Below are 56,344 nucleotides of genomic sequence, written 5' to 3' on the forward strand. Positions count from 1 at the left end.
CTCATCTCGGCCATAGGAAGCTCCCGTCTGAAGATGGTCGTGAAAAGACAACCTTGTCAGACAGGAGGCCTCGCCGCCTCCGCCACTCCCCTACCGCGAAGCGGTTTCGTTCAATCCCCCGAGTCACTTCAGTGGCGAAACGGTATTACAGCCGCGGCAAGCCGTAAACCGCGTTAACCTGAGTTCGGAGCCCTGGGGGCCGGATCGGCGGGCTTGCCCCGCGCCGTCAAAATGCCTATATTCTATGGAACCTGGAGGAACTGGAGAAAACCATGGCTGCCCGAACCATTTCCGCCTACGCAGACGCGAAGACAGCAAGCGTCATCGAGCGCATCGCGCAAAGCGAAGACCGGTCACCGGCGCAGATCGCTGCGGCTGCCCTGCGTTTTTATGCCCGCCTGCCGGCGGAAGCACATGCCGCTTTCCGGCGCATCGAAAAGTTGGGGACCGCACAGGACATCGACACACTGGCCCGCGAGATCACCCGTAAAACCCTTGACGCCGAATGGGAGGTCGCCCATCGCCAACTCGTCACCGAGATGAAGGCGGGCGAGATTCCCGCCAGCGAGGATGAAATTCTGTCCGAAGCCGTGCGACTGACCCAATGACGGCGCCGACGCTCAACCTGTGTCTGGACCTTAACGTCTGGTGCGCCGCCTTTTTGGCCGACCGTAAGGGCTTGGATGGCACCGCGACTCAGACCCTGGTGCGGATGGTCCGCACCGGTCAAGTCGGCGAAATGCCGGTGCAATTGATCATTTCCTGGGGAATGCTGACCCGGTTGCGCAAGGTGATGGAGGTCGATTGGGGCATCTCCCGTGCGACGGTCGATCCTGTTATCGAGGCCATCGCCGGTTACGCCCGCACGGGAGCCGCCGGAACGGCGCCTTACCTTACCCTTGGTGGAACGGGGTTGATGCCGATACGCGATCCAGAGGACGCCCACGTTCTCGACACGGCGCTGGCCGGCCGGTCGCACCTCCTGGTCACCGCCAATTTCGATGACTTCGTGACCGCCAAAGGCCGTGTTCTGGAATCAGGCAAGATCGCCATCGTTGAGACGGCCGCTGCGAAGTTGGTGGTGGCGCATCCCTTCCGGGCGGTAGCTTGGCTTCGGCAGGGCATTTTTCCCGAGGCGGAAATGGTTGAGCGCCTTCTTGAGTTGTGAATAATTCACCGACCAAACCCAAACTTCCCCTGCTGCTGATCCCATTCCATCGGGAACGGCTCCATCACCCTTGACGATACAGCCCTGCCGGTTGCGCCGTGAGCCAACCTTGCTTCAAATGTTAGTGCAAACCGATGCCTGATGCCTCCTGGGGCGCAAGGAAAGGCGAAGCGGATCGTCCTTGATGGACCGCCCGGGAAATTCATCCTCCCGCCGGGAATTCCTCCCCGGCAATCACCAAGCCTTCCTTGCCCGCCGAGACCTTGACCGTGGCGCCGTCCTTGATGCGGCCTTCCAGGATCAGGCCGGCCAGGGGATTCTGCAAGGCGCGCTGGAGGGTGCGCTTCAACGGCCGGGCGCCGTAGATCGGATCGTAGCCCTTGGCCGCCAGCCAGGCCTTGGCCTTGTCGTCAAGCTTGAGCGTGACTTGGCGGTCGGCCAGCAGCTTGGCCAGACGCCCCAACTGGATCTCCACGATGCCGTCCATCTGGGCGCGGAACAGGCGGTGGAACAGGATGATCTCGTCCAGGCGGTTGAGGAACTCGGGCCGGAAGGCGGCGCGCACCACTTCCATGACCGGGCCGCGCACGGCGCTCGAATCCTGGCCTTCCTCCTGGTTGGCCAGGATGTCGCCCCCCAGGTTGGAGGTCAACACGATCAGCGTGTTGCGGAAGTCCACCGTCCGGCCGTGGCCGTCGGTCAGGCGCCCGTCGTCCAACACCTGCAAGAGCAGGTTGAAGACATCCGGATGGGCTTTCTCCACCTCGTCGAACAGGATCACCTGATAGGGGCGGCGGCGCACGGCTTCGGTCAGCGCGCCGCCTTCCTCGTAGCCGACGTAGCCGGGCGGCGCGCCGATCATGCGGGCCACCGCGTGCCTTTCCATGTATTCGGACATGTCGACGCGCAGCAAGGCCGTCTCGTCGTCGAACAGGAACTCGGCCAGCGCCTTGCACAGTTCGGTCTTGCCCACCCCGGTCGGCCCCAGGAACAGGAAGGAGCCGACGGGCCGGTTGGCATCCTGCAGCCCGGCACGGGCACGGCGCACGGCGTTGGCAACGGCGGCAAGGGCTTCCGTCTGGCCGATCACGCGCCGGCCAAGGTTCTGTTCCATCTTGAGCAGCTTGTCGCGCTCGCCCTGCAACATCTTTTCCACCGGCACGCCGGTCCAGCGCGAGACGATGGTGGCGATGTTCTCGGCCGTCACGGTTTCCTGGACCATGCGGCCGGATTCGACTGTTTCGGCATCCACCAATTTTCGTTCGAGGCGCGGGATCAGGTCGTAGCGCAGTTCGCTGGCCTTTTCGTACTGGGCCTCGCGCATGGCGCGGTCGACGGCCAGGCGGGCCTGTTCCAGTTCCTCCTTGATGCGGGTGGCGTCGGCCAGCTTGCCCTTCTGGTCCTGCCACTGCTTGGTCAGGGCGGCGGCGCGGAGGTCCAGCTTACGCAGTTCCTTTTCCAGTTTTTCCAGCCGGTCCCTGGAAGCGCTGTCGCTTTCCTTCTTCAGGGCCTCACGCTCGATCTTCAACTGGATGACGCGGCGGTCCAGTTCGTCCACTTCCTCGGGCTTGGAATCGACCGTCATGCGCAGCCGGCTGGCCGCCTCGTCCACCAGGTCGATGGCCTTGTCGGGCAGGAAGCGGTCGGCGATGTAGCGGCTGGACAGCGTCGCCGCCGCCACCAGCGCGCCGTCGGCGATGCGCACGCCGTGGTGCAACTCGTACTTTTCCTTGATGCCGCGCAGGATGGAAATGGTGTCTTCCACCGTCGGCTCGGCGACGAAGACCGGCTGGAAGCGCCGGGCCAGCGCCGCATCTTTTTCCACGTGCTTGCGGTATTCGTTCAGCGTGGTGGCGCCGACGCAATGCAGTTCACCGCGCGCCAAGGCCGGCTTCAGCAGGTTGGAGGCGTCCATGCCGCCCTCGGCGGCGCCGGCCCCCACCAGGGTATGCATCTCGTCGATGAACAGGATGATCTCGCCTTGGGCGGCCACGACGTCGTTCAGCACCGCCTTCAGGCGTTCCTCGAATTCACCGCGGAACTTGGCGCCGGCCACCAGGGCGCCCAGGTCGAGCACCATCAGGCGCTTGCGTTTGAGGGGCTCCGGCACGTCGCCGCTGACGATGCGCTGGGCCAGCCCCTCCACCACGGCGGTCTTGCCGACGCCCGGTTCGCCGATCAGCACCGGGTTGTTCTTGGTGCGGCGTGACAGAACCTGGATGGTGCGCCGGATTTCCTCGTCCCGGCCGATGACCGGGTCGATCTTGCCTTCGGCGGCCGCGGCGGTCAGATCGCGGGCATATTTCTGCAAAGCCTTGTAGCTGTCTTCGGCGGACGGCGAGTCCGCCCTACGCCCCTTGCGCAGAGTGTTGATCGCCCGATTCAGATTCTGCGGCGTGACGCCTGCGTCCGCCAACACCTTGCCCGCCGTGCCTTCGGCGGCCAGGGCCATGGCGAGCAGCAGCCGTTCGGCGGTGACGTAGCTGTCGCCGGCTTTCTCGGACACCTGGATCGCCTGATCGAGCAACCGGCCGGTTTCGGCCGACAAATAGACCTGCTGGGCACCCGAGCCCTCGACACGGGGCAGCTTGGCGAGTTGGGCGCCGACGCTTTCGAAGGCGCGGGCCGGCTGGCCGCCGGCTTCCTTGATCAATCCCGAGGCCAGGCCCTCCGGGTCCTCCAGAAGCACCTTTAGCAGGTGCAGGGGCGTAAGCTGCTGGTGATTCATGCGCATGGCCAGGGTCTGGGCCGATTGGATGAAGCCGCGCGACCTTTCACTGAATTTCTCGAAATCCATAGCCCGACCTCCAGCTTTTTTGCTTCAGCGCATCCCTAGATATGTCCTAAAACGAAGCGGTCGCAAGGATGCCCCATGCCGCTGTCCGTTATTCGCCTTAGCCGCTACCCCGTGAAGGGTCTCAGTTCCGACCGCCTGGAGGCGGTGGACTTGACGCCCGGCCTCGGCTTGCCCGGCGACCGACGTTTCGCCCTGGCGCTCGAATCGACGCGCTTCGAGCGCGACAGCCCCGAATGGCTGCCCAAGACCAGCTTCCTCATGCTCGCCCGCCACGAGAAGCTGGCGGCCCTGGAAACCCGCTACGACGAGGCGGCCGAGATCCTGACCATCCTGCGCCGGGGCCGCAAGGTGGTGAGCGGGCGCCTGACCGATCCGGTGGGGCGGGCGATGATCGAGGATTTCTTCTCCGCCTACATGGGACGCTCCATCGCCGGCAAGCCGCGCCTGGTCGAGGGCCCGCCGGGCCATATGTTTTCGGACCATCGCAACAAGGTCGTGTCGCTGATCAACCTGGCCTCGGTGCGGGAACTGGAGCGCTTGGCCGGTCGTCCCCTGGATGCTGATCGCTTCCGCGGCAACGTCCTGTTCGATGGCGGTGGCCCCTGGGAGGAATTCACCTGGGTAGGACGCGATTTCCAGGCCGGGGGCGTTCGGCTGCGGATCGCCAAGCGCATCGAACGCTGCCCGGCCACCAGCGTCAATCCGCTGACCGGCGAGCGGGATGTCAACGTCCCTCTGCTGCTCAGGCAGACCTATGACCACGCCGACTTCGGTGTCTATGCCGAGGTCATGGAGGCCGGCCGGCTGGCGGTCGGCGATGTCCTGCTTCCCGTCTGATCCCTATCTTGGAGCCAGGGCGGGGATGCGCACCAGGGCGATGCAGGCAGCCCCCACCAGGCAGGCGCCGCTGCAAATCGCGAAGGCCAGCGGAAAATTCCCCAGATCGCCCAGCATGCCGCCCAGGATGGGTCCGGCAATACCGCCCACCCCGTAGGACAGGAAGACGAAGGGATAGTTCTGGCCGACCCGCGCCGCCCCGAAGGTGTCGGCGGTAACCGTGGGGAAAAGGGCGAAGTTTCCGCCGAAATTGAAGCCGATCAGGGCTGCGCCCAGGTAGAGCAGCACCTCGTTGCCGGCCATGGCGGTGAAGAAGAACAGCACCGCGGCCTGGCCGACGGTCATCAGCAGGATGGACTTCCGTCGTCCCAGGCGGTCGCTGAGACTGCCCCAGGCGATGCGCCCGATGCCGTTGGCCAGGCTGAAGAACACTCCCATGGCGGTCCCGGCGATGGCGCTCGCCTCGGCGGCGCTCAGGCCCGCCGCCTGCAGGGCCTCCATGGGATAGAGCTTCATCAGGCCGATGGACATCAGGCCCGCCCCGGCGCTCACCGCGAAGGTGGCGAAGATCAGGTAGAACTGGGGCGTGCGCAGCATCTCGGCGCTGGTCATCTCGCAGGCTTCGCCCCCGGCCGCCGCCGGCGGTGGGTTCCATCCGGCCGGCCGCCAGCCGCCTGGCGGAAAAGCCATCCAGATGCAACCGACACCCACCAGGACGGCGAAGGCGATGCCGTAGGCCACGAAAGTACCGCCCAAGCCGATGCGCTCGACCAAGTGGCCCCAGGAATCGGCGGCCTTGATCCAGCCCATGGCGCCAAAACCGAAGCCGGCCACCGCCAAGCCGGTAATCAGGCCCTTCTTGTCCGGGAACCAGCGCATGCCGACCGCGATGGGCACCACGTAGCCCAGTCCGATCCCGGCCCCGCCCACCACGCCGATGCCCAAGGTGACGACCCAGAAGTCGGTGGGGCCGAGAAGGCCGGTGGCGATATAGCCGGCGCCCAGGACCAAACCTCCCCGCAGCACCAGCCGGCGCGGCCCCCAGGCCGCGATCCTGCGCCCGGCCCAGACCATGACCACCGCGAAGACGGCCAATCCGACGGAAAAGACCACCTGGGTATCCAGCTTGCTCCAACCGGCGGCGCGCAGAGCGGGGGTGAAGACGCTCCAGGCGTAGATGACGCCCAGACAAAGCTGGATCAGCACGGCTCCGACCACCACCAGCCAGCGGTTGGTCATCATCGGTTCGGACATTCCATGCCTCCCTGGATTTCGCTTTACTTTAGGCGAGAAACGCAATGAACTAAAGGGGGAGGAAAAACGGTGACGATTCGCAGCATCCTGGTGTCCATCGATGGCAGCGAAGCCGGTGCCGCCCCGCTGGAGGCGGCCGTTCGCACGGCGGCACGCCTGGATGCCCATCTCGACGTGCTGCATGTCCGCCCGGACTCCCTCACCGAGTTGCCGGCCATCGGCGAGGCCATGCCGGACCATCTCGCCCACAAGATCGCCGGCCATACGGACCGTCAATCGGACCTGCGGGCGGAAGCGGCGCGGCGCCAGTTCGATGCCGCCCTTGCGTCCATAGACCTTCGTTCGGCCGCCTGGGTGGAGAAGACCGGCCGTCGGCACATGGTCTTGCAGCGCTTGGGCCGGGTCCACGACCTGATCGTGGTCGGGCGCCCCAGCCATCGCAAGGACATTTCGGGCAGCCTGGTGATGGACGCCCTGTTCGAGACCGGGCGTCCGGTCCTGGTGGTGCCGCCCGGGTTTTCCGGAGAATTCGGTCGCCGCATCGCCATCGCCTGGAACGGCAGCCCGCAATGCGCCCGCGCCATCGGCGGAGCCACGAACTTTTTCGGCTCGGCCGAAGAAGTGGTGGCCCTGACCGCCGAAAGCCATCATACGCCGGTCAGTGTGGTCCCCGAACTGGCCGCCTATCTGGAACGGCATGCCGCCAAGGTTCGCACCCGCGTTTTCGCCCACATGGGCAAGAAGCCCATGGGCGGCAAGGCCCTGCTGACGGCCTGCGCCGAGGAGAACGTCGATCTGCTGGTCATGGGCGCCCGGCGGGTAGCCCGCTGGCGCTGGCGGGACCTGTTGCTCGGCCATGCCACCGGGCAGGTGCTGCGGCACACCACGCTTCCCGTCTTGATGGGACACTGACGCGATGGCTTCAGCGTGGCGGGCGGTCCTGGTCGCGCTGGCGTTGGCTGCCTGCGCCGGGCCGGCGCCGCTTTATCCCCCCAAGCCGACGACGCCCCTTGAGCCCGTCGACTGGCTCTCGACCCTGGAAAGCCGGATTCCGCCCTTGAAGCACGAGCGCGGCAGGCGCTGGCCCCTGGTCCTGTGGAACGGGCCCGGCTTCGAGCCCTTGCCACCCGAGACCATCGGCGGGCTTCTGGCCCGCGGCATCGTGCCGCATATTCGTCTGGACGAAGCGTCGATTCCCGCCGCCAAGGCCTTGCAGGCCGCCGGCGCCCCCGTGATCGCCGTCGAGGGCAAGGGGGGCAACTGGCCCTACAGCCTGGGCGGCGATCCCGAGACATGGGCGCACCGGTATCCGGAGGGCAAGAAGATCCCCGAGGAATGGCGAGCCATGCCATCCCCCATGATCTTCAAGGGGTGGGCGGTCGCCGAAGCGCAAATTCGCCAGACCTTGTCCCGCTTCAAGGACGCAGGCGTTGTCCTGGACGCCGCCTGGCTGGACTGGGAGGTCGAGCCCCATGTCGCCAGCTTCAAGGCCGCCATCGAATCGCCGTCGTCGCGCGCCCTTCTGCCCGCGCCGGCTGCGGCCGATGGACACGCCTTCATGCTCTTCCGCCATCACCTTTGGATGGGGCTGATGTCGGCCTATGTCGCCGCCCCCATCCGCGAAGCCAATCCCAAGGTCTCGGTGACCAACTGGATGGCGGTCCTGTCCTCGGAGGAACGCCCGGTGCCGACCTGGACCGCTCATGCCCTGCCCCCCACCGGGCCATCGCTGATGACCGCCACCAATCCCACCGCCTACGGGGTCGACCTCGCCTTCCTGACGGGCTGGGACGAGGACTGGCCGCTCGATCGCGACCATGTGGATCGGTTCTATATGCAGGTTCTGCTGCGCCAAGTTTCGGCCGACAGCCATAACCGGCGCCGGATAGCGCCCTATTTGGAGTCCCTGCCCTGGGTGGCGCGCTGGGTGCGGATCGCGGACGAAGAGCGCAAGCCCGGTGATCCACCGTTGCCGATGGTGCCGGCAATGAGCCGCGAGGCCTATCGCGAAGCCCTTCGCCATCTCTGGCTGCGCGGCATCGACGGCATGCAGGTCTTCAACTCGCCCACCACCTCGGACAACGAAAGCGCCATCGCCGAGGTGGAGGACGCTGCCGCCGTTTACGACGAGATGCTGGCCTTCCGGGAGTTCCTGGAACAAGGCGATGTCATGAACCTCGACCATCCCGATCCCGGCCAGGACGGTCCGATCTGGTCGGGCCTGCGGACACGGGATCGCGCGCTCCTGCGGGTCTTTCCCGGGGGTGGGGAGCGGTTCCTGGAAATCGAGGCCTGGCCAGGAGCGGAAGTGTCCGTTCCCCTGCCTCCCGAAGGCGCCACCTACCGACTGCGGCGCGCCCCGGAAGGCGGGATCGAGCTGGAGGCCGTCCGGTAGCTCATACATGGCGTAATCGGTGAGTGGCTGCCCTCCATCTGGCGATGGGGTCGAGATAGAATCGCCCCAGGGCAAAAGCCACGGACCTAAATCCGGCGGTTAGGCCGTCACGACCGGTGTCCCGGCATGAATATGTCCTTAATATCGCACAATGGCATTTAATTCGTTACCATGAGCAATTAATACGCGATAAAGAACATGAGCGCCGCAAGCAGGTCATTCGGCTTTATCGCAAGGGCCACAAGGTCATGCCGAATCGTGGAGTTGTGCGGGAAGGACTGCTCCTGCTCATCGAGACGGATGAAGTGCGGCGCCACCAGATGGAGCGCCTGCGCCAGGACATCCAGGTCGGGCTGGATCAACTGGAGGCCGGACAGGGCATTCCTGCCGACGATGTATTCGCCGAGGCGGCGGCTTTCCTCGGGAATGCCGTTATCAAGGGGGCATGCGGATGCGCTACGAGAGGGCGGACACCCGGACTGGAAGGGCCTGCGCAGCATCGCCGCCGTCATCTGCGCCCGCACCGACAAGAAAACCGGACGGACGGCCAGCGAAACGCGGTTCTACATCGCCTCCCTGCCGCCCGAGGCCAAGCGCATTCTCGACACCAGCCGCACCCATTGGGGCATCGAGAACAATCTCCACTGGACCCTCGACGTCACCTTCCGCGAGGATGCCTGCCGATCCCGCAAGGACAATGCGCCCCTGAACCTCGCTCTCGTCCGCAAAATCGCCCTCAATCTCGTCAGGCAGGACAAGTCCTGCAAGCTCCCCCTCAAGCGCAAACGCCTCAAGGCCGCCCTCGAACCAGATTACAGGGCCGCCCTCATCGGCCGTTAACGATTCATGGGTTCGCCCTGGGACTGAGGCTGGACAGCGTCGGGGAATTCTTCTATAAGGCGCCTCTCTCCGCAAGGAGCGCCTGGGTAGCTCAGTTGGTAGAGCACGTGACTGAAAATCACGGTGTCGCTGGTTCGATTCCGGCCCCAGGCACCATCGAATTCAAGGGCCTAGCCGGGGGACCGGCTAGCCCGGATTTCTCACCAACCTGACAAAGGGGGTTCCTGAGGTGCGGTTTACGGAGGCGACTGTGGCGATGCCACGCGCCATCGTCCGGATGTTCCGGTTGGCTCTGGCCGATTGTGGTTCCTCTCCTGTTGACGATCTGGTTCCTGGAGCCGCTTACGCCGCGGCGGTGGATAGTCGGGCGTAGGCTTCGGCCCATTCGGCCTGCCAGGGGTAGCCGGAGGCCATGGCGATCCCGATGCGCCGCACGCTAGTTCCGACCAAGGCGCCGATCTTCAGGAGCTTGAGGCGGATGGTGCCGCAGGAGGCCTTGGGGAACTGGGTTCGGGCCAGGGCGATGCGCCGGAGCGCGGCCAGCAGCACATAGGCCATGGAGGCGAACCACAGGCGGAGCTGGCTGGCGCGAGGCCAAACAAAAACTCGGCGCCCGAACCCGGCTCTTCGAGCATATCCGCACCATCACCGCCTATCTCGTCTTCCCCTCGTGGGCCAGTCTCTTCCGCTCCATCCGAACCGGAGTCCCACCGCCACAGACCGCTTGATCGACGGAAACCAACCCCCTCCTTTCCCCGCAACCCCAGAAACCGCCGCTCGACGCCATAATGAGAACTGCTGCACCCGCCCCGTTGCCTTGGAACGGCGGCGGGTGCATCCTATATGTCGAACGGGGAAAGTGCGGGGCCGTCAATCCTTTGCGGGGGTCGGCCATGGATATCGAATTCGAAGCTGCGGTCGGCGATTCGCCCGAGGCCTTGTTGGCCGAATTGAGGGGCTGGCACGCCAAGCCGGGCGGCTATTCCACCTTGCTCCTGGTTTCTTTCGGCATGCTGCCGGTGGAAGGCGCTCCCCAGGATCTCTGGCTTGATCTCAAGAAGTCGCTTCTGGCCATCCGCAACCGTCATCGGGCGGGTCTCTACCATTTGGGCCTGGGCGAGAACGCCATCCTGCTCCGGCTCACCGAGTTCAACCAGGTCGGCGTGCTGTCCGATCTGAAGATCGAGATCCTGCGCCTGATCCAGCAGTACTTCGCCGAACACTTCGGGCGCATCGACCAGGCGCGGCTGTTCCGCGTCGTGCCCTTGAAGACCAAGTTGAACAACGCCATCCACTTCCTGGAACGGTTCACCGGCCAGGAATCGGAAGCCAAGGCGGCCGCCGCTCCGGCCCGGCGCCTGGAGGACGATGACATCCGACGGGTCGAACAGGTGGCCGGCCAGATCGGCCCGCGGGCCTTCGCCAGGGCCTTCGTGCGCAGCCAGCGGGTGGTAACCATCGAACCTGGCGGTCAAGGCACCCCGGTGGTCACCGGGCGCGAATTCTTCGTCAGCATGGATGCCCTGAAAAAGGCTGTGTTTCCAGAAGTCGAACTGCGCGGTGCCGGGCATCGCTTCAACCAACTGACGGTGGCCCTCGACCGCCTCTTGCTGCAGGCCTTCGACGAGGTCAACCCGCAAGGCCTGCCGGCATCGATCAACATGAATGTGGAAACCGTCTTCACGCGCAGCTTCGAGACTTTCCTGCGCCAAACCCGCCAGAACCACCTGGGCGGGATCGCCTTCGAGTTCCGCCAGGCGGACATCTTGCAAAACTTCGACGAATTCCTGCTGGCCCGCGACCTGATCGTGTCGCGAGGCGGGGAAATATGCGTGGATGCGGTCTTCACCGAAACGGTGGGAATCGTCAACTTGGTGCGCCTGGGCATTCCCTGGGCCAAGATCTTCTGGCGGGCCGGGGCCGAACAGATGCTGATGATCCGCTACGAGGACGTGAAATACTTGCAGGAATACGGGGCCCGCTTCACGCTTTGCCGGGTCGACGAACCGGCGGCCATCGCCATCGGCCACGAAGTCGGCATCACCTCGTTTCAGGGCTTTCACATCGACAGCCTGCTTCCCCCGGCTTGAGAAATCGGGTAAGAGCCTGCGCTTCCATTCGAACGAGAGGAACCCGCCGATGTCCGATTCCGTTATGGCTTCCCACATCTTGCTGATGTACCGGGGCTCCATGCGCTCCACCGCCTCCCGCACCAAGGAGGACGCCCTCGCCAAGATGGAGGAGATGAAGGTCGCCCTCGACAAGGGTGCCGACTTCGCCGACTTGGCACGGACCAATTCCGATTGTCCCTCGGGCGAGGAGGGCGGCAACCTGGGCCTGTTCGGCCGCGGCGAGATGGTCCCGGAATTCGAGGCGGCGGCTTTCGGCCTGCCTGTGGGGGGCGTCAGCGGTGTCTTCGAAACTTCCTTCGGCTACCACATCGTCAAGCGGACGAGATGAGCTTGTGGCGACCGGCAGCCACCGCCCTGGCGATCCTCCTTCTCGCCGGGCCGGCCCTGGCGGAGGAATGTCCCAAGGGTAAGGTTCGGGGCGGGAAGGGCGAGTGGGTGCTGGCGCTGAGTTGGCAGCCTGCTTGGTGCGAGACCCAATCCGGCGACCGGCGGGCCCGCCCCGAGTGCCTTCTCGATTACCGCGGCACGGAGGGACTGACCCTTCACGGCCTCTGGCCCCAGTGGGGGGAATACTGCCAGTCCGACCTGTGCGGCCGGGACCGTTGTGCCCTGCCGCCGGTACCGGGCGTCGCATCTGAAGACCTCGTCTCCGTGATGCCGGGAGCCCTGTCTCGCCTCGATCGCCACGAATGGGCCAAGCACGGGACTTGCTCCGGCCTGGCGCCACGGGCCTACTTCCGAACGGCGACGGAATTGGTCCGGGCCGCAAGGGCCTCCCGCCTGGGACGGCTGCTGGGCGAGCGCATGGGCGCTCGCGTGAAGCGCGGAGAACTCTGCGATGCCTTCGGTCGCGACTTCGGCGAAGATCGTCGGGGGGCGCTGTCGTTCGACCTGGAGAAACGGGGCCGCGATCTTTATCTGGCGGAAGTCCGGGTCCGCATGGTCGGCGATGTTCCCGGCTGGGACAAGGCCTCCATTCCCGTCGGGCGCCAGGGTGATTGCATGCGTCCCGACGACCGGGAATTCCTCGTCGACAGGTCCGGTTTCCAGACCGGCCAGACACCTAACGAAGTACGTCCAATCTGCCGGTAAGGGCGGCGTCGTCGTCCCAGGAGAGCGCAATGGTCAGCACCTCGACCCGCGCCCGCCAACCGGGCGGCAGCCGGACCGCATCCTTGGCGGTGGTGACCAACGGCAGGCCCCGGGCCGCCAGGGATTTCAGGTCCGCTTCCGTATAGGGATGGTGGTCGGGAAAGGGCCGGGCTTCCGCCAAGCGGCAGCCGAGGCCGCGCAGGGTGGCGAAAAACTTCTCCGGCCGTCCCAGGCCGGCAAAGGCCACCAGTTCGCGGCCGCGGAGTCCGGCCGCTTCCGGTCCCGGCGTCACGCAGGCCCGCAGCACCGGCAGGTTTCCGAAATCGAGCCCATGCCGGTTCTCGCCCACCAGTACCACGGCCTGCGCCCGTGCCAGGCCCTGGGCGACCGGTTCGCGAAGAGGACCGGCCGGAAAGACACGGGCATTGCCGAAGCCCGCTTCCCCGTCCACCACCACCAGGGAGAAATCCTTGGCGAGGCTGGGATTTTGGAAGCCATCGTCCATCACGAGAAATTTGGCCCCCGCCGCTACGGCCGCTCGCGCCCCGGCAACCCGATCGGCGGCAACCCAGGTGGGGGCTCGCTGGGCGAGCAGCAAAGGCTCGTCACCTACCCGATCCGGTCCATGGACCGCCGGATCGACCCTCAAAGGACCGGTCTCGCGGCCCCCGTAGCCGCGCGACAGGAAATGGACGTCGGGCAGCCGGCGAGCCAGATCGAGGGCGACCGGCGTCTTGCCGGCCCCACCCATCGTCAGGTTGCCGACGCAGACCACCGGCACCGGGGCGCTCCAAGGGGTGGCGAAGGCGAAGCGGGCCCGCAGCCCCAGACCGTAGAGGCTGCCCAGCGGCCCCAGCAGGGCGGCGAGCCTTCCGTCTTGCTGCCAGAAGTCAGGCGCCCGCATGGCCGGGAGGCTCCAGGAAAGGCAAGAGGGCCTCCATCACCGCATCCAGGGCACCGGCCTCGGAATCGGCGAAGGCGCGGGCGGCCTCGCCGGCGCGACGGCATGCCGCGGGATCGGCGAGCAGGCGGGCGACGGCCTCGACCAGGGCGCCTTCGTCTGCCGCTTCCCGTGAAGCGCCGGTCTCGGCCATGCGCCGGATCATCTCGGCGAAGTTGCCCATGAAGGGGCCATGCAGCACGGCACAGCCTAGACGAGCCGGCTCCAGCGGGTTCTGTCCACCGCCCGGCGGCAGCAGGGACTTGCCCATGGCGGCGATGCCGGCCAGGCGGTAGAACAGGCCCAGTTCGCCCATGGTGTCGGCCACATAGACGGCGGTTTCGGGGACGATGGCCTCGCCGGCCGAACGCTGGGCAACGGCCAGTCCCATCTCCTCCATGTCGGCCGCTACCTTGCCGCCCCGTTCGGCGTGGCGGGGCACGACAAGGGTCAGCAGGTCGGGAAAGCGTTCCGCAAGCCGCCGATGCACGCGGGCAACCAGGGCTTCCTCGCCCGGGTGGGTGCTGGCGGCCAGCCAGCGGGGCCGTCCGCCCAAGGCTTCCTCCAGCCGCTTCAGGTCGGCATCGGAACAGGGCAGCGGCAAGGCGGAGAACTTCAGATTGCCTCGGCATTCGGCCCGGCGGGCGCCCAGGGCGCGCAGGCGCTCGGCGTCGGTCTCGGTCTGGCCCAGGCAAAGGGCGAAACCGCCCAGCAGGCGACCGATGGACTCGGGGAACCAGCGCCACCGGGCGAAAGACCGGTCCGAGATCCGTCCGTTGACCAGCACCATGGGCACCTGCCGGGCGGCGATCTCGCAAAGCAGGTTAGGCCAGAATTCCGATTCCGCCCATAGCACCAAGCCGGGGCGCCAATGGTCGAGGAAGCTCTCCACATAAGGCAGAAGGTCGACCGGGACGAACTGATGGAAGGAGCCGGCCGGAAGGCGGTCCGCCATCAAGGCCGCCGAGGTCACGGTGCCGGTGGTGACCAGCACCGACGAACCCGGCCGGGCGGCCAGCAGCCGTTCCGCCAAGGGCACCACGGACAAGGCCTCGCCGACGCTGGCGGCATGGATCCAGGTCAGGAAGCCTTCGGGGCGAGGCCGGCCGGGCAGGCCCAGGCGCTCGCCGAAACGTTCGGAATCTTCCTTGCCGCGCGCCATGCGGGCCGCCAGATGGCGGCGAATGAGTGGCGTCGCGGCGGAGGTCAGCCAGCGGTAGGCCGTAAGCATCATGCCGAGCCCTCCCGTGTCCAAAGGCGGGCGTCGGGTTCCACGCTTGCCTTGCCGCAAAGGGCATCGGCTTCGGCGGTGATGGTGTTCAGCGCGGCCTCGATGGCCAGGCGCGCCTGTTCCTGGGTCGCCGCGTCGGCGTCGCGCGCCACCCGAATGGGTTCGCCCCAGACGAAAGTTCCGGCGGAAAAGGGGGCCGCCACCAGGAAGCGGTCCCAGGACCCCAGAAGCCGGCCCTTGGCGGCGGAGAAGGTGCAAGGGATGACGGCGGCGCCCGATAGGCGGGCCACGGCGACGATACCGTCGCTGGCCCGCATGCGCGGCCCGCGCGGACCGTCGGGGGTGATGCCGACGCATTCGCCGCCCTTCAGCTTCTTCAGCATGGTGCGCAGCGCCTCCAGGCCCCCCTTGCTGGAGGAGCCGGCCACCGTATGGATGCCGAAGTGGCTGACCGTGTGGGAAATCAGCCGCCCGTCGCGGTGCTGGGAAATCAGCATGTGGATGGGCTTCGTGCGGTCCCAGCAATAGGGCATCATCAGGATGCGGCCGTGCCAGAAGCAAAGGATGAAGGGTTCGCCCCGGTCCCAGAAGGCGCGGGGGACCTCGCCCCGTACCACCCGCCAGCGACCGCCGGCATGGACAAAGCGGATGTACTGGGCGCCCAGCCAGCAGACGAAGCGCCGGAATCCCTCGCTTTTCAGGACCCGCTTGAGGAGGCTCACCGGGTTGCCTCCTCCTCGGCGAACTGCAGGGCGTGCAGCTTGGCATAAAGCCCGCCCTTGGCCAGCAGGTCGTCGTGGCGGCCGGTTTCGGCGACGCGGCCTTCGGCGATCACGTGGATCAGGTCGGCGTCCACCACCGTGGACAGGCGGTGGGCGATCACCAGGGTGGTGCGGCCCTTGACCAGTTCCTTGAGCGCCGTCTGCACCTTGCGTTCGGATTCGGTATCGAGGGCCGAGGTCGCCTCATCCAGCAGCAGGATGGGGGCGTTCTTCAGCATGGCGCGGGCGATGGCCAGACGCTGGCGCTGGCCGCCCGACAGCTTGACTCCCTGTTCGCCGACCACTGTTTCGTAGCCCTGCGGCAGGTCCATGATGAAGTCGTGGGCGGCGGCGTGGCGGGCGGCATCGACGATCTCGTCCTCGGTGGCGCCGGCCCTGCCATAGGCGATGTTGGCCCTTACCGAATCGTCGAAAAGAGTGATCTCCTGGCTGACCAGGGCGATGTTCTGGTGCAGCGAAGCCAGCGTCGCCTCGCGGATATCGGCGCCGTCGATGGTCACCCGGCCCGATGTCACGTCATAGAAGCGGGGAATCAGGTTGAGGATGGTCGACTTGCCGGCTCCCGACGGTCCGACCAGGGCCACGGTCCGGCCGGCCGGAACCTCGAGGTCGAGGCCGATCAGGGCCGGCTTGCCCGGCTCGTAGGCGAAATGCACATCCTCCAGCCGCAAGGCCCCGGTGGTGACCGTCAGCGGCTGCGCCCCCGGCTTCTCGACGATGCTGGACGGCACGTCGAGCAGTTCGAACAGCCGCTGGGCGCCCGCCAGGCCCTCCTGCAGGCTGGCGTTCAGGTTGGCCAGGCGCTTCAGGGGCTCGTAGGCCATCAAGAGCGCCGTGATGAAGGAGAAGAAAGCGCCCGGGGTGGTCCGGGTCTCGATCACCTGGTAGCCGCCGTAGATGATGACCACGCAGACCGCCATGCCCCCCAAGGTCTCCATGATCGGGCTGGACAGAGCGCGGGTACGGGCCGACTTGAGGCTCAAGCGATAGATGCGCTCGACGACACCGCCGACGCGGGCCTTCTCGTAGTCTTCCATGCCGTAGGCCTTGACCACGCGAATGCCCTGGATGGTCTGTTCGAGCAGAGTCATCAGCAGGCCGGTCTCCTCCTGGGTGTTGGCGGTCACCTTGCGCATGCGCTTGCCCAGACGGGCGATGGGATAGACCGCCACAGGGAATATGAAGAACGATACGGCCGCCAGTTCCCAGTTCTGGACGAACATCACGGCCACCAAGCCCACCAGGGTCAACAGATCCTTGCCGAAGCCGGTCAATCCGTTGGATACCGCCATGCGCATCATGCCGATATCCTGGGTGAAGCGGTTGATCAGGCGACCGGTCTGGTTGGTGTGGAAGAAGGTGAGATCCATGCGGACCAAATGGGCGTAGAGCCGGTTCTGGTTGTCGGAGATCACTTTGAGTCCCAGGCGGGCCATGATGACCGCCTGGGCATAGCTGGCGGCTCCCTTGGCAAGGAAACTGCCCACCACGGCGAGGCTCAGGGGGATCAGCATGTCGGCCCGCTTCTCGACGAAGATCCAGTCGACCACCGGCTTCATCAGCCAGGCGTTCAGCGCCGTGGCGGCCGCCATGGTCGCCATACAGATCAGCGCCAGCGCGATCCAGCCCTTGTAATGGCGGATGCTCTCGCGCCACAGGCGGGCAACCAGGCTCCAACTGCTTTGATGGCGATAGGACAAGGGCGGAATCCGAAGGTTTGGCCAGGGCCGACCATAACACGCGAGAACCGGAGGGCCAACGGTTTGGGCGGGCGACTCCCTTGGCTTTCGGCAAGGAAAAGGGGCGCCGATCCCGGCGGGGTATGGGAAAGCGGACCATACCTCGTCCGGAACCGGCGCCCCGAGGGAGGGGGAGCTGCGGGGCGGAGCCGCGCATCACCCCTCGGACGGATACAGCCGCTCGTATCCGCGCGTGACCTTGGCCACGTAGGCCGGGTCGTGGTCACGCCAGTAGCGGGGATCCTTCATCATCTCCCTCAGTTGCTGCTCGGTCTGCATGTCGTCGCCGCGGTGCTCGACCCGGCCAAGCCCGGGTTCCGAGCGTGCCTCGGCCATCATGCGATGCAGCGCCAATACCCCGTCGTAGCTGGAAGCGAGGGCGTGGAAAACGTCCTGGGTCAGGTTGGCCTTGCCCCAGGACGAGAGTTGCTGGGACATCTCGCTCCACTTTTCCTGTCCGCCGAAACGTTCGGCCAGGCGGTCCACTTGGCGCTGGGTCTCGAACGCCGTGGCCATGCGGCTGACGATGGGGCCCAGGCGTTCCGTGGCCAAGTCGTAGACCAGTTGCGCCTGCTGGCGGCTGAATCCGGCTTGGTGCAGGCGGGCGTTGACCTCCTTGTCGATCTCGAACTGGGGGTCGGCGATGGCGATCTCGTAGCCGTCGGGATCGTCCGGAACGTCCGGACGGGGCGTGCCCGTGGCGCCCAACTTGCGTTCCAGTTCCTGGTAGGACTGGATCAGGGCCTCGGCGCGCAACTGCCCGGTCGTCGGATCGCGGAACTTGGGGGGAATGGCGAAGCCGCCTTCGGCGGGTTCTGCGGACGCCGGGGCCGGAGCAGGGGTGGAGTCGGAGACGGCGGCCGCCGGGGCCGCCGTCTCCATTCCCGTGTCGGGAATGAACATCTCAGTCATCGTCTTCTCCTCTATCGGAATAGGAAGGCCGGGGCGGAGTCGCCGAGGCCGTGGGCCTGCATCCCCTGCCGCGTTCGACCATGTGGAGGATGTAGGACACGAGTTGCCGCTGTCCCTCCAGGTGACGGAGGTAGGCGTCGTCGACGGTAGGGCCGCAGGCTCGTTCCAGGGTCACGGACCGGAGGTGGGACAGCACCCACTCGCCGTCACGCCCCCGGAGGCAGCGGGCGAAGGCCAGGGCCAGATCGGGATCGCTCCCATCCTGGGGCCGGGTCCAGCCGGAGCCGGGGTCAGCGCACCCCATGGCCGCCTCCCTGCGCCATCGCGCCGCCCTGGGGGGCTTCGGCCAGGGCAGGACCCAACGTGGCCAGGGTTGCGGCCGGATCGGCTTCGTCGGCCTCCCGGATCAACTCGCCCGGCACGCCGTAGGCGCGGCCCAGCCAGCGGGCCGCGGCGGCATGGTCGACCGCCACGGCTCCCTGCGGACCCAGGCTGGCCAGAGAGTTGAGCCAGAGCAGGGTGTTCTGCGCCTCGTTTTGGGCCTGATGGCGGGCCAGCGGCGACTTGTATTCCAGGTCGACGGTGCGCCCGTCCAGGCTTATGCGCAGCACTTCGCCGCGCCGGGACAGGATGGCTAGCGCCCGGGCCACCAGCGGCGTCAGCAGTTCGGACTGCAGCCGGCCGTAGGTGGCGCCCAGGATGCGAGCCATCTCGGCCGCCCGCTCCAGGACTTCGGTGGCGGTCATTTTTGGACCCTCGATCTGCCCCAGCCGGTCGGCCAGGAGGGCCTGGCGGATGCGTGCGTGGAGCTGATCGAGCACCAGTTGCGAGATGTCGAACCGGCCCGGCGCCTCCAGCGGCGTGAGGCCCGCGGAGCCGACGGCCTTGGGGATGATGGCGCCCGGCACCAGCTTGATGTTGGCCGGGTTCAGCACCCCGTCGTCGTCGGCCTGCCAGATGCCGGTAACGGCGATGGAAGCGTTCTTCAGGACCAGTTCGACCACCTTGTTGGCGGTCTTGATGTCCGGCAGAGTCTTCATCACCGGCGAGCGTCCATAGACCTCGCCCGGCGCCTTGAGCCAACGGAAGTTGATGAAGGGGGAACTGGCGAAGCGGCCCTTCTCCAGTACCGTCGGCTCGCCGATCCGGGACTGCTCGGTTTCGGCGACCGCCATGTAGAGGAAATCGCCCCGGTCGGGATCGGGCACCACCGCCTCCACCAGGGCGATGCGGTAGTCCAGGTCCTTTTCCGCCCGTCGCTGGGTTTCCTCGGGCAGCTGGGCCTTGGGAAAGCGGCTGCGGAACTGGGTGAGGGTCAGTTCGCTCCGCCGGAAGGTGGTGGTGAGGCGGCCGAAGGCGTCCTCCTCGAACACCACCTGCCCCAAGGGCACGGCGGTGAACTGGAAAGCCGAGGCGGCCCCTGGCGGGGCCTCCTCGAACAGCAGGCAGGCGGTTCCCGCCGTCACCAAGTCCAGGTAGCATTGGTGGATCTCGACCGCGAAGTTGGAACGGTCGAAATGCGACTGCAGGGTCGCCCCGGTCTTTTCCAGTTCGGGGGCGACGAAGTCGCGTTCGGCGCCTTCGATGTCCCGGCCGGGCGCCAGCCCGAACCAGCGCGACCAGGGGGGAGTCAGTTGCGACAGCATGCTGGCCGCCAACTGGTCGACGGCGTCCGGAGCCGTGCCGTCGAAGAGCTTGTCGCTCTTCTTTTCGCCCGGCTCGCGGTTGCTGAGGATGGCGTCGCGCAAAGGCAGGGCATAGTCGTAGCATTCCTGCCAGTGCGCTTCCCAGGTGGAGCGCCGCTCTTTGGCGCGGGTATAGCGGTCCACCACGGTCTGGGGCGCGATGTCGTCCATGGTCACTCTCCCAGGAGATGTTGCTTGCCCGAAGGGGTGGCGGTCGAACCGTCGAGGATGCCACGCTCCGATGTCAGGTTGAGACCGGAGCGGCCGCGGCGGCGACGCTCGATGGCCTCCAGGCGCCGTTTGCGGTCCTCGGCCTCCGGATCGGGAGGAGGAGGCGGTGGCGGGGGCGGCGGTGGCGGGGGCGGCGCGGAGCCGAAGATTCCACCCATGGGGAGTCTCCTTTCGTTCACGGTTGGGGAAAATGAAAAAGCCGCCGCGGCGGCTGCCGGGGCGGCGGAAAGACGCCGGGCGCACGTGTCCCGGTCACGGAAACGACCTTAGGGCCACCGAAGGGCGCAGTCAAGGACATTTTTCGAACATAAAGACTTTTGTCTCTATGTTCGCGCCGAAGGCAAGGCTGCCGCTCGAAGGAGGGGCGCCATTTGTCGACGCCTCTGGAGGGGCCTTATGTGATGAGGGGGTGTCGTCTTGCCGTATCGATAACAAACTGAGTTGATCTGGTTAAATAGATCGGGGAACAATCACCTTCATGCCTCAGGCGTGACCGGCCTCGTCCGACAGCATCCGCGGATCGATGCCCAGCTTGCCCATTGCGCGTTCCCATTTGCCGTCCAGGTCGGCATCGAAGACCAGGTTCTCGTCCGGCGGCACGTGCAGCCAGCCGTTGTTCTTGATTTCCGTATCGAGCTGCCCCGGCCCCCAGCCGGCGTATCCCAGGGCAATCAACCGGCGGCGCGGGCCACCGCCTTCGGCGATGTCGCGCAGGATGTCCACCGTGGCGGTGAGCGCCACAGTTTCATCCACAACCAGGGTCGATTCGCCCATGTAGTCGGCGGAATGAAGCACGAAGCCGCGTCCTCCCTCCACCGGCCCGCCGAAATGGACCACGATGTCCTTGCCCTCGGGCACCGGGGGAATGTCGAGTTGCTCCAGGATTTCCGGAAAGGTCATGGAATCCAGGGCCCGGTTGATGACCAGTCCCATAGCACCCTCCGGTCCATGGCCGCAAAGATAGATCACGGTCTTGGCGAAGCGGGGATCGGGCATGCCGGGCATGGCGACCAGAAGTTGGCCGGCAAGACTCATGGTCTCGTCTTGGGTCAGGGCGGGGGAACGGGTCATGGGCGGCTTTCCTTGCTCGGCGCCATTCTCGCATAGGGTCCCCGCCGGGAAAAGAAAAACCGATTTTTTGCTGGGGGCTAGGGCGTGTCGTCAGTTAGGAGATTTCCGAGATCGGGGGGGCGCCGACGCTGGCCTTGCCCAGCAACCCCGCCGCCTCGGTGAGCAGGAACCCCCGGAAGGCATTGGCGGCGGGGGGCAGGGACTTGCCTTTGCGGTGCACGACGTACCAGTGGCGCAGGATGGGGAATCCCACCACTTCCAGCGCCACCAGGCGCCCTTGGGCCAACTCCATCTCGATGGCGTCGCGGGGCAGCAGCCCCAGCCCCAGGCCGGCCTGAACGCTTTGCTTGATGGCTTCCAGGCTTTTCATCTCCATGCCCGTTCTCAGCTTCAGGCGATGATCGCGGAAGAAGCGTTCCATGGCGCTGCGTGTCCCCGAGCCCGGCTCCCGCACCAGGAAGACCTCGTCCTCCAGCCGCTTATGGGAAATGGCGGAAACGCCGGCCAAAGGATGGTCGGGGGCGGCGGCGATGACCAGCGGGTTTTCCATGAAGGGCCCCGCCTCCAGTTCCAGTCCTGCCGGCGGCTGGCCCATGATCGCCATGTCGACTTCGTTGTCGCGCAAATGCGCCAGAGCCTCTTCCCGGTTGGTGACGTCCAGGCTGACCGTGATTCCCGGATAGCGGCGCGAGAAGGTGCCAAGAAGCCGGGGCACGAAATAGGTGGCGGTGGAAATGGCCGAGATGGTGAGTCGCCCCCGCTCAAGGCCCTTGAGGCGATCCAGCACTTCCTCCAACTCGTCCAGTTGCTGGGTGAGCGCGCGGGCCTGGCGGTAGACCTCCTCGCCCGCCTCGTTGAGGCGCAGGGCGCGCCCCGCCTGCTCGAACAGAGGCAGGCCAAGCTGGGCCTCCAGCTGCTTGACCTGCATGGAGATCGCCGGCTGAGTCAGATGCAACTCCTCGGCGGCGCGGGTGAAGCTCTTGTGGCGGGCCACGGCGGCGAAGGCGCGAAGCTGGCGCAGGGTTACGTTCATGGCCGCACAACATAAGACATGCTTATGCTTGCCATCAACACATTTTGTTTTTCTTATATAAGCGCTTTCGCTATAGTCCGCGCCATCCAAACCGCCACGGGGGCGGGCTCATAATCATACGTCGCGAGGAGACACGGCCATGGCGCTGCTCGATCAGTCCAAGCGTTACGCGAACCTGAAACTGAAGGAAAAGGACCTCATCAAGGGCGGCCGGCACGTGCTCTGCGCCTACCTGATGAAGCCTAAGAAGGGCTACGGCTATCTGGAAGCGGCCGCCCACTTCGCCGCCGAATCCTCGACCGGCACCAATGTGGACGTCTGCACCACCGACGACTTCACCAAGGGCGTCGACGCGCTGGTCTACGAGATCGACGAAGCCAAGGAGCTGATGAAGATCGCCTATCCGATCGAGTTGTTCGACCGCAACATGATCGACGGCCGCGCCATGATGGTTTCCTTCATGACGCTCACCATCGGCAACAACCAGGGCATGGGCGACATCGAATACGCCAAGATGCTCGACTTCTACATGCCGGCGGCCCTGCTCCGCCTGTTCGACGGCCCGGCCTGCAACATCAAGGACATGTGGCGCGTGCTCGGCCGCGACCTGGATAACGGCGGCATGGTGGTCGGCACCATCATCAAGCCGAAGCTGGGCCTACGTCCGAAGCCGTTTGCCGATGCCTGCTACATGTTCTGGCTGGGCGGCGACTTCATCAAGAACGACGAGCCCCAGGGCAACCAGGTCTTCGCGCCGACCCGCGAGGTGATTCCCCTGATCGCGGACGCCATGAAGCGCGCCCAGGACAAGACCGGCGAGGCCAAGCTGTTCTCGGCCAACATCACTGCCGACGATCCGTTCGAGATGATCCGCCGCGGCGAATACATCCTGGAGGAATTCGGCGAGAACGCCGACCATGTGGCCTTCCTGGTGGACGGCTACGTCGGCGGCCCGATGTCGGTGACGCTGTGCCGGCGCTACTTCCCCAAGCAGTTCCTGCACTACCACCGCGCCGGCCACGGCATGGTGACCAGCCCGCAGGCCAAGCGCGGCTACAACTCCCTGGTCCACATGAAGATGTCGCGCCTGCAGGGCGCGTCGGGCATCCATACCGGCACCATGGGCTACGGCAAGATGGAAGGCGATCCGGCCGACAAGCTGCTGGCCTTCATGCTGGAGCGCGACGCCGCCGACGGCCTCTACTATCATCAGGAATGGCACGGCATGATGGCGACCACGCCGATCATCTCGGGCGGCATGAACGCGCTCCGCCTGCCCGGTTTCTTCGACAACCTGGGCCATTGCAACGTGATCCAGACCTCGGGCGGCGGCGCCTTCGGCCACAAGGACGGCGGCACGGCCGGCGCCATCTCGCTCAAGCAGGCGCGCGATGCCTGGATGAAGGGCGTCGACCTGGTGACCTACGCCAAGGATCACAAGGAACTGGCGGGCGCCTTCGAATCCTTCGCCCACGACGCCGACAAGATCTATCCCGACTGGCGCAAGAAGCTGGGCAAGAAGCACAAGTAGGCTTCTCCCGAACACGGATAAAGAAACGGACGGCCGGGGATGGCGACATCCCCGGCCGTTTCCCTTTGGACATCATGGGGACGGTGCATCTCGCGGGCGGTCCGGCTATTCTGGCTTACGCGCCCACGACATCCAGCTGCGAGGCCGCCTTGTGCACCGTCGTCGTCCTATTCCGCCCAGGCCATGACTGGCCGCTGCTGTTTGCCGCCAACCGCGACGAAATGGCCGGTCGGCCGTGGCGGGCGCCGGGCCGTCATTGGCCGACGCACCCGGACGTCGTCGGCGGTTTGGACGAACTGGCCGGCGGCACCTGGATGGGGCTCAACGGGAAAGGGGTGGTGGCGGCCATCCTCAACCGGCCGGGGACCCTGGGCCCCAAGGCCGGCTTCGCCAGCCGAGGCGATCTGCCCTTGATGGCCCTGGACCATGCCACGGCTGCCGAGGCGGCTGCCGGACTGGGCGGCAGGGACGCCAGCCTCTGGCGGCCTTTCAATCTCCTACTGGCCGATTCGACGGCAGCCTTCTGGGCACGCTGGGACGGAATGGACTTGGGGGTTCAGGCGATCCCGCCCGGCCTCGCCATGCTTACCGCCCACGACCTGAACGACACGGCCGCCTCGGTACGGATGCGCCGCTACCGCCCGCGGTTCGAGGCGGCCTCCGTTCCCGATCCGGAGCGGGGCGACTGGCGTAGCTGGCAGGATCTCCTGGCGTCCCGGGAAACGGACGGCGGGCCGCACGGCGCCATGACGGTGGCGATGGCGGACGGCTTCGGGACCGTCTGTTCGTCCCTGTTGGGCCTGCCGGCCAAGGGTGCCCCGGTATGGCTTTTTTCCGCCGGACGGCCGGGGGAAGTCCCATGGCGGGAAGTCGGGATCGCCGATGACCCCTTGCACGCGGTGCCGTCTATCCTTGGGCGACGGGAAGGCTGAAAGAGAAGGTGCTGCCCCTGCCGGGCTCCGCGTCGACCCAGATGCGGCCGCCGTGGCGTTCGACGATTTTCTTGCAAATGGCGAGCCCGATGCCGGTCCCGCCGAATTCTTCGCGGGTGTGCAGGCGCTGGAAAACCTGAAAGATGGTCTCGAAGTGCCGAGGGGCGATGCCGATACCGTTGTCGCGGACCGAGATCACCCATTCTCCGTCGCGCGGTTCCGCCTCCACCCGCACCTCCGGCCGGCGACCCTGCGACTGGTACTTGATGGCATTGCCGATCAGATTCTGGAACAGCCGTATCATCTGGGCGCGGTCGCAACAGACGCGGGGGAGCGGGACGCTGGCGACGGCAGCCTCCGCCTCGTCGACGGCGGCCGAAAGATTGGCGACGGCGGCGCGGAAAATCTCGTCCAGGGATTCCTCCGTGAAGGCGGCGCCCTTGGTTGTGATGCGGGAGTAGTCGAGCAGGTCGCGGATCATCGCCTGCATGCGCTTGGCTCCGTCGACGGCAAAATCCATGTATTCTGCGGCGTCGGGAGCCAATTGCCCGGCATGGCGGCGCTGCAGAAGCTGCACGTAGCTGGCCACGGTGCGAAGAGGTTCCTGCAGGTCGTGGGAAACGACGTAGGCGAATTGCTCCAATTCCCGGTTGGACCGCTCCAACTCCTGGCGGGTCCGTTCGTGTTCCGAGACCTCCTCACTCAACTCCTGGGTCCGTTGCCTGACTCTTTCCTCCAGCTTCTCGCCGGCATCGACCAGTTGGCGCAGGTGCATATCCTGGCGAGACAGAAGCTCGTTGAAGGCCAGGGCGAGAACGTCGAGTTCGTCGCAGGCTTCCGCGTGAATACCCGGCCTGCTAGTATCCAGCCGCTTGCCCAGCGCCCGAGGATCGGTTCCGGTCAGGAATTCCGCCATCCGGTGCAGGCGCGTCCCCACCAGCCGCTGGTAGAGAATCAGGATGCAACCGGCGATCACCGCCACGACGACGAGTTGGGAGACCAGGATGCGGAGGGCTTCCAGGCGGAATTTGGCGAACACCGGGTCCATGTCGACGACCAGGACCAAGGTGCCAAGGTTCACCGGCCGGTCCCGGAAGGTGGCCTCGATGGGCCGCCGCCTCTCGAGGGTCCGGGCCCCCGCGGGAGGCGGGAGACCGGCGGAAAGCGGGGAACGTCCCTCGCGTTCGATCCGGGCCAGAGCCACGCTGCCGTGATTCTTGAGGCCGTTCAGATGGCTCTGCAGGAGGATGGTATCGCCGAGCCAGAGGGTTTCCCGCAGGACCGGAAGGCTGGTTTTGAGGATTTCGTCTATGCCCCTTTCGATCTCGGCCGTCTGCTGATGGTAGGACTGCAGGATGGAGAAGCCGCTCAGCAGCAGGGCCAAGACGAGGCCGATCACCGATGTCACCAGCATCAGGCGGCGGCCGAGACGGAACGGGAGGTAGAGCCTGTCGTCGTTCATGGCCCGGCGCCCGGCGGCTCGAAGCCCGCCACCCGGAAGGCGGCCGCATAGGTTCCGTCCGCTTTGATGGTCCGGATCGCCTCCGCCAAGGGTGCGGACAGCGCCCCATGGCGGCGGTTGAGAACGATGTGCTGCGGAATGACCAGCAGGGGCGGCTCGATCACCCGCCCCCCGGCCAGGGTCATGTCGCGCATCTGGCCGATGCCGGTCAGCCGCTCGTAGACGACCGTGTCGACCTTGCCTTCGGCCAATAAGGAAAAAAGGACATCGGGGCCACGCACCCGCAAGACCTCGGCGGCCCTTACCCGATCCTCCAGGATCTTCCATCCCAGGATATGGCCGACCCGCAGAGATGCCAGATCGTCCCACCCCTTGACCGCAACCTCCGGCCGGATGGCGAAGCATTGGAAGGAGAAATCGTAGAGCGGTTCGGCCACGGGCTCGAGGTTCGGATAGCGTCCCGCGACCGCGGCGGGAATGCGCAGGATATCGCCGTCGGTGGTGCCTTCGTCGGCACTGACCAGGGAGCGTTCGCAGGGCAAGGGGACGATGCAGGCCTTGCGGCCGATGCGGCGAAAGGCTTCCACCACCAAGCGGTCGAGAATGCCGGCGCCTTCGGTCGTGGACAAGGGCGCGCGATGGCAGGAACCGACCACGATCTCGCACTCCGGACCGGCCACCGCCGGACCGGCGGGAAACCCAAGGCACAGAACGACGACAAGTACCCGAATGACTCGCCCGCCCGTCATGACTCCCGCTCCGCCGATAGAATACTTGCCGCCTACGCCCAAGATAACGGGGACGCCGGCGACCGAGAAGCGCCAAGGCGTCCTCCGTCCCGTGCGTTCTGTGGATACCATTGATCGCCTTATGGGAATGAGGCAGAAACGTCGCAGGATCACCCGCCCGCTTCGAGGAGGCTCCATGCCCCGTGCCCGTCGCTCCGTCGCCTTCGCCCTCATGGCCCTGGCCGCTCTCCCCGCTACCGCCCAGGCGCCCTATCTGGTGCCCTTGGACGACGAGTCGATCTCCGGCCTGATGGAAATCGGCCGCCTGCTGCTACCCCAGGCCAAGCTGCCCGATGGCGGCGCTATTCCGGCCGAAAGCGAAGCGGACCGCAAGACGCCGCTGTTGCCATCGGCGGACGCCCGGCGCGTCGTCGAAGCGGGGCAGGTCTCGGCGGCCGGCGACTGGTGCGGACTGGAATGGGTGGCCACGGTCCGCGATCCCTTTATGGAGGCGGAAAGGAAGAAGAAGTGGTCGCCCAAGCAGATCGCCTTCATCGGCGTGCTGCACGACACCGCCCAAGGCGCTTGGTCGGCCGAGTTGGAACGTACCGGCCAATGCGGCCAGCCGGACAAGGCGGCGGTGCAAAATCTGATCAACAAGTTGAAACGCTGAGATGACCATCGCGCTGACCGTCCTGGGACGTGACCGTTTCCCCGCTTGGGTGAAGCGCCAGCCGGCGCGGGTGCGTCGATGGCTGGAAGCCGCCGGCTTCGTTCCCGAGCCCGAGGCCGGAGCCGCGATCCTCATTCCCGAGGAGGACGGCTCGATCAAGCGCGCCGTCGCCTGCCTGGGCGAAAATGCCGGCCCCTGGGATTGGGCGGCCATCGCGGCCCGCCTGCCGGCCGGAATCTACCATCTGGACGGGCCGGTGGCTCCGGATTCGGAAACGGCAGCCCTGGGCTGGCGGCTGGCGGCCTACCGCTTCGGGCGCTACAAGACATCCGCCGGCAAGCCCTTGGCCGAACTGGCCTGGCCGGCCGGTTGCGACCGCGACGCGGTGCTGCGCCTGGAAGGGGCCATCATCCTGGTCCGCGACCTGATCAACACGCCGGCCGAGGACATGGGGCCGGGCGACCTGGCCGGCGCGGCCCGGAACCTCGCCAGGCGCCACAAGGCACGCCTTTCGGTGATCGAAGGCGAGGCCTTGTTGACCGGGAACTACCCCGCCATCCATGCGGTGGGACGCGGCGCGGTCCGCCAACCGGCCCTGATCGACCTGCGCTGGGGGCCGGAAACCGCACCCCGCGTCACCCTGGTGGGCAAGGGCGTCTGCTTCGATTCGGGCGGCTACGACCTGAAGACCGCCGAAGGCATGCGGCTGATGAAGAAGGACATGGGCGGCGCGGCCCACGTTTTGGGTCTGGCCTCCCTGGTGATGGGAGCCAAGCTCAAGGTCCGCCTGCGGGTGCTGATTCCGGCGGTGGAGAACATGGTTTCCGGCAACGCGCTCCGGCCCGGCGACGTGGTGCGGACCCGCAAGGGTCCGACCGTCGAGATCGGCAACACCGACGCCGAGGGCCGGGTCATCCTGGCCGATGCCCTGGCCGAAGCCGCGCGGGAGCAACCGGAACTGCTGGTCGATTTCGCCACCCTGACCGGCGCCGCCCGGATCGCTCTGGGCACGGATATTCCGGCTCTCTTCTGCAACGACGATTCGCTGGCCGGCGACCTGTTGGCCTGCTCCGCGGCGGAAGGGGACCCCCTTTGGCGCCTGCCGCTCTGGCCCGGCTACGCCAAACAGGTGGAAAGCAAGGTGGCCGACCTGACCAACAACCCCGATGGCAGTTACGGCGGCGCCATCACGGCGGCGCTGTTTCTCCAACGCTTCGTGGGGCCTGGAATTCCTTGGGTTCATCTCGACCTCATGGCTTGGAACACCAGCGCCCGGCCGGGCCGTCCCGAGGGCGGGGAGGCCCAGGCCCTGCGCGCCCTGTTCGCCTTGCTGGAAACTAAATTCGGCGACGGACGGAATTAGGGTTGCCGCGCCGAGGGCGAATCGGATAGAAGTTCCGTCACCGGAACGATACGGGGGCGGTATGGCGATCGAGCTTACGGAACTTCAGGCCCTGGACCTTTGGCGGCGCGCCATCGTGGACAGCGTGCGGCGCGACGCTCCGGACCTGTCGGCGCGCCAGATGGCGTTGCTGCTGACCGTCTACCTGACCCCCCCTCCTCATACGGTGCGCGGCTTGGCGGAGACCATGAACGTCTCCAAGCCCGCCATCACCCGCGCCCTCGACCGTCTGAGCGAACTGGAGCTGGTGCGCCGCAAGCCGGACGAGACCGACCGGCGTAGCGTGCTGATCCAGCGGACGGTGCGGGGTTCCGTCTTCCTGCGCGAGTATGGCGAATTGATCGTCGCCGCCGGGCGCAAACTCCAGGACTGAATGAACGGGCACTGAACGGACGTCTCAGCTTCGGTTGAGGTGTCGTGGCGTAGCTTCGGGCCATGATCGACAGCCCGAGTCCCGCTATGCCCATTCCCGAAGGAAAGCCCATCGTCTGGGATCTTCCGATCCGCCTGTTCCACTGGAGCCTCGCGCTCCTGGTGGCGGCCGCGGCCATCACCGGATTCCTGGCTCCCGCCTGGTGGCTGGATGTCCACGTCTGGGCTGGTTGGGGAATCGGGGCACTGCTGGTCTTCCGGCTGGTCTGGGGGCTGGTCGGTTCCGAGCACGCCCGCTTCCGGCACTTCCCCGTTTCCTTCCACGCCATCTTCGGCCATGCGGTCGAGATGATCCGCCTGCAGGGCCGTCCCCATCCCGGCCATACTCCCCTCGGGGCGGCGATGGTGGCGGTCCTGCTTGTGGTCTTGCTGGGGCTGGTGGCCACCGGCGCCATGGTCCTGGGCGGTCAGGAGAAGATCGGTCCCCTGGCCGGATTCCTGTCCTTCGCCGCCGGCCATGGCGGCAAGGAAGTCCACGAAGCCCTCGCGGTCGGACTGCTGGTCCTGGTCGGCCTCCATGTCGCCGGTGTCGTCGTGGAAAGCTGGCTGACCCGCGAGAACCTGGTGCGCGCCATGGCCAACGGCCGCAAGCGCGCCCCCATTCCCCGTCCCGCCCGCCGGGGGGCTCTCGCCCTGGCCGGCTTCGCCATCGCCGGGACGGCCGGCAGCTTGGCCCTGTTGGCAGCGGTGCCGCCCAAAGGCATCCCCGACATGCCCCGCCTGGCCGCTTTCGAGAAGGAATGCGGCGCCTGTCACGGGCTTTACCACCCGAGCCTGTTGCCGGCCACGTCGTGGGAGGCGCTGATGGAGGACCTTTCCGACCACTTCGGCGAGAATGCCAGCCTGCCGCCCGCCGCTGCAGTGGCCATCGCCGCCCATCTGCGGACCTACGCCGCCGAATCTTGGGACAGCGAGGCCGCCAACCGCCTGCGCCAAGTCTCGGCCGAAGAGCCGCTGCGCATCTCCGGATCGCCCTTCTGGCGGCATCGGCACCGCAAGATCCCGGATGCCGTCTTTGCCGCCAAGCCGGTCTCCAGCCGCGCCAACTGCTTCGCCTGCCATGGCGACGCCGCCGGGGGCCGCTTCGCCGATACCGCCATCCGCTTTCCCAAGGAGACCTCGCAATGAAGAAGCCCTTCGCTGTTGCCTTGATGACCCTGGCCGCCCTGCCCGCCCTGGCCGGGTCGCCCGCCCGCGACACCATCCTGGCCGGCTTGGCCACCGAGGCGAAAAAGGCCGATCCGTCGTTTGCCGGCTTCTCGGCCGACCGGGGTGCTTCCTTCTTCGGCGCCACCCAGAAGGGCGGCAAGCCGGACACCCCGTCCTGCACCTCCTGCCACGGGACGACCCCGGAGGCGACCGGCACCACCCGGGCCGGCAAGCCGGTCGAACCCTTGGCAGTGTCCAAGGTTCCCACCCGCTATACCGACCCCGAGAAGGTCGCCAAGTGGTTCCAGCGCAACTGCACCAGCGTGCTGGGGCGCGAATGCACGGCCCTGGAAAAGGGCGACTTCATCACCTTCATGGCCACCCGTTGAGGAGATCTTCCATGCTCAAGCACATCCTTCCCGCCACCCTGCTGCTGCTTGCCGCCACGCCGGCCCTGGCCGGCGGCAAGATGTTCCCGCCGACGGCCGACCCGGTCGTCAAAAAGGAATGCGGCGCCTGCCATATGGCCTACCAGCCGCAATTGCTGCCCCGGAAGTCCTGGGAAGCCATGATGGACCGCTTGAGCGACCATTTCGGCGAGAACGCCAGCCTGGACGACAAGACCCGCGACGCCATCAAGGCATATCTGACGGCCAACGCCGGGGACGGCGGCAAGTGGCTGCGCGGCGTGAACACCGCCAATCCGCCCCAGCGCATCAGCGAGATGCCGCGCTTCAAGAAGGAGCACGGCGAAGGCAAGGTCCAGCGGATGAAGGAGAAATCGGGCGTGAAGACCTGGGCCGACTGCGTCGCCTGCCACAAGCAGGCCGACCGGGGGTACTACGAGGACGATTGAGGCGCGGACGGCGGGCGGGATACAATCGGGCCCGTCCGCCACTGGAAGGAAAGAGACCCGCATGCGGTTTCTTCTTGTCGTCCCGCGGTTCATCACCGGTGCCCGCCAGACCTACCATTTCCCCTTCGGGATCGCCTACGTCTCGGCGGTGCTCAAGCGGGCCGGCCACGAGGTCCATTGCCTCAACCTCAACCACCAGGATGGACGCCCCGCCGATGTGGTCGGCCAGGCGGTTCGCGCCCTTGATCCGCAGGTTCTGGCGACCGGCGGCATCTCGCCCCATTACGGGCGGGTGAAGGATATCCTGTCCGCAGGCCGGGCTGCCAAGCCCGGCCTGCGGACCGTGATCGGCGGCGGCCTGCTGACCAGCGCGCCCAACCAGGTGGCCCGGATGCTCGACCTCGACATCGGCGTGATCGGCGAGGGCGAGGAGACCGTCGTCGACTTGGCACGCGCCTTGGAACACGGGGAGGACCTGGCTTCGGTCGATGGCTTGGTGATCCGGCGCCCCGACGGAACCTTCGCCAAGACGAGGAACCGAAAGCCCGTGAAGGATCTCGATTCCCTTCCCTGGCCGGATTACGATGGCTTCCAGGCCCGATTGTTGGTGGAATCACCGCCCGACGGCTCGAACTACTTCCAACAGGCGGTCGAAAGTCCGCGTACTCTGGCGCTGATCTCCAGCCGCTCCTGCCCTTTCGCCTGCACCTTCTGCTTCCATCCCAACGGCCGCGTCTATCGGGAGCGGGGCCTCGATGACGTCTTCGCCGAACTCGAATTCCTGGTCGACCGCTACGGCGTGAACGCGGTCTGGGTGCTGGACGAACTTTTCGCGGTCCGCCACGAACGGCTGGTCGATTTCTGCCACCGCATCGCGCCCATGAAGTTGAAATGGATGGTCAGTCTCCGCGTCGGCGAGGCCGGGGCCGAGACGCTCGACATGATGCGCGACGCCGGCTGCGTCTTCATCGGCTACGGCTTGGAAAGCGCCGACGACCGCATCCTGGCGAGTATGAAGAAGAAAACCACCCGGGCCCGGATGGAAGATGCGTTGCGTCTCACCTACGAGAAACGAATGGGCATCATCGGCAACTTCATCTTCGGCGATCCGGACGAAACCATCGAGACCGCCTCCAACACCATCGACTGGTGGGGACGGCATCCGGAGTACCGGATATCCCTCGTCCCCCTGCTGGCCTACCCGGGGACACGAGTCTTCGAAGATGCGCTGGCGACCGGCAAGATCGCCGATTTCGAAACGGCCTTCACGACTCCGCTCTACAACCTCACCGCCATGCCGGACGAAGACTACACCCGGATGATCCAGAAGCTCCGGGTGTTCGGAGAGACCTTGCTGCTCCCGGCCGAGGCGACCGCCTGCAAGCGTCAAGAAGACGACGGTTCCCTTTACCGCATCGACTGGCTCTGCCCACGTTGCGGACAGGAAAACCGGCACGGCGATGTGGATGCCATCTACCCCTTCCATTACCAGAAGGTCAATCTGACCTGCCGATCTTGCCTGGCGCGGTTCGATCTGCCCAATCCGATCCGCGAACCCTGGCGCGACCCCGAGGCCGAGGCGCTCCAGGCCGAGGCGACAAGGTGGCGGCAGGCCGGCGACATCGCCAGGGCGACCCAGGGCTATGAAGCGGTTCTTGCCCGCCCCTATCCTCCGGAAAAGATGGATCGGCCCGAGGCCTTCATCCAGGCGGCTCTCGATCTCGGCACCCTCGCCCTCGGCCAGAACCAGCCGCGCAAGGCAGTGCATTGGATCGGCGAGGCCCTGCTGCGCCGTGCCTTCGACCCCACCACCCACTTGGCCTATGCGGTGGCCCTGCTGGCCGAAGGTTGCCACGATGCGGCGGCCCTGCATCTGGATCAGGCCCGGCGCCTAGCCCCCAGGGCCCAGGGAGCCTTGGCCGAGCGGATGGCGGGACTGCGGCGCCTGGTGGCCGAGGCCCGGCGCGACGCCCCGGGTCTCGCCTATTTCACGCCCCCTACTTCCCCGCCTTGACGTCCATCTTTTCCAGGTTCGCCCGCGCGGCGGCCGCGGTGTCGCCATCCGGCGCATTGCGCAGCAACTGCATCCAGTCCTGGCGGGCGCCGGCATCGTTGCCTTTCATTCGGCGCAGGATACCCCGTTCCAGGAGCCCTTCCGGATGGTTGGGATCGAGAGCCAGCGCCCTTTCCACATCGGCCAGGGCCTTGTCGAGGTTGTCCAGGAAACGATGCGCCGAGGCCCGGAAGACCAGGGCGTCGGGGCGATTGGGCAGCAGGCCGACGGCACGGTCCAGGTCCATAACGGCCGACTTGTAGTCGTTGCGCCCGGCCCGGATGACCGCCCGGTCGACGAACAGTTCGGCATTGTCGGGCTGGAGGACGAGGGCCGACGAGGCCACGGCCTCCGCCCGTGCCATGTCGCCGCCCAGCATCCAGGCCTGCGCCGCCTGGGCCAGGACCCTGGCCTTGAAGGCGGCATCCTGCTTGAGGGTCTGGGCTAGATTCTCCAGGCGCTTCGCCGCCTCGGCCGGGCTGCCCAGGTTGAGCAGCGCCACCGCCGCGCAATGGTCGGCCGCCGGACCGCCCCCCAGATCCCGCCAGGCCACGGCGCGGTCGAAGGCTTCCTTGGGCTTGGTGCGCGCCTCGTTCATGCAGGCCGCGTATTCCCGGGCACGGTCGACCTCGGCCGCCTGGCCGGCGAAAGGCAGAAGACAGAAGACAACGGCGAATGCGCGTTTCACGGACATGGCTTCATCGGGTAGACTCCGGCGGGAAACTTGGCAAGGCCCTTCATGACCCGCCCCCGTCTTTTCTGCTTCGGCCTCGGTTACAGCGCCCGCGTCCTGGCGGCCCGGCTGCGGGCGGCCGGCTGGGCGGTGGCCGGCACCACCCAGCATCCGGACAAGCGCGCCGCCCTGGAAGCGGAGGGCTACCAAGCCTTCCTCATGGATCGTGGACATCCTCTCGCCGATGCGGCCGGCGCCCTGGCCGGCACCACCCATCTGCTGAGTTCGGTGCCACCCGACTCGCTGGGGGACGCGGTGCTCGACCAGCATCTGGGGGACTTGCGGGCCATCGCGAACCTCGCCTGGGCGGGCTACCTGTCGACCACCGGGGTCTACGGCGATACCGGAGGGGCGGTGGTGGACGAAACGGCCCTGGTCGCCCCGACGTCGGAACGTAGCCGGCGCCGTGCCGAGGCCGAAGCCAGGTGGCGCGTCTCCGGCCTGCCCATCCACGTCTTCCGCCTGCCCGGCATCTACGGACCGGGATCGAGCGCGCTGGACAAGGTGCGGGCCGGCGAGGCCCGGCGCATCGACCGCCCCGGCCATCGCTTCTGCCGAATCCATGTCGAGGACATCGCCGAAGTCCTGACGGCCTCCATGAGAAGGCCGAATCCCGGCGCCGTCTACAACGTCTGCGACGACGAACCGGCAAGCCCGGCGGAAGTCACCGCCTTCGCCTGCCGCCTGTTAGGCATGGAGCCGCCCCCCCTGGAACCTTTCGCCGAAGCGGCCAAGGCCATGTCGGCCATGGCGTTGTCGTTCTGGAACGATAACCGCGCGGTCGCCAACGGCCGCATCAAGCAGGAACTGGGCGTGGTCCTGAAATACCCCGACTACCGGACGGGCCTGGCGGCAATTCGCAAGGCGGAATCCCCCGGGTCAGACCGACGATAGGGCGTTGTTGATCACCCAGTGCAGGTCCTTCAGATGCTTGAAGGCTTCCTTCAGGCGGGCCCGCTCGCCGCGCGTCAGCACCGCCGGATCGACCATGTTGCGTTGTCCGGCGATATTGCCGGCCGCCAGGGCGGCTTGGTGGCGCAACAGGATGCGGGCGATCATCTCGTGGGTGTCGATCAGCCGTTGGGCCTCATCGCAGGGAATGTGCTTGCCGTCGCAAAGCGCCCGCAGACGGTCCCGCGTCGAGGCCACCGAAATACCGTGCTTGAGCGCCAGAAGCCGCACCGTGTTGACGATGGGCCAGACGCCGTTGCGCTTCAGGTCGAGCTTGCCTTCCACCAGCTTGAACCGGTTGAACAAGCCCAGCGGGTTGATGTCGGACACCGTCCCCGCCAGGGCATGGAGGAAGGGTGCCGAGACTCGGGCGCGGGAGATCAACTCGTCGCGGAGGTTCTCGGCCAGGGTCAAGTCGCCGAACACGGGCCGGAAATCGAGAAAGATGTCGATGTTGAGCAGCGCCGAACCGTCCGCGCCGCGAACCCAGCCGGTGATTTCCTCCTGCCATTCGGACAGCGAGCGCCGCCACTGCGGGTTGGTGACCATGACGTCGCCCTTGCAGAAGGGGACACCCGCCCCGTCCAGGGCGGTCGTAATGCGCCGTGCCAGTTCCCCGAACCAGGGCGCCGCCGATTCGTCGCCCGTGTGGACGATGGCGTTGTCCTGGTCGGCACCCAGCATGGCCTCGCCGCGGCCTCCCGACCCCAGTACGAGCAACGACCAGGACGCGGGAGCGTCACCCCAGCCTTCCTGGCGCATGCCATCGACCGCCAGTTCCGCGGCACGCGCCGTGGTGTCGCAGAGCACGGCGCTGATTACCGCCGTGATCGACAACCCGTCGACACCTTCCGCCAGCAGATTGGCGATCAACTCGGGCAGACGCTTGCGTACCGCATCCATCTGGGCGGCGTCCTGGGCCGTCGAGACCTCGTCGCCGATGGCCAGGGCGTTGGAAGAGCGCAACTTCAGCAGGGTGCGGGCGGTGACCATGCCGGTCGGCTGCTGCCGCTCGTCCACCGCCACCAAGTGGCGGACGTTCAAGCGGTCCATGCGGCCCAGGGCCGTGTAGACGAAGGCGTCCTGCGAAACCGATTGCAGCGGCCGCCCCATGACGATGGAGACCGGTTGCTTGAGTCCCTGGCCGCCGGAGCGCGCGACCGCCCGCAGCACGTCCCGCTCGGTGACGATGCCCAACGCCTGCCCCAAGTCGTCCACCACCACCAGGGAACTGATCTTGGTTTCGGTCATGACTTGGCTCGCCTCGTGGACCGTGGCCGCGGTGCCGATGGTCCGGACCGGGCGGTTCATCACGTCGCGAATGCGGTGGCGATAGGGAAAGCTGTCGAGGGCCTTGAGCGGCTTCGTGTCGAGTTCCATGGGGGCGTGGCTCTTCGCACTGCAGCAAAACGCTGCCTTGTTAACACGGAAGCGCTTGCTCCGCAAAGAAAAGTTCGACGCCGTCTATGGGTTAGGCCAGACGCTCGGCCTGCTTCAGTTGAGGCCGGAAGCGGCCCAGGTAGGCTGGCAGGATGCCTTCGGCCGCGGTGGCGCCGACTCCCAGGCCGGCCTGGGTAGGCAGGGTTCCGGTGGCGATGTTGTCGCGCCCCAGCAGGATCACCTGGTCCTTGGTAAGCAGCGGCTTGGGCAGCAGGCCAAGGATGGCCGCCTGAAGCCGGGCCAGCCAGAAGGGCACCGGCATCAGCCAGCAGCGCCGGCCGGTAGCCGATAGCACCAGTTCCATGACCTCCTTGAAACTGTAGGTCTTGGGACCGACCACCTCGAAAATCCTGCCCTTGGCCGCCGTGTCGGTCAGCGCGGCGCGCACGGATTCCGCCACGTCCTCCACATAGACCGGCTGGAACCTGGGGCCGCCCCCGCCATAGAGGTCGATGTCGACCAGCGAATCCCCGCCGCCGAACAGGGTGACCTTGGGCGGGAAAGGGGCGCCCATCACCGGCAGCACCGGCGAGACGGTCGCCAGGCTGGCGAACAGATTGAAGAATCCGTCCTCGGGTCCGAAGACCACGCTCGGACGCAGGATGGTGGCCCCGGGAAAGGCTTCGAGAACCGCAGCCTCGCCTTCCGCCTTGGTGCGGGCATAGGCCGAGGGGGACGCCGCATCGGCCCCCAGGGCGGACACATGGACCAGGCGCTTCACCCCGGCGGCGGCGGACGCCTTGGCGACGATGGCGGCACCCTCGGCGTGGATGAGCCGGAAGGTGGCGCGGCCGCTCTCGTAAAGAATCCCGACCAGATTGACCACCGCCTGGGCGCCCTTGACCACCAGGGCCACGGCCTCCGGATCGGTGACACTGGCCTTGATGGGCACGATCTGGCCGGGGCCGCCCAACGGCTTAAGGAACGAGGCCGCTTCGGTATCGCGCACCGCGACGCGCACGGTGAAGCCATCGGCGGCCAGCCGCTGGACCACGTGCCGCCCCAGGAATCCCGATCCGCCGAATACGGTGACGATGCGTCGCGCCATGGCTTGTTCCTCCTTGGATACCGGAACCGGCTTACACCCTCCCGGAGAACGGCGTCAACAGTGCCCCGTTGACAGGACGATCCGAGGCGGGTAGACGTGTGCCTCCTGTCGCTCCGGCGGCGGGGGAAAGGCTGATTCCCGGTGCCCAGGTGGCGGAATTGGTAGACGCGCTAGATTCAGGTTCTAGTGGCCGAAAGGTCGTGGAAGTTCGAGTCTTCTCCTGGGCACCACTTCTCCCTTCCTCCAGGATGGAGGGGCCGACCCGATGACCGACCGCAAGCCCGTGATCGAACTCCACGAAGGCGATCTGCCGGCAGGCATTTCGTTTGGGAACTCCGTGGCGGTCGACACCGAGACCACGGGTCTCCATCCCCATCGCGATCGCCTCTGCCTGGTCCAGCTTTCGGCCGGCGACGGCGTCTGCCACTTGGTGCGCATCCACCGCGACCGCGACGCCGCCAACCTGAAGGCGCTGTTCGCCGATCCGGCGGTGGTCAAGATTTTCCACTTCGCCCGCTTCGACGTGACCATGATCCGCCGCCATCTGGGCGTCGACTGCCGGCCGGTCTATTGCACCCGCATCGCCTCGCGCCTGGCCCGCACCTATACCCAAAGCCACGGCCTCAAGGACTGCTGCAAGGAACTGCTGGGCATCGAGATTTCCAAGGAACAACAGTCCTCCGACTGGGCGGCCGCCGAGTTGTCGCCAGCCCAGCGGGTCTACGCCGCCACCGATGTCCTGCACCTGCATGCCCTGCGCGACAGGCTGGACGCCATGCTGGCCCGCGAGGGAAGGCGGGACTTGGCGCGGGCCTGCTTCGATTTCCTGGGCACCCGCGCCGAGCTGGATCTGGGCGGCTGGGCGGACGAGGACATCTTCTCCCACTCTTGAGCCAACGGCGTTCGCCGGAAAGTCCAGGCTTCCGGATTCCGGGCCGGGAGTGCCGCAGGAAAAGCGCCTTAATCGTCGCTCATCTTGAGGGCGGCGATGAAGGCGGACTGGGGGATTTCCACCTTGCCGAACTGGCGCATGCGCTTCTTGCCCGCCTTCTGCTTTTCCAGCAGCTTGCGCTTGCGGGACACGTCGCCGCCGTAGCACTTGGCGGTCACGTCCTTGCGGAAGGCGCTGATGGTTTCCCGCGCCACCACCTTGCCGCCGATGGCCGCCTGGATGGGAATCTTGAACATCTGGCGCGGAATCAGATCTTTCAGGCGTTCGCAGACCGACCGGCCGCGGAATTCAGCCTGGCTGCGATGGCAGATGAAGGCAAGGGCGTCCACCGGTTCGTCGTTGACCAGGATCTGGACCTTCACCAGATCGCCTTCCTGGAAATCGTCCATCTCGTAGTCGAAGCTGGCATAGCCGCGCGAGATCGACTTCAGGCGGTCGTAGAAGTCGAAGACCACCTCGTTGAGCGGCAGGCGGTAGACCGCCATCGCCCGGCCGCCCACGTAGGTCAGTTCGATCTGCTGGCCGCGCCGGTCGTTGCAGAGCTGGAGAATCGACCCCAGGAACTCGTCGGGCACCATGATGGTAGCCCGGATCCAGGGTTCGGCGATGGTCGCGATCTTGACCAGTTCCGGCATGTCGGCCGGATTGTGCAGGTCGATGGCGGTACCGTCGGTCAATTCCAGCTTATAGGCCACCGAGGGCGCCGTGGTGATCAAGTCCAGGTTGAATTCGCGCTCCAGGCGCTCCTGGATGATTTCCAAGTGCAGCAAGCCCAGGAAACCGCAGCGGAACCCCAGGCCCAGCGCCATCGAATTTTCCGGCTCGTACTGGAAGCTGGCGTCGTTGAGCCTGAGCTTGGCCAGCGAATCGCGCAGGTCGTCGAAGTTGGCGGCGTCCGACGGGAACAGGGAGCAAAAGACCACCGGCACCGAGGGCTTGAAGCCGGCCAACGGCGCCTCGGCCGGGCGGCGGTCCTCGGTGATGGTGTCGCCGATGTTGGTGTCGGCCACCGTCTTGATGGCCGCCGTGATGTAGCCGACCTCGCCGGGGCCCAGTTCGTCCACCTTGACCGGCTTGGGCGTGAAGACGCCCACCTGGTCCACCTGATGGGTGGCGCCCGACGACATCATGCGGATCTTCATGCCCTTCTTCAGGACGCCGTCGTGCATGCGCACCAGGATCATGACCCCCAGGTAGGGGTCGTACCAGGAATCGACCAGCAGCGCCTTCAGGGGGGCTTCCCGCTCGCCTTCCGGGGCGGGCAGGCGCTTGACCAGGGCCTCCAGCACGTCGGGCACGCCCAGACCGGTCTTGGCCGAAATCATCACCGCGTCCGAACAGTCCAGGCCCACCACGTCCTCGATCTGGCGCTTGATGCGGTCGGAGTCGGCGGCCGGCAGGTCGATCTTGTTGAGCACCGGGATGATCTCGTGCCCGTTGTCGATGGCCAGGTAGGCGTTGGCCAGCGTCTGGGCCTCCACCCCCTGGGTGGCGTCCACCACCAGCAGCGAGCCCTCGCAGGCGGCCAGGCTGCGGCTGACCTCGTAGGCGAAGTCCACATGACCCGGCGTGTCCATCAGGTTGAGCTGATAGGTCTCGCCGTCCTGGGCCTTGTATTCGAGGCGCACCGTCTGGGCCTTGATGGTGATGCCGCGTTCGCGCTCGATGTCCATGGAATCGAGCACTTGTTCGCGCATCTCGCGGTCGGTCAGTCCGCCGCAAAGCTGGATCAGGCGATCCGCCAGGGTCGACTTGCCGTGGTCGATGTGGGCGATGATGGAGAAATTGCGGATGTGCTTCTGGTCGCTCATGAGCGAGCTTCTATACCGCCCGCGTCCGCTTGCCAAGCCTGGACGCACCGCACTCGCGATGTCCCGTCGACGGGCAGGGCGTTGCCAGCAGTTCTAATTTTGGCCTGAGGCGAGAATCAGGGGATTGAACGAAACCGCTTCGCGGCAGGGGAGTGAGGGAGGCGGCGAGACCTCCTGTCGACGAGCGCCTGAATGCCGACCTCAAGCACGCCATTCCTGCCCGAACCAAGGACAAACTCAAATCGGCGACCAACGGACACGCTATACCGCGTAGAGACTTCTTCCTGCCGGGGCAATAGCTTGGATTCGTTGCCCTGTCAGAACCAGCCCGTCTTGAGGGACTCGGTAGCCCCCACCAGGGCGCGGCGGATGCCGGGTTCCATCACCGAATGTCCGGCGTCGGGAACTACGACGTAGCGGGCGTCCGGCCAGGCATCCGCCAGTTCGCGGGCGTTCACCGCGGGGCAGATCATGTCGTAGCGCCCCTGCACGATGATGGCCGGCCGATGGCGCAGGCGATGGACTCCGGCCAGCAGGTGCCCTTCCGGCATGAAAAGAGCGTTGCGGAAGTAATGCGCCTCCAGGCGCGCCAGCCCAAGGGCGGCCGGAGCATCCCCCGACAGGGCCAGGGCCATGTCGGGGTCCGGCGGCAGCAGGGTCGAGCAGACCGTCTCGTAACGACTCCAGGCCCGGGCCGCCGGAAAGTGCACCGCCGGGTCGGGATGGTCGAGGCGCCGCCAATAGGCGCCAAGCAGGTCGTCCCGCTCGCCGGCCGGGATGGGCGCGGCGAATTCCGCCCAGGCTTCGGGAAAGACGGTGCGCATACCGTAGAGAAACCAGTCGACCTCCCGGCGCCGACAGAGAAAGACGCCGCGCAGCACGAAGCCGCTGCAACGCTCCGGATGGGCGATGCCATAGGCGAGCGCCAGGGAAGCCCCCCAGGACCCTCCGAACACCAGCCAGCGCTCGATGTCCAGCATCCTGCGCAGGCGTTCCATGTCCTCGACCAGATGAGGCGTGGTGTTGGCGACCGTCGATCCGTGGGGCAGCGATCGCCCGCAGCCGCGCTGGTCGAAGATGACGATGCGGTAATGCAGGGGATCGAAGAAGCGGCGATGGTTGGGGCTGGCGCCCGCGCCCGGCCCGCCGTGCAGGAAGACCACCGGGCGCCCTTCCGGATGGCCGCTTTGCTCCCAGTAGATCCGATGGCCGTCGCCCACATCAAGCCAGCCCTTCTCGAAAGGTTCGAAGGGAGCGAACAGATCGGTGCGGATACGGCTTTCGTCCATGGCGGAACCATTATAGGACGTAGGCATGGGTTGTCTCGGGGAAAAGGCCATGGGCTTTCTCGCCGTACTGCTGCTGGTGGTTTCGTCCCCGGCGCTGGCGGACGGACCGGTGCGGGCCGTGCTCGACGGCGACACCCTGGTGGTGGAATCGGTCCAGGTCCGCTTAGCCGGCCTGCTGGCGCCCAAGGGCGACGAGGCGGGCGCGGCCGCGGCGCGCGAGGAATTGGAATCCCTGGCCCTGGGCCGGCGCCTGATTCTCGACGACGAGGAAAGGCCCATCGACCGCCATGGACGGCGGCTCGCCCAGGCGACCTTGGAGAACGGCACGTGGCTTCAGGGCGAGATGCTGCGGCGAGGCCTGGCCCGGGTGCAAACCCTCCCCGACGCCCGAGGCCGGGCCCGCGAGATGCTGGCGCTGGAGGCCGAAGCCCGCACGGCCCGCCGAGGACTCTGGGCCGACAAGGCCTGGCGGCCGCGCGGCCCGGTGCCCGGTCCGCTGCTCAAGGAAGCCGGCAGTTTCCAACTCGTCGAAGGCCGCGTGGCGGCGGCCGCCAGGGTCAAGGGGACGGTGTACCTGAACTTCGACGACAATTGGCGCACCGACTTCACCGCCGTCCTCGGCAAGGCGGCACTCAAGCTGTTCAAGGCCGATGGTGTCGATCCCCTGGCCTACAAGAGCCGCCTGGTCCGGGTACGCGGCTGGCTGGCCAGCCGCGACGGCCCGGCGATCGACGTCACTCACCCCGAACAGATCGAAGTCCTGGAATAATCAACCGGCGATGACCTTGATGGGCTGACCGGGCGTGACTTCTTGGCCGGGCTGCAGATCGTTGAGCAGTCGGAAAGCCTCGCCGTTGTATTTCCCGAAAGGCAGGGTCTGGGCCAGTTTGTCGGCGCTGTCGGCCTTGCCCACGGGAACGACGATCAGGCGCTGGGCCTGGACCTTGGCGGCCTCTTCGGCGGACAGGCGGCGGAAACTGTAGGTGGTCCGCTGGAAGTCGGTGGTCCAGGCGGAGGACTTTCCCGACGGCGCGATGAAGGCGAGCCGGAACATGTCCGATCCGTCCCCCTGCAAGGCGACGACGCGCACGTCGACCGGCTTGTTGCCCATGGACCCCTTGGTGGTGGCGGTGGCGGCGGGAATGCCGTTGACCGTGATGGAGTCCAGGTTCGACAGGGAACTCGAATTGGCCAGCCATTCGTTGCGGATGTAGTTGGCGGGCGAATTGCTCCGCTTGGGGTGCCCCGTGTCGAAGACGATGGTGCCGCCGTCCGGATGGCGGGCGGTGACCTTGGTCGGCGAATTGACCAAGCGGAAGCCTTCCGGCACCTCGTACTCGAAGCGCATCTTGGGATGGACGAAGCGGCGCCCCTGGCTGATGCCCTGTTCGGGATCGTCGCCGTAAAGCATGCCGTTGATCCGGTCGAGGTACTCCTGGCGGCGGATCGCCGCGCCCTTCTGGCGAGTGACTTGGGCCTGGGCCTGGGCTTCCTTGACCCGATCCACGGTGCGGGGATGGGTGGACATGACGTTGTATTCGTCGACCTTGCCCGCCGGCAGGCCCATCATCCTCGCTTCCAGCATGCTGTGGTCGCGCAGGGTATTGAGGAAGCTGACCATGGCATCGGGCTCGTAGCCGGCCTTGCTCATGTAGCGTACGCCCAACAGGTCGGCCTCGAACTCCTGATCGCGGGAGAAGCCCTGCAGATAGGCCTGCGCGCCGTAGCCGGCCAGGCTGGCCAATCCCTGGCCTCCGGCCACGCTCAACACCACCAGACCGACCTGGGCCAGGGTCGCCTTGCTCAGGCGTTCGGCGGTATGACGTGCGTTGACGTGGCCCAGCTCGTGCGCCAGCACGCCGGCCATTTCGGCCTCGTTGGACGCCAGCGCCAGCAGGCCCCGCGAAATGAAGACCTGGCCGCCCGGCAAGGCGAAGGCGTTGATGATCGACGAGTTCAGGATCGTGAACTTGTAAGGAAAATTTGTGTGCTCGGTATGGACGGCAAGCCGAAGCCCGACCTCGGTGACGTAGGAATCGATGCGCGGGTCCGTGTAGGCGCCGCCGAATTCCTTGGTCAGCTTGGGGCCTTCCTCCTTGCCGATGCGGATATCGTCTTCCTCGGAATAGAAGCCGGTGAAGGCGGTACGTCCGGTGGGGCTGGTCGAGACGCAACCGGACAGGGCGGCGGAGGCGATCAGCGTGGAAGCGAAGCGGCGGCGCGAGACGAGCATCGTAACCCTCTTTGAAACGGACGACAGGAACGTAGAGAATACTCCCTAATCTTTGCGGCGGCAAAATGGCGGGAAGGGACGAAGGGATCAGCCCTTCATGGCCACCATCAGACGCGCCAGTTCCACCGCCGTCTTGACCCCCATCTTCTCGAAGACGTGGGCACGGTGGACTTCGACGGTACGCATGCTGATGCCCAGGCGGTCGGCGATCACCTTGTTCATCCGGCCTTCGAGGATAAGATCCATGACCTGGCGCTCCCGCTCGCTCAAGGAGGCCAGGCGGGCGGCCAGCGAATCCGCGCCGGCTTGCCGGGCGCGCCGCCGGGCGTCTTGGGCCAGGGCCTCGATCACCTTGTCGACCAGATCGTTGTCGTTGAAAGGCTTCTCCACGAAATCGAAGGCCCCCTTCTTGAGCGCCTGCACGGCGATGGGGACGTCGCCATGGCCGGTGAGGAAGATCACCGGCAGGCGGCAACCTCGATCCCTGATGCGGTCGAACAGGTCCAGCCCGCTCATGCCCTCCATGCGGATGTCGAGCACCAGGCACCCGGCGGCCGGTTCCTGTCTTGCCAGGAAGGCCTCGGCCGAGGGATGGGCCTCCGCCTCCAGTCCGCGCGAGGACAGCAGCCAGGTGAGGGAATCCCGGATCGCCTCGTCATCGTCGACGATATGCACCTTCATGGCTCGGCCATGGGCAGCGCGAAGCGGAAGACGCTGCCCCCTTCCGGATTGCCTTGGAACCACAAACGGCCCCGATGCTGCTCGATCACCGAGCGGCAGATGTTGAGCCCCATGCCCATGCCCTCGCTCTTGGTGCTGAAGAAGGGGGTGAAGAGCCGGTCGACCGCATCGGGCATCACGCCCGTCCCCCGATCGGCCACCGCGACCAGAATCATACCCTCGGCCTCCGTCGTCGACACCAGAAGACGGCGGTCCGCGGCCGGAGTCTCGATCATGGCCTCCATGCCGTTGCGTATCAGGTTCAACATCACCTGGCCCAGCATGATGCGGTCGCCCAGCACCAGCGGCCGGACGGCCCGGATGTCGGTTTCGATACGTACTCCGCGCTGGCGGGCGTCGGCCTCGACGAACCCGATACTGTCTTCGATGACGTCGTCCAGGAAACAAGGCGCCATGTTGGGCTCGCTCTTGCGCACGAAGTCGTGCACCCGGCGGATGATGCGTCCGGCGCGTTGCGCCTGCGCCGCCAGCTTTTCCACCGCCTGGATCAGATCCTCCCGGACGAATTTTCCCGAAGCCAGCTTGTTGAGGCAGCCGGTGGCATAGCTGGCGATGGCGGCCAAGGGCTGGTTCAATTCGTGGGCCAGGCTGGAGGCCATTTCCCCCATGGTCACCAGACGGGCGGTCTGCTGCAGCTTTTCCTGCTCGCGCGCCGCCAACTCCTGGGCCCGTTTGCGGTCGGTGATGTCCAGCACCGACCCCATCCAGCCGGTGTGGCGACCGTCGGCGCCGATCAGCGGCGCCTCATAGATCAGGGCATCGAACAGGTCGCCGTCGCGTCGGCGGAACTGCAATTCGAAGCCTTCCCGCGGTGCCTGGCCATCAAGCACGGCCTGATTGAGGGCCATGGTGGCCTCTACGTCCTCGGGCAGCCAATAGGGCATCGGCGGCGACCGGCCGACCAGATCTTCGGCCGGCCAGCCCACCATGCGGCAGAAGGCCGGATTCACGTAGGTGATGCGGCCCTCCAGGTCGCGGGCCCGCATGCCGACGGTCAGGGAATCCTCCATCGCCTTGCGGAAGGCATGTTCGGCGTGCAGGGCCTGTTCGGCCGCTACCCGCCGCTGGATATGGCGGCGCACCGCCCACAGGCTGAGGATGGCCGATACCGCCAGACCGAGGATGGCGGCCGCCAGGGCGTTGCGGGTAAACGAGGTCTCGGACGGGTAGACCGATGCCTTCAGGGCCATGTCGTGGCCGGGCGGATCGAGGGGGACGACGTAGCTGCGGCCCGGCTCGACGGCCAGGCGCGACTTGGTACCCAGTTCGTTGCCGTTGCCGTCGACGATGGAAACCCGGTACTTCTCCGCCACCCACCAGGGGACATGGGACCCCAGCAGATCGTCCAGGGAAAAGATGGCGACCAGCATGGCGGCCAGTTTCCCGTCGCGGAACACCGGCACCTGCATTTCGAAGCCGGTGCCGCCCGGCGGGGTGCTTACCGGGCCGCTGAAGGCCCGCTTGCCGAGTTTGGCCGCCATGGTGAAGGTACCCCCTTCGACGGGCGCCTCGCCGCCCGCCGAGGGGGGGACCGCCGCCAGTATCCGCCGGTCGGGCCCCAGCAGCAGGATGCGCTCGATCTCGGGCCCGTTGGCCACCAGATGGCCGGCGGTGGCTTTGAAATGGGCCATGTCCAGATGGCGGCGGGCCAATTCCTCCGCCAAGTGCTCCAGACGCTCCTCGGCGGTGGCGAGTTGAAATCCCAGGTTCTGTTCGACCCACAGGATGTTCTTGATAAGGGAATGGTATTCCTGTTCACGCTCGCTGCGGTAGAGAAGCCACAGGAAGGCCCCCAGCAGCAGCACGACCAGCACGATGGCGGCCAGGGGCATCGCATGCAGGGTTTCGCGAGCGGGTTTCGGCCTATTCTCCACGGGATCTCCGGAAATACTTGCGGATATCCACAATAGCGAAAGCCGACCCGTATCGCCAACATGTTACAGGGTGCGCGCCGCGCATGACAGGAGAAGGAGGATATCCATGAAGATAAGGACGCTGGCTTGGTGTCTGGTGGGCAGCCTGCTCGCCGTTCCCGCCCTGGCCGCCGACGACAAGCAGATCGTCATCAAGTTCAGCCATGTCGTGGCGCCCGACACGCCCAAGGGCAAGGCTGCCGTCAAGTTCAAGGAACTGGCCGAGGAGCGGACCAAGGGCCGCGTCAAGGTCGAGGTCTATCCCAACAGCCAGCTTTACAAGGACAAGGAAGAGATGGAGGCCCTGCAGCTGGGCGCCGTCCACCTCCTCGCTCCATCCCTGGCCAAGTTCGGGCCTCTGGGGGTGAAGGAATTCGAACTGTTCGACCTTCCCTACATCTTCGCCGACAAGAAGGTGTTGCAGAAGGTGACCACCGGGCCGGTGGGCGCCAAGCTGTTCCAGAAGCTGCAGACCAAGGGCATCTACGGCCTGGGGTTCTGGGATAACGGATTCAAGATCATGAGCGCCAACAAGCCGCTCAAGTCGCCGGCCGACTTCCGGGGCCTCAAGCTGCGCATCCAGTCCTCCAAGGTGCTGGATGCCCAGATGCGCGCCCTGGGCGCCCTGCCCCAGGTGATGGCCTTCTCGGAAGTCTATCAGGCCCTGCAGACCGGCGTGGTGGACGGTACCGAGAACCCGCCGTCCAACATGTATACCCAGAAGATGCACGAGGTGCAGAAGCACGCCACGCTTTCCGACCATGGCTATCTGGGCTACGCGGTCATCACCAACGTCAAGTTCTGGGAAGGCTTGCCGGGCGACGTCCGCAAGGAGTTGGAGATCGCCATGCAGGAGGCGACCAAGTTCGCCAACGACATCGCCCAGAAGGAAAACGACGATTCCCTGGCCGCGATGAAGGCCTCGGGCAAGACCGAGTTCTACACCTTGACGGCCGACGAGAAGGCCGCTTGGCGCAAGGCCCTGCTGCCCGTGCACAAGGAAATGGAGGCGCGCATCGGCGCCGACTTCATCAAGGAAGTCTACAAGGAGGCCGAGGCCCTCGGCCACAAGTACTAAGCGTTCGAGGGGGCGTCCCGGCCGCGGGACGCCCCTTCCGTTTCCGTCTCGCCAGGGGAGGCTTGGTCTTGCTGAAGATTCTCGACCGCCTGGAGGAAGTGATCATCTCCTTCCTCATGGCCGCGGCGACGCTGGTGATCTTCGCCGCCGTCGTCCATCGCTACGCTTCCGGTGTCTCGTTTCTCTATCCGATCATGCACCAGATCAACATGGGTTGGGCGCAGGAACTCTGCATCTACATGTTCATCTGGATGGCCAAGTTCGGCGCCGCCTACGGCGTGCGCACCGGCATTCACGTGGGCGTGGACGTGCTCATCAACCGGATGCAAACTCCCCTCAGGACCAAGTTCATCGTCTTCGGCCTGTTGTCCGGGGCGGTGTTCACCGGAACCATCGGCACGTTGGGCGCCTACTTCGTCTGGGAGATGGGACATACGGACCAGACTTCCCCCGACATGGAAATGCCGATGTGGATCATCTACTTGGCGATTCCCTTCGGCTCCTACCTGATGTGCTTCCGCTTCCTGCAAGTGGCCTGGACCTTCGTCCGCACCGGCGAACTGCCCCATCACGACCACAGCCACGTGGCCGGCATCGGCGAGGAGGAGGAAGCGGCGGCGAAGGCTGCGCAGAAGCCGGAAGACATCAACTGGTTCGAGTTGGACAACGACCTGCATCCGCGCGACGTCGCCCACCATCCCGAGGGTACGGAAGGCGAAGGCAAGGACGAGGAGAAGCGGCCATGAACGCCACCATCATCTTCGTCCTGCTGCTGGGGCTGATGCTTACCGGCATGCCGATTTCGATCTCGCTGGGCCTGACGGTGCTCACCTTCCTGTTCACCATGACCAGCGTGCCTATCGAAAGCGTGGCGATGAAGCTGTTCACCGGCATCGAGAAGTTCGAGATCATGGCGATTCCGTTCTTCATCCTGGCCGGCAATTTCCTCACCCACGGCGGCGTGGCCCGGCGCATGATCGCCTTCGCCACTTCCATGGTCGGCCATTGGAGCGGTGGCCTGGGCCTGGCCGGCGTGGTCGCCTGCGCCCTGTTCGCCGCCGTGTCCGGGTCCAGCCCGGCCACCGTGGTGGCCATCGGCTCGATCATCCTGCCGGCCATGGTCAAGCAGGGCTTTCCCGCCCGCTTCGGGGCCGGCGTCATCACCACCTCGGGCGCCCTGGGCATCCTGATCCCGCCTTCCATCGTCATGGTGATGTACGCGGTTTCCACCAACACCTCGGTCGGGCAGCTGTTCATGGCCGGCGTGGTGCCGGGCCTCATGCTGGCGTCCCTGCTGGGTCTGGTGACCTGGTGGATCGCCTACAAGAACGGCTATCCCCGCATGGAACGGGCCAACTGGGCCACCCGCCTCAAGACGTTCAAGGACAGCGTCTGGGGCCTGCTGCTGATCGTGGTGGTGATGGGCGGCATCTATTCGGGCATCTTCACCCCGACCGAGGCGGCGGCCATGAGTGCCGTCTACGCCTTCTTCGTGGCGGTCTTCGTCTACAAGGACATGTCCCTGAAGGATGTGCCGAAGGTGCTGCTGGCGTCGGCCAACATGAGCGCCATGTTGCTCTACATCATCACCAACGCCATCCTGTTCTCGTTCCTGATGACCAGCGAGAACATCCCCCAGGAGATGGCGGAATGGATGATCGGCAAGGACCTCAGCCCCTGGGTCTTCCTGTTGGCGGTCAACGTGCTGCTGTTGATGGCGGGCAATGTGATGGAGCCGTCCTCGATCACCCTCATCATGGCGCCCATTCTGTTCCCCATCGCCATGAAGCTGGGCATCGATCCGGTGCATTTCGGCATCATGATCGTGGTCAACATGGAAGTCGGCATGTGCCATCCGCCGGTGGGCCTGAACCTCTATGTGGCGTCCGGCATCACCCGCATGGGCATCACCGAGCTGACCATCGCGGTCATGCCCTGGCTGCTGACCATGCTGGGGTTCATGTTGCTCATCACCTACATCCCCGCCATTTCGCTCTGGCTGCCGCATTTGCTGGGAGCCCGATAGAGCCGGCAAGGAACGGCAAGGTGGGAACGATGGGGGTGCCCCGGCCGGGGCACCCCCATCCGCTTCAGGCGACGCAAGCTATGGGATCGAGAACCGGGGCCTGGGTGACGGTGCCTTGGCGACGGTCCACCAGAACAGGCAGGGGCGTCGTCTTCACCGAACGCCGTTCGGGCCCCACGTAGGTCTTGCTGCGAATGAAGGGCCGCGGCTTGAGGACCGCCATGGCCACCCGGCGGAACAGGTCGTCGGCGGAGAAGGGCTTGGCCAGGTATTCGTGGACACCGGCATCGCGGGCCGCGACCACGCATCGCCAATCGCAATGGCCGGACACCATCACGATGGGTAGTTCGGGGTTCAGCACGCCATCGTCGCGCCGTGCCAACCTGGTGAACTCGCAGCCGTTGACGATCGGCATCTCGTAATCCACCAGGACCACGTCGATGGGCAGCTTGCGCAGCAGGGCGAGCCCTTCCACCGCGTCCTCGGCCTCGATGACGTGCTTGAGGCCGAAGCCTGCCAGGGCGGCGCGCATCAGGATGCGGGCGAAGCGATTGTCGTCGATGATGAGGTAGGTCAATCCAGCCAGGAACGCGTGGGTTTTGGCGCCTTGGCCGTTATCGCGGGTCAGGTCCGTCATGGCGGGGTCCCCTCGTCTCTCGATCCCTCGTTCCCCCGGGGGCACTAAAGGTTTTTATGGTTTTGGATGGGAAAGTATAATCCGGAACCGAAACGATGTCCGTGACGGCCATCACACCCGGCCCCCGGAAAACCCCGCGATCCCTCGGTTTTCCAGCTTGGTCTTAATATAAGTATGTTCTAAACAACTCATGAAATCAGGGTGATAGCTCCTTTCGCACCTGCAATGGAGCCGCTTGCCAGGGCGGGACGGAGTGTGTTACACACGGACGCTCCAAGCGGGGCTGGGCGTGCCGCCCGAGGTGGGGCTTTTTCCCGGCGGCGGCGGCCTATTCGCAAGATCGTCATAGACAGGATTCGAGGGGCTTTCCCAGGTGTCGACCCACAGCACAGACGCCACGGGGCTGGCTGGCCGTTACGCCTCGGCTCTTTTCGAGCTGGCGGAAGCGGACAAGGCCTTGGAACGGGTGGCGGAAGATCTCTCCCGCCTGGACGCCATGATCCGCGAGAGCGCCGACCTCGCCCGCCTGATCCGCTCGCCGGTCGTGGCGCGCGCCGACCAGGCCAAGGCCATGACGGCCCTGGTTCGGCGCATCGATGCCGCCGATCTGACCCATCGCTTCATCGGACTGGTGGCCAGGAATCGCCGTCTGAGCGCCCTGCCGGCCATGGCGACGGCTTTCCAGTCCCTGCTGGCCGCCAAGCGCGGCGAGGTCACGGCCGAGGTGGTCTCCGCCGGAGAACTTTCGGCCGCCCAGGTGGAAGCCCTGACCGTATCGTTGAAGAAGGCCGTCGGTTCGGCGGTAACCGTCGAGGCGAGGGTCGATCCCTCGCTGATCGGCGGGCTCGTCGTCAAGGTGGGCTCGCGGATGGTCGACAGCTCTCTTCGCTCCAAGTTGCTGCAAATGCGCCTCGCCATGAAAGGGGTAGGATGATGGAAATCCGCGCCGCTGAGATCTCCGCTATTCTCAAGGACCAGATCGCGTCGTTCGGCGCCGAGACGGAAACCGCCGAGGTCGGCCGGGTGCTGTCTGTGGGCGACGGCATCGCGCGCATCCACGGCCTGGACAACGTGCAGGCCGGCGAGATGGTCGAATTCCCCGGCGGCATCAAGGGCATGGCGCTCAACCTGGAAAGCGACAACGTCGGCACCGTGATCTTCGGCAACGACCGCAGCATCAAGGAAGGCGACTTGGTGAAGCGCACCGGCGCCATCGTGGACGTGCCGGTGGGCAAGGCCCTGCTGGGCCGCGTGGTGGACGGCCTGGGCGAGCCGATCGACGGCAAGGGCCCCATCGTCGGGGCGACCCGCCAGCGGGTCGAGGTCAAGGCGCCGGGCATCATCCCCCGCAAGTCGGTGCACGAGCCCATGCAGACGGGCATCAAGGCCATCGACAGCCTGATCCCGGTCGGCCGGGGCCAACGCGAGCTGATCATCGGCGACCGCCAGACCGGCAAGACCTCGATCGTCATCGATACCATCCTCAACCAGAAGCGCATCAACGAAGCGGCCACCGACGAATCGCAGAAGCTCTATTGCATCTACGTCGCTGTCGGCCAGAAGCGCTCCACCGTGGCCCAGATCGTCAAGATCCTGGAAGACAACGGCGCCATGGATTATTCCATCGTCGTCGCCGCCACCGCTTCCGAGCCGGCGCCGCTGCAGTTCCTGGCCCCTTATACCGGCTGCACCATGGGCGAGTACTTTCGCGACAACGGCATGCACGCGGTCATCTTCTACGACGATCTGTCCAAGCAGGCCGTGGCCTACCGCCAGATGTCGCTGCTTTTGCGCCGCCCGCCCGGCCGCGAGGCCTATCCCGGCGACGTGTTCTATCTGCATTCGCGCCTGCTGGAACGCGCCGCCAAGATGAACAAGGAGCATGGCTCCGGATCGCTGACCGCCCTGCCGGTCATCGAAACCCAGGCCTCCGACGTTTCGGCCTACATCCCGACCAACGTGATTTCCATCACCGATGGCCAGATCTTCCTGGAGACCGAGCTGTTCTACAAGGGTATCCGCCCGGCGGTGAACGTCGGCATCTCGGTGTCGCGCGTCGGCTCGGCGGCCCAGATCAAGGCGATGAAGAAGGTGGCCGGCTCGATCAAGCTGGAACTGGCCCAGTACCGCGAAATGGCGGCCTTCGCCCAGTTCGCCTCGGACCTGGACCCGGCGACCCAGAAGTTGCTGGCCCGCGGCGCCCGCCTGACCCAAATCCTCAAGCAAGGCCTGTTCTCCCCCTACCCGGTGGAGGAAGAGGTGGTCGCCATCTTCGCCGGCGTGAAGGGCTATCTGGACAACGTGCCGGCCCAGGACGTCACCCGCTTCGAGGCCGCCTTCCTGGACGACATCCGCGCCAACGGCGCCGATATTCTGAAGGCGATCCGCGAGGAAAAGGACATCTCGGCCGATACCGAGGCGAAGCTCAAGGCTTTCCTCGACACTTTCACGAAGGCCTTTTCCTAAGGGGTTGAGGACGGGGACGGCAACCGATGCCCAACTTGAAGGACCTCCGGGTCCGCATCACCAGCGTCAAATCGACGCAGAAGATCACCTCCGCCATGAAGATGGTGGCGGCGAGCAAGCTGCGCCGTGCCCAGGTGGCGGCCGAGCAGGCCCGTCCCTATGCCCAGCGTATGGATCGCATGCTGTCCGAACTGGTGGCCAGCCTGCCGACCCTGGACGGCACGCCGAGGCTGCTGTCGGGCACCGGGTCCGACCAAGTGCATCTGATCGTCGCCATGACCGCCGACCGCGGGCTTTGCGGCGGCTTCAACGCCAACGTGGCCCGCGAGGTGCGCAAGCTGGTGACGCATCTGCGGGCCGAGGGAAAGACGCCGAAGATCCTCTGCATCGGTCGCAAGGGCCGCGACGCGCTCAAGCGCGACCACGCCGATCTGATCATCGCCACCCATGAAAACCTGATGCGGACCGGGGCGCAGTTCGATACCGCCCGCATGATCGGCCGCCAACTTCGCGATATGTACGCCGAAGGCCAGTTCGACGTCTGCACCATCGTCTTCAACCGGTTCCAGTCGGCGATCAGCCAAGTGGTCACCGCCCAGCAGCTCATTCCCTTCCCGGTTCCCGCGACCGCCAAGGAGGACCGCCAGATCGGACTGATCAAGCCGCTCTACATCCTGGAGCCTTCGGAAGAGGAACTCCTTGGGGCGTTGCTGCCGCGCAATCTGTCCGTCCAGGTCTTCCGCGCCATGCTGGAGGGCTACGCTTCGGAACAGGGAGCGCGCATGACCGCCATGGACAACGCGACCCGCAACGCCGGCGACATGATCAATGCCCTGACGCTGAAGTACAATCGCACACGCCAGGCCTACATCACCAAGGAACTGATCGAGATCATCTCGGGTGCCGAGGCCCTCTAGGGGGCGCCATCCGACGACACCGCTTATGCCAAGGGAGCAGGAACGATGACCCAGAACAATATCGGCACCATCACCCAGGTCCTGGGCGCCGTGGTGGACGTGCACTTCGAGGGTGCGCTGCCCGCCATCCTGAATGCCCTGCACGTGGATAACCAGGGCAAGCGGCTGGTGCTCGAGGTGGCGCAGCACCTGGGCGAGCATACGGTGCGCACGGTGGCCATGGATACCACCGATGGCTTGGTGCGCGGCCAGGAGGTGACCGATACCGGCGATGCCATCCGCGTGCCGGTGGGCCCCGAGACCCTGGGTCGCATCATCAACGTGATCGGCGAGCCGGTGGACGAGCGCGGACCGGTCACCACCAAGATGACCTACCCCATCCACCGCGACGCGCCCAAGTTCGTGGACCAGTCGACGGAAACCGAGATCCTGACCACCGGCATCAAGGTCATCGACCTGCTGGCGCCCTATGCCAAGGGCGGCAAGATCGGCCTGTTCGGGGGTGCCGGCGTGGGCAAGACCGTGATCATCATGGAGCTCATCAACAACATCGCCAAGGGGCACGGCGGCTTCTCGGTCTTCGCCGGCGTGGGCGAACGCACCCGCGAAGGCAACGACCTCTACCACGAGATGATCGAATCGGGCGTCATCAAGCTGGACGGCTCCGGCTCCAAGGCCGCCCTGGTGTATGGTCAGATGAACGAGCCGCCGGGGGCGCGGGCCCGCGTCGGCATCACCGGCCTGACGCTGGCGGAATACTTCCGCGACGAGGAAGGGCAGGACGTGCTGTTCTTCGTCGACAACATCTTCCGCTTCACCCAGGCGGGCTCGGAAGTGTCGGCGCTGCTGGGCCGCATTCCCTCGGCGGTGGGCTACCAGCCGACGCTGGCCACCGACATGGGCGCCCTGCAGGAGCGCATCACCTCGACCAAGAAGGGCTCGATCACCTCGGTGCAGGCCATCTACGTGCCGGCCGACGACTTGACCGACCCGGCCCCGGCGACCTCGTTCGCCCACCTGGACGCCACCACGGTGCTCAGCCGCGCTATCGCCGAATTGGGCATCTATCCTGCGGTGGACCCGCTCGATTCCACCTCGCGCGTGCTCGATCCGCGCGTGGTCGGCGACGAACACTATGCCACCGCCCGCGAAGTGCAGCGCATCCTGCAGACTTACAAGTCCCTGCAGGACATCATCGCCATCCTGGGCATGGACGAACTGTCCGAGGAAGACAAGCTGGTGGTGGCCCGCGCCCGCAAGATGCAGCGCTTCCTGTCGCAACCCTTCCACGTGGCCGAAGTCTTCACCGGCACCAAGGGCGTGTTCGTCAATCTGGAAGACACCATCAAGGGATTCAAGGGCATCGTGGCCGGCGACTACGACCACCTGCCGGAGGCGGCCTTCTACATGGTCGGCACCATCGACGAGGCGATCGCCAAGGCCAAGAAGATGGCGGCCGAGGCGGCCTAACCCGAGGACCGGCCGGGAGGCGGACCCATGGCGGAAAAAATCCAGTTCGAGATCGTCACTCCGGCCAAGCTGATGCTGTCGGAGGAAGCCGACATGGTGGTGGCGCCGGGCGGCGACGGCGATTTCGGCGTCCTGCCGGGCCACGCGCCCATGCTATCCACCCTCAGGGCCGGCACCATCGATGTCTATACGGGCGACAAGGTGCGCAACAAGATCTTCGTCGAAGGCGGTTTCGCCGAGGTGACGGGGGAACGTTGCACCATCCTCGCCCAGGTGGCCATTCCGTTGCGCGAGATCGGGCGCGAGGACGCGGAAAGGCGGCTGTCCAAGGCGCGCGACGGCTTGGAATCCGCCGACAACTTCGAAAAGCGCAAGGCGGCCGGCCGCGAACTGGAATCCGCCGAAGCCATGCTGGCCGCCGTGGCGGCCTACCAGGACAAGCTGCGCGCCGGGCACTGACGCCGGATACCTCTCTTTAAGCCGCTCGGGTCCGATGGAGACCTGCAAAAATGGCGCTCCGGAATCGCCCGTATCCGGGATATAAGCGTATTCAACAATAATGAATACGGGAGGCCGAAACGTCATGGAGGGCTTCGCGGTCAGCTATTGGGCTGCCCTGGGGGCGGGGGTGCTCAGCTTCGTGTCGCCCTGCGTGCTTCCCCTGGTGCCCGCCTACATCTGCTTCGTGGGGGGCGCCTCGCTCGACGAACTGCTGTCGGACGAGCCGGAATCCAAGGTCATCGTCCGCCACATCTTCGTGGCCTCCCTAGCCTTCGTGCTCGGGTTCTCCACCGTCTTCGTCGCGCTCGGCATGACCGCCACCGCCATTGGCGGCCTGATCGGCCAGTACAAGGACGTACTCGCCAAGACGGCCGGCTTGGTGGTGATGTTCTTCGGTCTTCATTTCATGGGCCTGTTCCGGGTCGGCTTCCTGAACTTCGAGAAGCGCTACCACGTCGCCGAGCGCCCGGCCGGCCCCGTCGGCTCCTTCTGCCTGGGCTTGGCTTTCGCCTTCGGCTGGACGCCTTGCGTCGGCCCCATCCTGGCCACCATCCTGATGATCGCCTCGGCAGGCGAGAGCCCGATGGACGGCGGGTTGTTGCTGGGGGCCTATGCGGCCGGCATCGGCATTCCCTTCCTGATCGCCGCCTCGGCGGTCAAGCCCTTCATGATCCTGATGAAGCGCTTCCGCCAGCACATGCGCACCATCGAACTGGGCATCGGCGGGCTGCTGGTGGTGACCGGGGCGCTGATCTTCTTCGGCGGCATGGAGGACATCGGC

General features: G+C 66.1%; 54 protein-coding genes, 2 tRNA genes and 1 pseudogene (1 of these 57 cut by a window edge). 32 read left to right on the top strand and 25 right to left on the bottom strand.

The window, feature by feature from the left end:
- Positions 1–272 precede the first annotated feature (272 nt).
- Together H7841_04275 and H7841_04280 are read left to right on the top strand one after the other, a co-directional pair.
- Complete coding sequence (locus tag H7841_04275; GenBank protein ID MEO5336101.1) at positions 273–608, top strand: hypothetical protein; 336 nt, start codon at positions 273–275, stop codon at positions 606–608.
- Entirely contained in the window at positions 605–1,168 is a 564-nt protein-coding gene (locus tag H7841_04280; GenBank protein MEO5336102.1) for a PIN domain-containing protein, read from the top strand. Before H7841_04275 ends, H7841_04280 begins: the two co-directional genes overlap by 4 nt.
- Positions 1,169–1,370: 202 nt before the next feature.
- Here the strand turns inward: H7841_04280 and clpB are convergent, their stop codons facing one another.
- Complete coding sequence (clpB, locus tag H7841_04285) at positions 1,371–3,965, bottom strand: ATP-dependent chaperone ClpB (protein MEO5336103.1); 2,595 nt, start codon at positions 3,963–3,965, stop codon at positions 1,371–1,373.
- Positions 3,966–4,040: 75 nt separating this feature from the next.
- Between clpB and H7841_04290 the strand changes: the two genes are divergently transcribed.
- Positions 4,041–4,802 (top strand): MOSC domain-containing protein, encoded by a 762-nt coding sequence (locus H7841_04290; protein ID MEO5336104.1) that lies wholly within the window; start codon positions 4,041–4,043, stop codon positions 4,800–4,802.
- Positions 4,803–4,805: 3 nt separating this feature from the next.
- Here the strand turns inward: H7841_04290 and H7841_04295 are convergent, their stop codons facing one another.
- The gene (locus tag H7841_04295) at positions 4,806–6,056 is read right to left on the bottom strand and encodes an OFA family MFS transporter (protein ID MEO5336105.1); all 1,251 of its coding nucleotides are present in this window, start codon (positions 6,054–6,056) and stop codon (positions 4,806–4,808) included.
- A 69-nt stretch (positions 6,057–6,125) separates the two neighbouring features.
- Here H7841_04295 and H7841_04300 point away from each other — a divergent pair, with 69 nt between their 5' ends.
- The gene (locus tag H7841_04300) at positions 6,126–6,968 is read left to right on the top strand and encodes a universal stress protein (protein ID MEO5336106.1); all 843 of its coding nucleotides are present in this window, start codon (positions 6,126–6,128) and stop codon (positions 6,966–6,968) included.
- A gap of 4 nt (positions 6,969–6,972) precedes the next feature.
- Positions 6,973–8,451, top strand: coding sequence for a hypothetical protein (locus tag H7841_04305; protein ID MEO5336107.1), 1,479 nt, complete (start codon positions 6,973–6,975; stop codon positions 8,449–8,451).
- Between the two features lie 179 nt (positions 8,452–8,630).
- On the opposite strand, the gene H7841_04310 is transcribed toward H7841_04305, so the two are convergent.
- Positions 8,631–8,813, bottom strand: a complete 183-nt coding sequence (locus H7841_04310) for a hypothetical protein (GenBank protein ID MEO5336108.1) — start codon at positions 8,811–8,813, stop codon at positions 8,631–8,633.
- Between the two features lie 64 nt (positions 8,814–8,877).
- Here H7841_04310 and H7841_04315 point away from each other — a divergent pair, with 64 nt between their 5' ends.
- Together H7841_04315 and H7841_04320 are read left to right on the top strand one after the other, a co-directional pair.
- Entirely contained in the window at positions 8,878–9,291 is a 414-nt protein-coding gene (locus H7841_04315) for an ISAs1 family transposase (GenBank protein MEO5336109.1), read from the top strand.
- A gap of 80 nt (positions 9,292–9,371) precedes the next feature.
- Positions 9,372–9,447, top strand: a tRNA-Phe gene (locus H7841_04320).
- 186 nt (positions 9,448–9,633) lie between these two features.
- Here H7841_04320 and H7841_04325 read toward each other — a convergent pair.
- Positions 9,634–9,879: pseudogene (locus H7841_04325) on the bottom strand (transposase).
- A gap of 305 nt (positions 9,880–10,184) precedes the next feature.
- Here H7841_04325 and H7841_04330 point away from each other — a divergent pair.
- Genes H7841_04330 through H7841_04340 form a run of 3 tightly spaced genes read left to right on the top strand, consistent with a single transcriptional unit; the run spans position 10,185 to position 12,515 of the window.
- The gene (locus tag H7841_04330) at positions 10,185–11,381 is read left to right on the top strand and encodes a hypothetical protein (GenBank protein ID MEO5336110.1); all 1,197 of its coding nucleotides are present in this window, start codon (positions 10,185–10,187) and stop codon (positions 11,379–11,381) included.
- A 49-nt stretch (positions 11,382–11,430) separates the two neighbouring features.
- Positions 11,431–11,751 (top strand): peptidyl-prolyl cis-trans isomerase, encoded by a 321-nt coding sequence (locus H7841_04335; GenBank protein ID MEO5336111.1) that lies wholly within the window; start codon positions 11,431–11,433, stop codon positions 11,749–11,751.
- On the top strand, positions 11,748–12,515 hold the full coding sequence (locus H7841_04340; protein ID MEO5336112.1) for a hypothetical protein: 768 nt from the start codon (positions 11,748–11,750) through the stop codon (positions 12,513–12,515). The genes H7841_04335 and H7841_04340 overlap by 4 nt, the downstream gene beginning before the upstream one ends.
- On the opposite strand, the gene lpxK is transcribed toward H7841_04340, so the two are convergent.
- The 10 genes from lpxK to H7841_04390 form a co-directional block, all read right to left on the bottom strand.
- The gene (gene lpxK / locus H7841_04345) at positions 12,487–13,419 is read right to left on the bottom strand and encodes a tetraacyldisaccharide 4'-kinase (protein ID MEO5336113.1); all 933 of its coding nucleotides are present in this window, start codon (positions 13,417–13,419) and stop codon (positions 12,487–12,489) included. The genes H7841_04340 and lpxK overlap by 29 nt on opposite strands.
- Complete coding sequence (locus tag H7841_04350) at positions 13,406–14,689, bottom strand: 3-deoxy-D-manno-octulosonic acid transferase (protein ID MEO5336114.1); 1,284 nt, start codon at positions 14,687–14,689, stop codon at positions 13,406–13,408. The genes lpxK and H7841_04350 overlap by 14 nt, the downstream gene beginning before the upstream one ends.
- Entirely contained in the window at positions 14,686–15,408 is a 723-nt protein-coding gene (locus H7841_04355; GenBank protein MEO5336115.1) for a lysophospholipid acyltransferase family protein, read from the bottom strand. The genes H7841_04350 and H7841_04355 overlap by 4 nt, the downstream gene beginning before the upstream one ends.
- Positions 15,405–17,168, bottom strand: coding sequence for an ABC transporter ATP-binding protein/permease (locus tag H7841_04360; GenBank protein MEO5336116.1), 1,764 nt, complete (start codon positions 17,166–17,168; stop codon positions 15,405–15,407). The genes H7841_04355 and H7841_04360 overlap by 4 nt, the downstream gene beginning before the upstream one ends.
- 195 nt (positions 17,169–17,363) lie before the next feature.
- A complete protein-coding gene (locus H7841_04365; GenBank protein MEO5336117.1) occupies positions 17,364–18,119 on the bottom strand; it encodes a hypothetical protein in 756 nt (251 codons plus the stop codon).
- Positions 18,112–18,423 (bottom strand): hypothetical protein, encoded by a 312-nt coding sequence (locus H7841_04370; GenBank protein MEO5336118.1) that lies wholly within the window; start codon positions 18,421–18,423, stop codon positions 18,112–18,114. The genes H7841_04365 and H7841_04370 overlap by 8 nt, the downstream gene beginning before the upstream one ends.
- Complete coding sequence (locus tag H7841_04375; GenBank protein ID MEO5336119.1) at positions 18,410–19,975, bottom strand: portal protein; 1,566 nt, start codon at positions 19,973–19,975, stop codon at positions 18,410–18,412. The genes H7841_04370 and H7841_04375 overlap by 14 nt, the downstream gene beginning before the upstream one ends.
- A gap of 2 nt (positions 19,976–19,977) precedes the next feature.
- Positions 19,978–20,193, bottom strand: a complete 216-nt coding sequence (locus H7841_04380; GenBank protein MEO5336120.1) for a hypothetical protein — start codon at positions 20,191–20,193, stop codon at positions 19,978–19,980.
- 325 nt (positions 20,194–20,518) lie between these two features.
- Positions 20,519–21,106 carry a YqgE/AlgH family protein gene (locus H7841_04385; protein MEO5336121.1) on the bottom strand — a complete coding sequence of 196 codons (588 nt, stop codon included), beginning with the start codon at positions 21,104–21,106 and terminating at the stop codon, positions 20,519–20,521.
- 94 nt (positions 21,107–21,200) lie between these two features.
- Positions 21,201–22,139 (bottom strand): LysR substrate-binding domain-containing protein, encoded by a 939-nt coding sequence (locus H7841_04390; GenBank protein MEO5336122.1) that lies wholly within the window; start codon positions 22,137–22,139, stop codon positions 21,201–21,203.
- A 139-nt stretch (positions 22,140–22,278) separates the two neighbouring features.
- Between H7841_04390 and H7841_04395 the strand changes: the two genes are divergently transcribed.
- Together H7841_04395 and H7841_04400 are read left to right on the top strand one after the other, a co-directional pair.
- Positions 22,279–23,670, top strand: coding sequence for a ribulose-bisphosphate carboxylase (locus tag H7841_04395; protein MEO5336123.1), 1,392 nt, complete (start codon positions 22,279–22,281; stop codon positions 23,668–23,670).
- 149 nt (positions 23,671–23,819) lie between these two features.
- A complete protein-coding gene (locus H7841_04400) occupies positions 23,820–24,602 on the top strand; it encodes an NRDE family protein (protein ID MEO5336124.1) in 783 nt (260 codons plus the stop codon).
- On the opposite strand, the gene H7841_04405 is transcribed toward H7841_04400, so the two are convergent.
- Positions 24,577–26,064, bottom strand: a complete 1,488-nt coding sequence (locus tag H7841_04405) for an ATP-binding protein (GenBank protein MEO5336125.1) — start codon at positions 26,062–26,064, stop codon at positions 24,577–24,579. The genes H7841_04400 and H7841_04405 overlap by 26 nt on opposite strands.
- Entirely contained in the window at positions 26,061–26,813 is a 753-nt protein-coding gene (locus H7841_04410; GenBank protein MEO5336126.1) for a transporter substrate-binding domain-containing protein, read from the bottom strand. Before H7841_04410 ends, H7841_04405 begins: the two co-directional genes overlap by 4 nt.
- A gap of 175 nt (positions 26,814–26,988) precedes the next feature.
- Here H7841_04410 and H7841_04415 point away from each other — a divergent pair, with 175 nt between their 5' ends.
- From H7841_04415 to H7841_04445, 7 genes are all read left to right on the top strand, one after another.
- On the top strand, positions 26,989–27,465 hold the full coding sequence (locus H7841_04415) for a hypothetical protein (protein ID MEO5336127.1): 477 nt from the start codon (positions 26,989–26,991) through the stop codon (positions 27,463–27,465).
- 1 nt (position 27,466) lies between these two features.
- Positions 27,467–28,828 carry a leucyl aminopeptidase family protein gene (locus H7841_04420; protein ID MEO5336128.1) on the top strand — a complete coding sequence of 454 codons (1,362 nt, stop codon included), beginning with the start codon at positions 27,467–27,469 and terminating at the stop codon, positions 28,826–28,828.
- Positions 28,829–28,889: 61 nt separating this feature from the next.
- Positions 28,890–29,240 (top strand): MarR family transcriptional regulator, encoded by a 351-nt coding sequence (locus tag H7841_04425; GenBank protein MEO5336129.1) that lies wholly within the window; start codon positions 28,890–28,892, stop codon positions 29,238–29,240.
- A gap of 86 nt (positions 29,241–29,326) precedes the next feature.
- Positions 29,327–30,427 carry a cytochrome b/b6 domain-containing protein gene (locus tag H7841_04430; protein MEO5336130.1) on the top strand — a complete coding sequence of 367 codons (1,101 nt, stop codon included), beginning with the start codon at positions 29,327–29,329 and terminating at the stop codon, positions 30,425–30,427.
- Complete coding sequence (locus tag H7841_04435; GenBank protein MEO5336131.1) at positions 30,424–30,837, top strand: DUF1924 domain-containing protein; 414 nt, start codon at positions 30,424–30,426, stop codon at positions 30,835–30,837. Before H7841_04430 ends, H7841_04435 begins: the two co-directional genes overlap by 4 nt.
- Before the next feature lie 11 nt (positions 30,838–30,848).
- Positions 30,849–31,304 carry a diheme cytochrome c gene (locus H7841_04440; protein MEO5336132.1) on the top strand — a complete coding sequence of 152 codons (456 nt, stop codon included), beginning with the start codon at positions 30,849–30,851 and terminating at the stop codon, positions 31,302–31,304.
- 61 nt (positions 31,305–31,365) lie between these two features.
- A complete protein-coding gene (locus H7841_04445) occupies positions 31,366–33,318 on the top strand; it encodes a cobalamin-dependent protein (protein MEO5336133.1) in 1,953 nt (650 codons plus the stop codon).
- On the opposite strand, the gene H7841_04450 is transcribed toward H7841_04445, so the two are convergent.
- Positions 33,302–34,045, bottom strand: coding sequence for a tetratricopeptide repeat protein (locus H7841_04450; GenBank protein MEO5336134.1), 744 nt, complete (start codon positions 34,043–34,045; stop codon positions 33,302–33,304). The genes H7841_04445 and H7841_04450 overlap by 17 nt on opposite strands.
- 51 nt (positions 34,046–34,096) lie before the next feature.
- On the opposite strand from H7841_04450, the gene H7841_04455 reads away from it, so the two are divergent.
- Positions 34,097–34,984: an SDR family oxidoreductase gene (locus H7841_04455; GenBank protein MEO5336135.1), complete on the top strand. Its 888-nt coding sequence runs from the start codon at positions 34,097–34,099 to the stop codon at positions 34,982–34,984.
- Here the strand turns inward: H7841_04455 and H7841_04460 are convergent.
- Positions 34,970–36,421 (bottom strand): DUF294 nucleotidyltransferase-like domain-containing protein, encoded by a 1,452-nt coding sequence (locus H7841_04460; protein MEO5336136.1) that lies wholly within the window; start codon positions 36,419–36,421, stop codon positions 34,970–34,972. The genes H7841_04455 and H7841_04460 overlap by 15 nt on opposite strands.
- A 91-nt stretch (positions 36,422–36,512) precedes the next feature.
- The gene (locus H7841_04465; protein MEO5336137.1) at positions 36,513–37,529 is read right to left on the bottom strand and encodes a complex I NDUFA9 subunit family protein; all 1,017 of its coding nucleotides are present in this window, start codon (positions 37,527–37,529) and stop codon (positions 36,513–36,515) included.
- 143 nt (positions 37,530–37,672) lie between these two features.
- Here H7841_04465 and H7841_04470 point away from each other — a divergent pair.
- Together H7841_04470 and H7841_04475 are read left to right on the top strand one after the other, a co-directional pair.
- Positions 37,673–37,759, top strand: a tRNA-Leu gene (locus H7841_04470).
- A 35-nt stretch (positions 37,760–37,794) separates the two neighbouring features.
- A complete protein-coding gene (locus H7841_04475) occupies positions 37,795–38,421 on the top strand; it encodes a ribonuclease H-like domain-containing protein (GenBank protein ID MEO5336138.1) in 627 nt (208 codons plus the stop codon).
- A gap of 68 nt (positions 38,422–38,489) precedes the next feature.
- Here H7841_04475 and lepA read toward each other — a convergent pair whose 3' ends face one another.
- Both lepA and pip read right to left on the bottom strand, forming a co-directional pair.
- On the bottom strand, positions 38,490–40,292 hold the full coding sequence (gene lepA / locus H7841_04480; protein ID MEO5336139.1) for a translation elongation factor 4: 1,803 nt from the start codon (positions 40,290–40,292) through the stop codon (positions 38,490–38,492).
- Between the two features lie 317 nt (positions 40,293–40,609).
- Positions 40,610–41,608 (bottom strand): prolyl aminopeptidase, encoded by a 999-nt coding sequence (pip, locus tag H7841_04485; protein ID MEO5336140.1) that lies wholly within the window; start codon positions 41,606–41,608, stop codon positions 40,610–40,612.
- 22 nt (positions 41,609–41,630) lie between these two features.
- Between pip and H7841_04490 the strand changes: the two genes are divergently transcribed.
- Positions 41,631–42,350 carry a thermonuclease family protein gene (locus H7841_04490; protein ID MEO5336141.1) on the top strand — a complete coding sequence of 240 codons (720 nt, stop codon included), beginning with the start codon at positions 41,631–41,633 and terminating at the stop codon, positions 42,348–42,350.
- On the opposite strand, the gene H7841_04495 is transcribed toward H7841_04490, so the two are convergent.
- The 3 genes from H7841_04495 to H7841_04505 form a co-directional block, all read right to left on the bottom strand.
- Positions 42,351–43,814: a M48 family metalloprotease gene (locus H7841_04495; GenBank protein MEO5336142.1), complete on the bottom strand. Its 1,464-nt coding sequence runs from the start codon at positions 43,812–43,814 to the stop codon at positions 42,351–42,353.
- Between the two features lie 87 nt (positions 43,815–43,901).
- Positions 43,902–44,495, bottom strand: coding sequence for a response regulator (locus H7841_04500; GenBank protein ID MEO5336143.1), 594 nt, complete (start codon positions 44,493–44,495; stop codon positions 43,902–43,904).
- Positions 44,492–46,429 (bottom strand): PAS domain S-box protein, encoded by a 1,938-nt coding sequence (locus H7841_04505; GenBank protein MEO5336144.1) that lies wholly within the window; start codon positions 46,427–46,429, stop codon positions 44,492–44,494. Before H7841_04505 ends, H7841_04500 begins: the two co-directional genes overlap by 4 nt.
- Before the next feature lie 106 nt (positions 46,430–46,535).
- Between H7841_04505 and H7841_04510 the strand changes: the two genes are divergently transcribed.
- The 3 genes from H7841_04510 (at position 46,536) to H7841_04520 (ending at position 49,572) form a co-directional block, all read left to right on the top strand.
- Positions 46,536–47,546: a TRAP transporter substrate-binding protein gene (locus H7841_04510; GenBank protein ID MEO5336145.1), complete on the top strand. Its 1,011-nt coding sequence runs from the start codon at positions 46,536–46,538 to the stop codon at positions 47,544–47,546.
- Between the two features lie 68 nt (positions 47,547–47,614).
- Positions 47,615–48,292, top strand: a complete 678-nt coding sequence (locus H7841_04515; GenBank protein ID MEO5336146.1) for a TRAP transporter small permease — start codon at positions 47,615–47,617, stop codon at positions 48,290–48,292.
- Positions 48,289–49,572: a TRAP transporter large permease subunit gene (locus H7841_04520; protein ID MEO5336147.1), complete on the top strand. Its 1,284-nt coding sequence runs from the start codon at positions 48,289–48,291 to the stop codon at positions 49,570–49,572. The genes H7841_04515 and H7841_04520 overlap by 4 nt, the downstream gene beginning before the upstream one ends.
- Before the next feature lie 64 nt (positions 49,573–49,636).
- Here the strand turns inward: H7841_04520 and H7841_04525 are convergent, their stop codons facing one another.
- Entirely contained in the window at positions 49,637–50,209 is a 573-nt protein-coding gene (locus H7841_04525; GenBank protein ID MEO5336148.1) for a response regulator, read from the bottom strand.
- Positions 50,210–50,582: 373 nt separating this feature from the next.
- Between H7841_04525 and H7841_04530 the strand changes: the two genes are divergently transcribed.
- The 6 genes from H7841_04530 to H7841_04555 all read left to right on the top strand — a co-directional run.
- Entirely contained in the window at positions 50,583–51,143 is a 561-nt protein-coding gene (locus tag H7841_04530; GenBank protein MEO5336149.1) for a F0F1 ATP synthase subunit delta, read from the top strand.
- Entirely contained in the window at positions 51,143–52,675 is a 1,533-nt protein-coding gene (gene atpA / locus H7841_04535; GenBank protein MEO5336150.1) for a F0F1 ATP synthase subunit alpha, read from the top strand. Before H7841_04530 ends, atpA begins: the two co-directional genes overlap by 1 nt.
- Positions 52,676–52,701: 26 nt before the next feature.
- The gene (locus tag H7841_04540; protein MEO5336151.1) at positions 52,702–53,592 is read left to right on the top strand and encodes a F0F1 ATP synthase subunit gamma; all 891 of its coding nucleotides are present in this window, start codon (positions 52,702–52,704) and stop codon (positions 53,590–53,592) included.
- A gap of 45 nt (positions 53,593–53,637) precedes the next feature.
- Positions 53,638–55,062 (top strand): F0F1 ATP synthase subunit beta, encoded by a 1,425-nt coding sequence (atpD, locus tag H7841_04545; GenBank protein ID MEO5336152.1) that lies wholly within the window; start codon positions 53,638–53,640, stop codon positions 55,060–55,062.
- Positions 55,063–55,089: 27 nt separating this feature from the next.
- Entirely contained in the window at positions 55,090–55,521 is a 432-nt protein-coding gene (gene atpC, locus H7841_04550; protein MEO5336153.1) for an ATP synthase F1 subunit epsilon, read from the top strand.
- 124 nt (positions 55,522–55,645) lie between these two features.
- A protein-coding gene (locus H7841_04555; GenBank protein MEO5336154.1) for a cytochrome c biogenesis protein CcdA crosses the window boundary here: on the top strand, positions 55,646–56,344 show its 5' portion. 45 nt of this gene lie beyond the right edge of the window; 699 of the gene's 744 nt are visible here — the first part of the coding sequence; the start codon lies at positions 55,646–55,648; its stop codon lies beyond the right edge, outside the window.

This window comes from Magnetospirillum sp. WYHS-4 (assembly GCA_039908345.1).
GTDB lineage: Bacteria > Pseudomonadota > Alphaproteobacteria > Rhodospirillales > GLO-3 > JAMOBD01.

Coding starts and splice junctions, on each gene's coding strand:
- H7841_04425 (MEO5336129.1), top strand. CDS start 28,890: ATGGCGATCGAGCTTACGGAACTTCAGGCCCTGGACCTTTGGCGGCGC.
- lepA (MEO5336139.1), bottom strand. CDS start 40,292: ATGAGCGACCAGAAGCACATCCGCAATTTCTCCATCATCGCCCACATC.
- H7841_04315 (MEO5336109.1), top strand. CDS start 8,878: ATGCCGTTATCAAGGGGGCATGCGGATGCGCTACGAGAGGGCGGACAC.
- H7841_04375 (MEO5336119.1), bottom strand. CDS start 19,975: ATGGACGACATCGCGCCCCAGACCGTGGTGGACCGCTATACCCGCGCC.
- H7841_04520 (MEO5336147.1), top strand. CDS start 48,289: ATGAACGCCACCATCATCTTCGTCCTGCTGCTGGGGCTGATGCTTACC.
- pip (MEO5336140.1), bottom strand. CDS start 41,608: ATGCCTACGTCCTATAATGGTTCCGCCATGGACGAAAGCCGTATCCGC.
- H7841_04410 (MEO5336126.1), bottom strand. CDS start 26,813: ATGACGGGCGGGCGAGTCATTCGGGTACTTGTCGTCGTTCTGTGCCTT.
- H7841_04440 (MEO5336132.1), top strand. CDS start 30,849: ATGCTCAAGCACATCCTTCCCGCCACCCTGCTGCTGCTTGCCGCCACG.
- H7841_04490 (MEO5336141.1), top strand. CDS start 41,631: ATGGGCTTTCTCGCCGTACTGCTGCTGGTGGTTTCGTCCCCGGCGCTG.
- H7841_04510 (MEO5336145.1), top strand. CDS start 46,536: ATGAAGATAAGGACGCTGGCTTGGTGTCTGGTGGGCAGCCTGCTCGCC.
- H7841_04475 (MEO5336138.1), top strand. CDS start 37,795: ATGACCGACCGCAAGCCCGTGATCGAACTCCACGAAGGCGATCTGCCG.
- H7841_04525 (MEO5336148.1), bottom strand. CDS start 50,209: ATGACGGACCTGACCCGCGATAACGGCCAAGGCGCCAAAACCCACGCG.
- lpxK (MEO5336113.1), bottom strand. CDS start 13,419: ATGCGGGCGCCTGACTTCTGGCAGCAAGACGGAAGGCTCGCCGCCCTG.
- H7841_04275 (MEO5336101.1), top strand. CDS start 273: ATGGCTGCCCGAACCATTTCCGCCTACGCAGACGCGAAGACAGCAAGC.
- H7841_04330 (MEO5336110.1), top strand. CDS start 10,185: ATGGATATCGAATTCGAAGCTGCGGTCGGCGATTCGCCCGAGGCCTTG.
- H7841_04445 (MEO5336133.1), top strand. CDS start 31,366: ATGCGGTTTCTTCTTGTCGTCCCGCGGTTCATCACCGGTGCCCGCCAG.
- H7841_04465 (MEO5336137.1), bottom strand. CDS start 37,529: ATGGCGCGACGCATCGTCACCGTATTCGGCGGATCGGGATTCCTGGGG.
- atpC (MEO5336153.1), top strand. CDS start 55,090: ATGGCGGAAAAAATCCAGTTCGAGATCGTCACTCCGGCCAAGCTGATG.
- H7841_04540 (MEO5336151.1), top strand. CDS start 52,702: ATGCCCAACTTGAAGGACCTCCGGGTCCGCATCACCAGCGTCAAATCG.
- H7841_04380 (MEO5336120.1), bottom strand. CDS start 20,193: ATGGGTGGAATCTTCGGCTCCGCGCCGCCCCCGCCACCGCCGCCCCCG.
- H7841_04430 (MEO5336130.1), top strand. CDS start 29,327: ATGCCCATTCCCGAAGGAAAGCCCATCGTCTGGGATCTTCCGATCCGC.
- H7841_04370 (MEO5336118.1), bottom strand. CDS start 18,423: ATGGGGTGCGCTGACCCCGGCTCCGGCTGGACCCGGCCCCAGGATGGG.
- H7841_04395 (MEO5336123.1), top strand. CDS start 22,279: ATGGCGCTGCTCGATCAGTCCAAGCGTTACGCGAACCTGAAACTGAAG.
- H7841_04455 (MEO5336135.1), top strand. CDS start 34,097: ATGACCCGCCCCCGTCTTTTCTGCTTCGGCCTCGGTTACAGCGCCCGC.
- H7841_04390 (MEO5336122.1), bottom strand. CDS start 22,139: ATGAACGTAACCCTGCGCCAGCTTCGCGCCTTCGCCGCCGTGGCCCGC.
- H7841_04295 (MEO5336105.1), bottom strand. CDS start 6,056: ATGTCCGAACCGATGATGACCAACCGCTGGCTGGTGGTGGTCGGAGCC.
- H7841_04290 (MEO5336104.1), top strand. CDS start 4,041: ATGCCGCTGTCCGTTATTCGCCTTAGCCGCTACCCCGTGAAGGGTCTC.
- H7841_04340 (MEO5336112.1), top strand. CDS start 11,748: ATGAGCTTGTGGCGACCGGCAGCCACCGCCCTGGCGATCCTCCTTCTC.
- H7841_04305 (MEO5336107.1), top strand. CDS start 6,973: ATGGCTTCAGCGTGGCGGGCGGTCCTGGTCGCGCTGGCGTTGGCTGCC.
- H7841_04460 (MEO5336136.1), bottom strand. CDS start 36,421: ATGGAACTCGACACGAAGCCGCTCAAGGCCCTCGACAGCTTTCCCTAT.
- atpD (MEO5336152.1), top strand. CDS start 53,638: ATGACCCAGAACAATATCGGCACCATCACCCAGGTCCTGGGCGCCGTG.
- H7841_04365 (MEO5336117.1), bottom strand. CDS start 18,119: ATGACTGAGATGTTCATTCCCGACACGGGAATGGAGACGGCGGCCCCG.
- H7841_04420 (MEO5336128.1), top strand. CDS start 27,467: ATGACCATCGCGCTGACCGTCCTGGGACGTGACCGTTTCCCCGCTTGG.
- H7841_04335 (MEO5336111.1), top strand. CDS start 11,431: ATGTCCGATTCCGTTATGGCTTCCCACATCTTGCTGATGTACCGGGGC.
- clpB (MEO5336103.1), bottom strand. CDS start 3,965: ATGGATTTCGAGAAATTCAGTGAAAGGTCGCGCGGCTTCATCCAATCG.
- H7841_04495 (MEO5336142.1), bottom strand. CDS start 43,814: ATGCTCGTCTCGCGCCGCCGCTTCGCTTCCACGCTGATCGCCTCCGCC.
- H7841_04405 (MEO5336125.1), bottom strand. CDS start 26,064: ATGAACGACGACAGGCTCTACCTCCCGTTCCGTCTCGGCCGCCGCCTG.
- atpA (MEO5336150.1), top strand. CDS start 51,143: ATGGAAATCCGCGCCGCTGAGATCTCCGCTATTCTCAAGGACCAGATC.
- H7841_04435 (MEO5336131.1), top strand. CDS start 30,424: ATGAAGAAGCCCTTCGCTGTTGCCTTGATGACCCTGGCCGCCCTGCCC.
- H7841_04415 (MEO5336127.1), top strand. CDS start 26,989: ATGCCCCGTGCCCGTCGCTCCGTCGCCTTCGCCCTCATGGCCCTGGCC.
- H7841_04385 (MEO5336121.1), bottom strand. CDS start 21,106: ATGACCCGTTCCCCCGCCCTGACCCAAGACGAGACCATGAGTCTTGCC.
- H7841_04280 (MEO5336102.1), top strand. CDS start 605: ATGACGGCGCCGACGCTCAACCTGTGTCTGGACCTTAACGTCTGGTGC.
- H7841_04500 (MEO5336143.1), bottom strand. CDS start 44,495: ATGAAGGTGCATATCGTCGACGATGACGAGGCGATCCGGGATTCCCTC.
- H7841_04350 (MEO5336114.1), bottom strand. CDS start 14,689: ATGATGCTTACGGCCTACCGCTGGCTGACCTCCGCCGCGACGCCACTC.